The following is a 57,671-nucleotide window of genomic DNA, read 5'->3' on the forward strand; positions in this document are numbered from 1 at the left end:
TTCAAGTGGTTTTCACGAACCCAACGAACCCAAAAGTGGGACGACCACCGATCACTCAAGCAAGTCACTACCTTATTTATATTGAAAAGCCTCTTAGAGCTTCACAGCTCTAAGAGGTTTTTTCATGCGCGCTGCCAAGCTACCTGAAGTCTGAACCAAGACCAAGCATCTCTAATTCGCTGGTCGATCAAGCCCTTGGTTTTCGTGACCTAAGCTGGGCTCGCTTTTCGTCGGCAATTCGTTTTCTGAACAACCGGCATAATCAGTACAACAATACCCTGCCCCATTGGCGGAAGTTGACCCTTCTGCTGCTTTGATTCGGGTGGAGATAGATCTTGAATCTTTCACTCCCCCATTGATGATTCGCTTTTCCTGAGGTTCTCGGATGGGAAACGTATTTGTTCTGGTAAGGGCTGGTCGACTGACCGTCGCTTCGTTTCTTATGGTTCCCCCAGCGGTTACGCCAGGTCGATCGGCCCAAATTCAAGATCAGCCAACGGAAGTGGCGGCTCGATACCATTACCGCAATCGTCGCGGCAAGATTTATCGCCGATAGATCGGTTTTCTAGAGAGCGATTTCAAATCGCAAACCAATGGCCAGGCAATCTCGGGCATCGGCTCCGCCTGGGTTGGCAACAAATTGGAAGTCAGGCTGCACGACAATCGACTCAGTCAACTGTCAGAGACAATAGAGCTCGGCGAGCGATTCGTACGAATGCCCTGAAATTTCATGAATGGTGGGCCCCCATTGGGTACAGGCCCACCCCAGCCCGATGTAATCTTCGTCTCGTCTCTCGAAGAATCCCGTGTAGTTCAGACCGCAGCCGTAATATCGGTTGATTTCGTTGTACTGCTCTGGGGCCCAGCCTAGCTGGAAGAACAATCCCAGTCCTTGATCGGTTTCTGGGGCGTTCCCTTCTCGAAACACCAACTGATCGAACGCCATGTAGAAACCATGATTTCCCTGACGAGTTTCCCCGCTGCCATCGACGTGCTCGACTTCCCCTGAATGTCGCCACGCACCGGGCGATACTCCCCGGTCAATTGGCCTTCCGCGCCGAAACGTGGTTCTCAGGCCGCTTCGAAAATCGCGAAGTGGTCATATTTGCCCAATTCGTTGAGGCCCCACGTTCCGCCACGTGGATTTCCGTCGTAGATGCCCCCTTTCAGCAGAATGAATCGGACCAACGAGCAAACCCTGCAAGGCCCATCCCAGGCCTCGGAAAGGTTGGCTTCGGCACGTTGGGAATGAGGCCGAACGAAGATCCAACCAAATCGCCTGCCAGGTCGAGGGGACAGAAGTTGGCGTTGGCATCCTGCGTGCCAATCTTGAACCAGACGTCTCCCTCGCCAAATTCCTGCATCCACCAGTATTCACTGATTTGCGTGAAAGGATCGGAGTCGAGGTTACTCAGCGTTTGGTAGTCGCCTAAGTAGTCGGTCGTGATACTGCGGCCGTGGTTGGTCTCGCCGTAGATGAAGAACGTACCTCCTTCAATCCCGACCGCTTCGAGCGTTGCTCAGTTGACGCACGAACTGCAAGGTTTGCTGGGACAGTTCAAGGTCTAACCCTGCGGCATCACTTTCACCTGGCGATCGTTGGGAACCTTCTCGCCAGGCGTGCATCGGCCATTCTCGACTTGCTGCTGAAGCAGGTCGAGAAGCTGTTTCACTTTCTCAGGGTGTTCCGCGACCAGGTTCTCTTGCTCAGCAGGATCTGCAGCGAGGTTATAAAGCTGCAGATCTGGCAAACCTTGTTTCCGGGCAACGTTCTCTTTCGGAGCACTCCAGCCACCACTGCCGGATGCGAGGAGCAGCTTCCAGTCTCCCTGGCGAATGGCGAAATGCCCAGAGATTGAATGGCTCACCAGCGTATCGCGCCCGGTCGAATCTTTTCCTTCAAATAGTGGCACCAGACTATAGCCATCTTCACCACCGGTCGGTTGGAGTTCTTGTTGCGTAATCGCTTCCAGCGTCGGATAGATATCGGTGAGGCACACCAGCGATTGGGTCTTCGAGCCTGGTTCGACGTGTCCCGGCCATCGCACGAGCAAAGGGACGCGGTGACCACCTTCGTATAGATCGGCCTTGTGCCCACGGAACCCAGCACTCGGGTCGTGCCCCTTTTCTTTCAGCACCGGGAAGTTGGCCTGAGGCGAACATCCGTTGTCGCTGGTGAAGAAGACGATCGTGTTGCCTTCGATCCCCTGCTCCTTCAACGTATCGAGAAGCTGTCCCATATGATGATCGACTTGCATCACGAAGTCGCCATACGGATTCAAACTGCTCGCGTTGCGAAATGGTGGCAGGGGAACGATCGGCGTGTGTGGTGCAGGCAATGGCAAATAAAGAAAGAACGGCTTGTCGCGATTGACATCCGAAGTTCGCTCTTGCACGTAGGCAATCGATTTGTCGAACAGATGCGGCAAGACCTGTTCGATCTCGAAGTCAGGTGCGATCGGTCCTTTGCGATACCAGCCGTAAGCATCCTCTTCCCGTGTGACACCTTCTTCGCGGACCGGGATGGCCGTTGGTTTGCCCGTTTCCACCCAAACATAGGGAGGCATGTCGAGCGAGCCGCAGTGCCCGTAATAGTAATCGAAGCCATTAATATCAGGCCCATTCTTCACCGGTTTGCTGAAATCAATTCCGTCGTTCGTTTTGTGCCAGTCCCAACCGAGGTGCCATTTACCAATCATGGCAGTGTGATAACCGGCCTTCTGCATGAGATGCCCCAGCGTCGGGCGATCGGCTGGAATCAGATGCGGACTGGTTCCACCGAGCACGCCATTGGCCAGCTTCGATCGCCAGTTGTACCGGCCTGTCAGCAGACCATATCGAGTTGGTGTACAGACCGAACTGGGTGTGTGTGCGTCGAGAAAGGTCAACCCCTCGCTTGCCAGTCGATCGAGTCGCGGCGTCTTGATCTGGCACTGAGGATTGGTCGCCGAGAGGTCGCCCAGGCCCATATCGTCGGCCATCACCACAATCACGTTCGGCATGCGCTGGGCATTGGTCTCTGCGGCGAAACCCGTTGAGCACAAAAGAATCAGCAGCAACGCACTGGCGAAAAATCGAATCGGCATGAGAAGTCTCGTTGAGCAATCAGGCAGGAATCGGGGAAGGAAATCTATCCTAACCCACCAGGATTCGCTCTGCACCCATCCATGATTCTTGACTTGATGATGATCTCATTTTTTCCGATTTCTTGGTGACATGCTTATGCGCCGTCTACGCGAAAAAATACATGCGAATTCATCGAATGCAGGACAATTAGCTTCGTATTTTGATTGTCATTTATATAGATTCGCGCGATAATCAAACCTTCCGATACGGAGCCACACTTATCGCACAAGGAGCACAGACATGCGGCAATTCTGGGGTGCATGGGGACTTTTCTTGACGGCTTTGATCGCGTTTCCGGTATGGGCTCAAGAGCCAGAGGAACCGATCGACATCGACCAGCAAGCGACGCACGAGCAGACCCGGCTTATCGAGATTCCGAAGGACACACCGGTGAATGCCTTCTGCCTCGATGCCAAGGGACAGATTCTCGCAGCTTGCGGAATCGGCCCTGGCCAGGTCATGGTTCTGGATGCCAATGGTGAAAAACTTTCTTCGTGGGAAGTTTCCATCAAACCCGAAGCAATCAACTCGGCTGCCGACGGAACCATTCTGGTTGCCGGTCACGGCAAGATGCTGCGTTTCTCGCCAGAGGGTAAGCTGCTCAAAGAAGCAGACGCTCCTCATGCAGCGGCTCTCGCCGAGCATGAAGACGAACTTCGCAAACAAGCCGAAGAACAGGTCAATCGCCCGCCCGTATCGCTGGAATCGATTATCTCGGCCTACAAAGGCATGATCACCCAGCTCGAAGAAAAGCAGAAGACGGAAGAACTGAACGAACAGGAAATCCGCTTGCTGCAAATCTTGCCAGAGAACATCAAGAACTTCGAAGAGCAACAAAAGGCCCAGGAAGAAGCTAAGGCCAAAGCGGGCGAAGGCAAAGACAAGCCTGACAACTCGGCCGAAATCGAAAAGGTCTTGCAGTCGCTTAAGGTGAGTAAACTGCGGGTTGCTTCGATCAGCACCGATGGCAAGAACGTCTACCTGGCAACACCTTCCTCCGTGGGTTATACGTTCGACGTCTGGCAAACCAACGTCGACTTCGCCGAACCGAAGCTGGTGGTGAAAGAACTCCGTGGTTGCTGCGGACACATGGACGTTCAGGCTTGTGCCTCCGGAATCTACGTTGCTGAAAACGCTCGCCATCGCGTGGCCTGCTTCGAGCCTTCCGGCGAAATGCTGACGAGTTGGGGCAAGCGCGATCGTACCGGCGCGGATGGCTTTACCAGCTGCTGCAATCCGATGAACGTTTGCTTCGACAAAGCTGGCGACGTTTACACTGCCGAATCGAACACCGGTCGCATCAAGCGATTTGCCGCCGATGGCACGTTCAAGGAATACATCGGTGATGTCAAGCTCGTTCCTGGTTGCAAGAACGTCTCGATTGCGATTTCGCCTGACAACGATTCGGTCTACATGCTCGACATCACGCGTAACCACATCGTGTTGATGCAGCGCAAGGCTCCTTCGGCCGAGACCACCAAGGTAGAAGCGACCAAGGAAACCTAATCACCTTGGTGCGATTCTCCCTTCGATCTACAACTGACTTCTCTCAGGAGAAACTCAATGCATCTTTTTGCCCGCCAGGCATCGCTATTCGGGGCGATGCTGCTGGCCGTTATCTCTGCGACGACCCTCTATGCGGAAGAAAAGCCGCTGACGATGGTGGTCATGGATCCGCTGGCCGCTCCCCTTTCTTGCCCTTGCGTGGAAGGTTATGCCCAGCGGAAATATGAAGCACTCGAAGCTTTCCTCGAAAAGCAGATGGGCCAATCGGTGCATCTGCTCTTCACCGAGTCGCTGGAAACGCTGAAGCCGGAAGACCTGGCAGGTGGAACCATCGACATCGTGATCGGCAAAGATTCGGTCGTGCGATACGACACCAAGCAGAAAGGCCTTTCGGCAACTGCCCTGGCGCGCCTAACGGACAAGACCGGTTCGACCACGCAGTATGGGATGATCGTGGTTCCCAAGGACGACCCGGCCCAGAAGCCTGCCGACCTGAAGGGTTACCAGATCTACTTCGGTGCGATCGATGCCGCCGAGAAGCACGAAGCCGCGATCGAACTGCTGACCAAGGCAGGCATCACATTGCCGGAGACGTTAGAGATCTCCCAGGCCTGTAGTGATGGAGCCTGTAAGATCCTCGAGTTGGAGGGCCCGACCAAAGGTGCCGCCGTCATCTCGAGCTACGCCGCGCCTCTTTTAGAAGGCTGTGGCACGATCAAGAAGGGTGATCTGCGCGTGATTGGCAAGACGAAGACGGTTCCATTTGTGACCGCCTTCGCCACGGACAATCTCTCGCCCGAACAGCAGAAGAAGGTTCACGACAGCCTGATGATGGTCGCCACGGAACCGGAACTTTGTTCGCAGCTCGAAACGCTCGTCGGCTTCGTGCCGGTCGAGGAAGATGAGGCTGCAAAAAAAAAGTAGCTGAGGTCTCTTCCCCAGCTTGGAATGGTTGGCGCGGCCCAGGTCGCGACGGCCATTACCCGCGATTGCCCTCTTCGTTTCCGGCAGAACCGCAATCGCTTTGGACCACCGTGCTTCCCAGTGCTGGACTGGGAGGCATTGCCGCGAACGACCAGTTTGTGGTCGTCGGTCATCGTGACTTCGATGACTTTCAAGACATGTTCAGTTGCCTAGATGCCGCTACCGGCAAGACACTGTGGCAACTGCAGTACCTGGCGGTCGACAATCTCGACTACGGCCAGTCACCACGCAGCACGCCGAGCATCGTCGATGATCGCGTGATCCTGCTTGGTGCGATGGGTGATCTGCACTGCGTGGAACTTGCCAGCGGTAAGATTCAGTGGAAAATGAACCTGAAGTCCCGCTTCGGCGCCGATGCCGATTTGCCGTGGGGTTATTGCGGATCTCCTTTGATCGTCGATGACAAAGTCATTGTGCAAACCGGCGGAAAAGAAGCCGCGCTCGTTGCTTTGGATATCGCCAGCGGTGAGGTCGCCTGGAAGACTGCCGGAGCCGCGCCATCCTATGGCTCGCTAATCGTGGCAACCTTAGGCAACCGTCGACAGATCGTTGGACACGACGCCACCACGCTGGGCGGATGGGATGCGATAACCGGCGTTCGTCTGTGGTCGATCACACCAGAGATCGAAGGAGACTTCAACGTTCCTACGCCCGTCGTTGTCGATGACAAGCTGCTGGTCGCGACAGAAAACAATGGGACTCGGCTGTATCAATTTCAGGCCGATGGCATGATCGATCCAGAGCCGGTCATGACCAATCGCAAGCTGACGCCCGACATGAGTTCGCCCGTCGTGGTAGGTAAGCGTGTCTTCTGCGTGAATCGATTTTTATACTGCTTGGACTTATCGCAAGACCTGAAAGAACTCTCGCGACAACGTGACAAAACACTCGGTGACTATGCCGCAATGATCGCGGATAATCGTCACTTGCTGGTTGTCGGCAATGGAGAGCTCCTGCTGATCGATGCGACCGACGACGATTGCCCGATCATCGGCCGCTTCACTTTCTCGGCGGAAAAGATCGACGCCTTCTCGCATCCGGCGCTGGTCGGCGACCGGCTCTACCTGCGGAGTGGTGCGAGCCTGACTTGCTGGCAGCTTTCGAGCGAGTCGTAAACCGCGTCTGCAATGCGGTTCCCAAACATGCCAAGGCCTCTGAGCGAATCAGAGGCCTTTTCTATGGGGGGGAGCTACTTGGCCAGGTCGAAGTCGAACGTCGTTTTCTCAGGCGTGACGACGGCGACCAGTTGGCTGTCGGTCCCGGCATACTTTTCAAACATGGGATCAATCGACATACCATCTTGCGACATTCGGAAAATGCTGACGGTGTACTCCCCTGGCAGCAGCTCGTCGAGGACGAACTTACCGTTGCCATTGGTTACGGCTCGACCGACCGTCGGCAGATGCTCGGCCTGAAAGGTCACCTCGGCGTCACGGCAAGGCTTACCTTCCATTGAGATGCTGCCGCTGACTTCCACGACGTTCTCAGGCGCAATCGCCTGAGAACATCCAACCAGCGCGACGATCAGTGACAACATAATTAGAAATCTCATCGCATCTCCTTCGTCGGTGCTAAAACGTTAACGTAACGACTTCACCACTTTGCGGCGTTCCCATCGCAAACCACAAGTTGCCATCGATCGTGTCGGGAATAAATCGGACGCTCCCGTCCATCATTCCGCCATTAACGCCGCCGGGATGATAACTCCCCACGGTCGAGATGTTGCGGGCATAGGTACCGGAACCCCACGTTGGCTCAGGGCTGTTGGGCGTTCCGTTGCGGTGAATGGTGTAACCGATGTTCGACTGATACTGCCCGTCAAACCAGCTTCGGGCGAACTGGTTCTTGTCGACTCCGTTCTCCAGCACGTAGTCGAGGCCTGGGGCGAACTCGCCGACGACCATCGTGTTAGAAAGCCCATCGGTCACGGCCGCCATCTTCATCTTCGGTGCCACGACCGGCGCGTTGTCGAGCGGAATCGGCGTTCCGGCCGAGAACGCATACTTCAGTCCCCAGAAGATCGAGAACACGCCGCCGTTGGGCGGTCCATAGCGACCACACTGTCCGTAACCATGGCTCGACATGGCCACCGGATAGTTGTTCGGGCCACAAGTGTTGATGTACGGCCCCAGTGGCGAGCTCGGGCATTCATAGGTCGAAACACGCATCGCTTTGACGTGAGCATTCTGCGACGCCTTCATGCCATAACGAAAGTCGACCTCGTCGTAGATGTTCTTCTGTTCGATATATGGCAATAAGTATGTATGCAAGGTATGGGCATAGGGATTCCCTTCGTCGCCGCCGCATCCGTCGGCGCGGGTCGTGTGCGAGAAGTGCACGCCGCGCGGTATGTGTCCGCCATTGACGTCCATGTAGTTGTGCATTCCGAGCACCATCTGCTTGATGTTGTTCACGCATTGTCCACGTCGCGCGGCCTCGCGTGCCATCTGCACCGCAGGCAAAAGAAGTGCGATCAAGACGCCAATAATCGCAATGACAACAAGCAATTCCACCAGCGTGAAGGCTGTTCGCTTCGGCATAGTTCTCCCCTCTTCAAGTGTGTTCCAAACGGTAAAGACTCTGGGCAGAGTTCCGCCTTATTCAAACTTGAGGGCTCAGCCCGATGGCTGGCATGGTGGGGGCAAAGATCTTAAGTTGCCTGGGAAAGCATTCAATCTGGCGTGGTGGGACATATCGCCAGATCGGTTTTAATATCATCCGAATGTTAATGACATTGGTGATATCTATTCTTTAGATCTCGTGAACCGAAGATAAGCCATTCACGATCAATCGCCCAGGAAAAAACGGCAACGATCAGGGCCATTCTGAAAAGTTCTCCTGGCCGTCGTGATAGTGGCAAGGTCTCCACCAGAAGGAGGCACTCTAATCACGACACCTCGCCCATGCCAGAGGAACTATTTTCGAAGGCGATGTGTACTACCGCGCGAGGCTTACTTCTCAGCTTGCCTCGTCTACCCCGTCACCGACTTCGTCATTCAGATCGGGCAGCCCTTCACCGTCACGATTGCCGCAGAAATTGAACTCTGTCAGTTCAACTGGAAAGATCCACACGGGCTCGAAAATGAAACGAGGAAACGAAACCGGGAATTGTTCGTTCACCACGAAGTTCATTCCATCCAACTCGTCGACAAGCACCTGGCTCACGGACTTCGGCACGTGGAAGACTTCCCACTGGCTTTCCGCATTGAAACCAGTGATGTAGACGTAAGGGTCGTTTTGTGGGGGCGCCGGGACTTCGGAGGCCGATGTCGGTTGTTCCGCAACTGGTTTCGACTTGCCGATTTCTTTCGTCATCATCGAGAAGTCGACGAGACCCACTTTCAAATCGTGATTGAAGTCGAAAGCGAAGCCTTCGTCGCCGGTGATCGCAAGAGGACCTTTCGCCATTTGCTCTAGCAGCGCGTCAAGATCCGCGCGATCGATGCGGCCGTCGTCGTTGGTATCGAAGGCGACCGGATGAAACTCTCCGGCGATTGTGGGCGAAACCATCGCGGACTCTTCGTTCCCGCTGACCTGGGCTTCGTCGAGCCACATCATGTTGGTCTCTGGCGTGGGATAGTAGCCATCGGTTTGAATCGCAATCCCAACCGGATCGTCCGCGTTGGGCTTCTGGACAAAACGTGCCACCAGGACACGATCTCCGATGGTGTAGCCGGATAAATCGATTCCATGCAGCGTGCCAGTGGTGACGCGGACACCGTTTTCATCGGTGCCGGTCTCCAGCGAGGCGTCGCCAATCGCGGCGACCATCTCAGGGTCGTCCAGCCAATATGCTTTCGACTTCATCACCCAGTTCAAATCGACCGGGCCAGACTTCATATCGGCACCGACGGTCACCCACAGTTCGCCTGGGACTTCCTCCCATTCGTTGAAACGATTGCTGCTGCCGATTTGTCCTGGCTCCAGCGGCATGCCAGTGCTCGTCGATCCAAGTGGCAACGATGGATCACGCGTCAGTTGAATGTCGACGACTGTCCGCTCGAGCGTCCAACGATTGTTGACCAGGAAACCGAGCCTCAGAGGCACTATCGGAGGCAGTCCATTTGCTGACAGGATGGTCGCTTCCCATGGCTGTTCGACGGCAGGGGGTGGAAGCTGATCGATGAGATGCTGCGGGATCGTATCGATTGCCTGAAGCGGCTCGGCGGAGCCAGGTTCATAGGTCCATGCCTGAGACTGGCCACTCTTTTGCAGCTCGAAGTAAAGCTTCCCGTTCTCGGTCAGCATCCCTTCCGCTTCGGGGATCGTGTCGCCAGGTTGGTAGCCTTCAAAGCGATGCAGCAACGTGGCTTCGCCAGCCCCTTGGTTGGCGGCTGGATCAAACTTCCAGAGCTGCACTTCCTGCGAGTTCGTGGTCTGGAAATAAATCTGCCCGTCGAGCAGCGTTACTTGAATGATGCTGGTTGGATAGGCCGACCAATGAAAGCTGGTCACGGCTCGTTCCGCAGGCAGACCGTTGGCGTCGGCCTGATCGAACTCGAATAGCTGCGAGATTCCATTGGCATCGCGGCCGTTGTGATACGCCTTATCCCCCAGAAACACGACTGAGTTCGCGGTGTAGCGTGGCTCGGCGGTATTGCCCAATAGAACAAAGGGGCCGGGGTATACTGGCTCCATCGGCCAATCGGAAGGGACTACGGACGTCATCACCGTCCGAATTTCCAGTGTCTCGATCGGCAGACGTCGGCTGGTCCGGACGGAGGATCGCACAGTTTCTTTTCGCGAAAGCCACGATAAGAGAGCGGAATACACGGCGAAATATCTCGGGGAGGCGTCCCACGACGGATATGGGTACGCAGTTAGGGCATGTTTGAGACTCGACGGGATGCCGGTCTGAAATGGGGAACACCGCACCCCACCAGAGGCATTGGATGCTTAGTCTATATAGGGAATTCCCAAAAACAACCGTTACAGGCCGGAAATTCCCGATTCGCGCACTCAGCCCCGAATAGATTGCAAGTCAGCAAGTAGCATTTCGCGGGATGATGCCTCACCCACTTGCCTGGCAAGTTGTTCCGCCGAATCAAGATGGCGATTCGCCGCGGTCATTTCGCCGCAAATCGCCGCGGCCCGGGCCAGGGCTTCGTAGGCGTATGCCTGGTAAAAGGGAGGCGTACCCCGGGCGTACTTCAGGCAAAGCTGCCCGCACTGCTTGGCCATCGGTCCGTCGCTTAATAGGGCGAAGACTCGCGAAAGCTGCCAATAGCCGACCGAGCGTGATTGATCGGTCAAGTCTTCGCGGTGACGCCAATGCCACATCGACGCGGCCGCATGGCATAGCATGTCGATGTCTTCTTCCAGATCGCGGTCGGTCTTGTCGATCAGCTCCCAAGCGGTGTTGAAGGCTTCGGCCGAAAACTGACGATGGGCCAACTTGCGATCGAAGGGAGATGGTTCGGCAGACATGGCACACTGTCATAAGGATTGAATGACAAACGAGCGACAAAGGCTGCCAGCATTTCTAGGGGGCAAGCGTCCAACGATCAAGAGATTTCTCTCGCCAAGAAAAGATGTATGCCCACGCAGGACGTGGGCATAGCACCTGAGATGGTTGACTTCTTGCGGTTGGCTTAGCGATAAGCCAGAGCCGACTTCGGTTGACGCTGCGAACGCAACTGAATGTGCAGTTGTTCCATAGCGTACCGATTGTTCTGAATCTGGAAGCGAACCTGTGGTGGCAAGGCCTGCAGCCCGTCCTTTTTCACGATCGCTTGAATTTCCATCAACTGATCGCGGAAGACAGGAATCTCGCGATCGGCCGTGCGAAGGATGCCCAAGTGCAGCACCAGGTAAGCCGGATCTTCCAGCACCAACTGGAATGGATCGGTCTTCGATGCCCCTTGCTTTTCACGGAAGCCTTGAGCTAAGGCAGTCCTCTGAGCGGTCAGCACTTCTGGGCTGTGGACTTCTTCACCGATCATCAACAGGCCGTTCTTCTTCAAGTTGCGACCAATTTCGAGGCTCCCCAGAACCATCGAGATCGGCACCGAGAAGAGCAGACCAACCAAAACCGGCGACAGCCAAAACAGGAATGCCGGAGCGGTCATGAACAATGCAGTGGTGACGACCAAACCGATAAGGGTATGCCCCCAGTGCATCATGATCGCATCACCCAGGCTCACGCCGGTGTCGTCACGCTGCTGAGCATTCCACTTCACCTTCTTGCCGCGAAGCGTTGCCAACACAAACTGGCTGTGCAGCAGCATCATGATCGGAGCGATCAGGATCGCGATGGCCGTTTCGAGCAGGACGCTCATCCAGGCTTTCTCGCGAACTTCGGGTGTATCGTGAGGAGCTGGTCGCAGATAAAGAGCGATCAGACCGAATGCTTTCGGCAATAGCAGCATGCCCATTGTTGCGGCGAACAAGCCACCGGCCAGCCCACCCAGGATGGCATTGCCTTCGGAACCACCGCTGATAAAAGCGGCGACCAGTGATAGCGAAAGGAACACCAGCCACAGTGGCGACGAAAGATAGCTCATCACCCCCATGCTCAAGTGCAGGCGACTGGCTGGGTGAAAACCGTCGGCCAGAAGCAAGCCCATGTGCTGCATGTTGCCCTGGCACCAGCGTTGGTCTCGCTGAGCGTAGTCGAGCATCGTCGTCGGGCATTCTTCGTAGCTGCCCTGCAGATCGTGGGCGAGGCAAATCTTCCAGCCAGCACGACGCATCAAAGCGGCTTCGACAAAGTCGTGGCTGAGGATTTCGCCACCCAGTGGACCATTGCCTGGCAGCACTGGCAGGTCGCAGTGTTCCATGAATGGTTTGATGCGGATGATGGCGTTGTGTCCCCAGTAGTTGCCGTCGCATTCCGACCAAAGGGCGAACCCTTCCAGAAAGACGCGACCGTAGACCTGGGCAGCGAACTGCTGAGTCCGGGCAAAGAACGACTGACGATTGACTGGGGTCGGTGGCACTTGCAGGATACCGATCTTCGGATCGTTCTCCATGCGGCGAACCATTTCGACCAGCGTCGCACCGTCCATCACGCTGTCGGCGTCGAGGACGATCATGTAAGGATAGTGGTCACCCCAACGCTGACAGAAGTCGGCGATGTTGCCTGCTTTGCGGCTGACATTCTTTGGGCGGTGACGGTAGTAAACATTGCAACTATCGCCGAGGTCGATTGCCAGCTTGGCCCAGGCACGTTCTTCTTCCAACCAGATGTCTGGGTTGGTGGTGTCGGACAAAACAAACAGGTCGAACTTCTCGGCCGCTGCAATCGATTTCAGCGAAAGGGCAACCGCTTTCAGGTTGGCCATCACGCTGGAAGTGTCTTCGTTATAGATTGGCATCAGGATGGCGCTGCGTGGCAGACCGTCCAGGTAACCGTCGTCGCCAGGGCTGAGCGTCTTCTTCTGTTTCTTCGAGAACAGGATCGAAGCCAACCCCATCGAGGCGGTCCAGAAGCTGAACGCGATCCAAAAGAACAGCAGGACGAACAACGCCACCAGGGGATACTGGAAGAACCCGGTCGCGCTGACCGTTTCCCAATAGGCTGCCGCTGCGGCCCCTGTCGTCAGGACCGTCAGGAAGGCGAGCAAACTACGGGTCACGTTGAAGCAGTTCAACACCGAGCAGTCGGTCTGCTGCGTAGCGGGTGCCTGTTCGCGCTGATCTCGTTTGGCTTGTTGCCAGCCGAGCTTTTCCGCAAATTGCTTTCCCCAGCGAGGCAGAAGTGGCAGCTCCTGCTTCGTCATTTCTTTCGGCTTGGACTGCGGCACGACCGGCTTGCGCTTGGTCTTGGCATTGGCGACCAGTGGTTCTGGCAGGGTGTCGCCCAGCAGGCCTTCCGGATGTAGGTTCAGTAGTTCAGGCAAGTGAGCGCCGATGACGCCGGTCGGAATAGGCGAATCGCTGGCGTCGTTTTCGACTTCGATGGCATGCACCCACTTGGCGAGCTTCTTAACGGTCAAACGTACCGCCAGTTTGCGAAGCCGCTTGCCGTTGGCTTTCGGATCGGTCGCGATCTGCTCGAGGGCGTCGCTGACGATTCGCTTGCTTTCCGCGGCGATGAATTCTGGATCGGTCAAACCGAGATCGCGCAGGTATTCGGCAACCACCATTTTGGCAGACCGAACATCCGATTCCGGTAGCTCGACCAATGCAGGTACGTGGGGAAATACCGACCCCAGATCGGTATCGAAGGAATGTCCGAAGACAGCTCCGACATCGGTGGTTGAACTTAAATGGGACATAGATATCTCCACGATTCTGAGAAGAGCTCCTCCTCGTCAACGAGGTGAACCTCCATCTCCATAGCGTACGGTGTGTCCGGGACCAGGTTGCACGTCACTTCCACGGTGTTTAAAGCGGTTCGCCGGACGACGATGTTTTCCGCTTTGCCACGTTGCACATCGATATGCGATTGCAACTGGCGTTCCGTAGAGAATTTGGAAATGGCGTCGCCTTGGAAGACGACGGTGAGACGGAGAGAGGATTTGTCCGAGCGATCGACTCGGAAATCAGTCACTTTGGCAAGCGAATGCTGCTTGGGCGACTGGCTGAGAAAGGCAATTTCATATTCCAGATCGATCGGCTCGCCGACCTTCACTGGTTGTTTGGGCATCCAATAGGCGCCGATGTTATCGATCCCTTCATGCTCGGAAGGAAGTTCTAACAACTGGACGGCACCATCCTGCCAAGGCGTCTTCGGCGTGATCCACACGCTAGGTCGCAAATGATATTTCGCCTCGTCATCCTTGTATCGGCTGGGCAGACGTTCGGCCTGCATCAATCCAAAGCCGTGAAGCTCTTTCGCATCATAATTGCTAAGGGACGGAAAATCCAAGCGGTTTAACGAACGTCGAATCCAGTCGTTTTCACCCCGTTGGATCAGCAAACTATCGGCATCGTGGACGCGCGGACGTGGGTCGTTCTCAGGTCCCGGCTTACCGGGGCCCCACATGAACATACTGGTCAATGGAGCAATCCCGACCTTCTCTGGCACACGGCGGAAGTAAAGTCGAGCCTTCACGTCGATGGTCATTGTTTCGTTCGGGTGAATCACCAGGGCGTAGGCCCCGGCAACACTCGGGCTGTCCAGCAGCGCCCACACCTTCAAATCCTGCGAATCTGGCTTCGGAGTCTCGATCCAGAATTCACGAAATATTGGAAATTCTTCCGCCTTGGCGAGTCCAATGTCGACTGCCAAACCGCGGGCACTCGATCCGTAGAACTGTCCTGGCGAGATTGCACGGAAGTAACTCGCTCCGAGGAACGAGGCGACTTCGAGGTAGTTCTCCGAGTCAGGAAACTTGCCGATCACCTTCACCCCGGCATAGCCGAGGTCTTTTGGAGGATCGAGTCCGGCCACTTCGCCTCGGTATTGGAACATCGTTTTGTCGAAGTCCAATCGGTTGGCCTGGTCACCGGAAGTCGCTCCGTCGGGCAACAGCGAGACCTGGACTTCGTCGCGGAAGATATAACCGCGATGGAAGAACTCGAGCCAGAACGGCAAGGCTTCCTTTTTCCAGATCGAGCGTGCGTGCTCGAAGGCGATCAAACGATAGGTATCGTAGTTGAGCTCTTTGAGGTCCTCGGGAAGCTCGTGCGAAGATTCGTACTCGCGCTGCGAGTGTTGTTTCGCTTTCGCATCTATTGCGGCAAAGATGGGATCAGCAGCCATTGCTGAATCGGCAGACGAAGGCTTTTTCGAGTCGTCGAGTTCCGCCGCATATAGACACTGTGGCGAACCGCAAATCGCGGCGCCCAAAAGCATGGCTCCCAGCAGCCAGCGCCGATAGGTTCGACGCGACCGTAGAGACGGACAGTAGTGGTTGTTGAAACAAAGATCGACAGCCATGAAGCAAGCCTGTGGTGTTGGATTTGCTAGCGCCTCTGGCGCAACACTACGCCGTAAATGCACGAGTCGTGCCAAATAATGATTTGGATTTGGCTAACACATTCGAGAGAATCAATGCGAGACATTTAGGCCTTGCAACGAGGTGAAGCCATCCCATAGAGCAGCGGTAAGGGGACGCGCCGAGATTGCGAAGTTCTCGCTTAGATTGGACAAAAAAAGCTCACACGGCTGGCGTGGCAGGTAACGATTCGGAGTGATGCGAAATTGACCGATCGAGTGTGCAGAAATTGCACAATCCTTCCCGCATTCTACAAATCTGCCAGCTTTTACCCCCCATCGCACTTGCCTTTTCGCCAGGACAGGGTCGTGCTTCGCTTGGGTGGGCAACATTCTCCCCGACTGAAGGTCGATCTCTAGATTCCGATGGAATAACTGGAAATTTATCCAAGCGGACTCCCAACGCCTCGTTTTGTTGGCAGTCGGACTGCCAACCAGAACGAACTTCTGCCGCTCGTTTGGTAAGCCAGAGCACGGACTTCTGAAAATGCCCCGCAACAATGCCTGGCGTGTTTCCGGCGCGATGATTGCTTTACTCGGTAACATCGCTGCAACAAGATCTCACCCCGTCCTGGATACACCCATGATTCTGCCTCGTTCCGATTCGGGCCGTCACCACTCGACGGCCCTAAGCCGAAACTCTGCCCGCGATACATTTTTGGAAGATGCATTGTCCGGGCTGAGGAACCAGCCCAAGCAACTTCCCTGCAAGTACTTCTACGACCAACGAGGCTCGCGTTTGTTCGATGCGATCTGCGAGACTGACGACTACTATGTAACTCGGACTGAAACGTCGATCATGCAGCATCACGCAGACGAGATGGGAGAATGTCTCGGCCGCGATGTGATGCTCGTTGAATTCGGCAGCGGCAGCAGTCTGAAGACGCGATTTTTGCTGGACCATTTACTTGATCCGGCGGCCTATGTCCCGGTCGACATTTCGCGCGAACATCTGCACAGTTCAGCCGATCGGATTCGCTCGGAGTATCCCGATCTGGAAGTGTTACCGGTGTGTGCCGACTTTACCCGGCCCTTTTCGTTGCCATCTGCCGATCGGCCAGCGAGTCACCAGGCGGTCTACTTCCCAGGATCGACCATCGGCAACTTCCAGCCTGCCGACGCCCAGAAACTGCTGAGCAACATGGCGCAGCTTTGCGGTCAGCAAGGGGGACTGCTGATTGGCATCGATTTGAAGAAGGATCCGGAAGTTCTCGAGAAGGCGTATAACGACTCGGACGGGGTCACGGCGGAATTCAATTTGAACCTCCTTCGCCGCATGCGAAATGAGTTGGATGCCGAGATTGACGTTACGGCCTTCGACCATCACGCGTTCTACAACCCAACCAAGTCACGCGTCGAGATGCACCTGCGAAGTCGCATCGATCAAGCGATTCGTCTCGGTGACGTATCGGTACGTTTGAAGGCTGGCGAATTGATCCATACCGAGAACTCGCATAAGTACAGCATCGAAGGCTTCGCTCAGATGGCGAGTGAGGTCGGCTGGACACTGCGGCGTTCATGGACCGATGTGAATCGCTACTTCGCCGTCTTGCACCTGGTCGTTCTGTAAGCGGTTCCCTTCCCTGCAGCTCTTTTCGGAAAAGGCTCATGTCCACGACTCCCCTCGATCGACAACCGACCGCCGCGTTCTTGTTGCCTCAGTACGAAGCGGTCCGTGGCTTCACACATATCTTGTGCGAGCCGCTGGAAATTGAAGACTACGTCGTCCAGTCGATGCCCGATGCCAGTCCCATTCGATGGCATCTGGCACACACGACCTGGTTCTTCGAGACCTTCATCCTGAAGCGATTCGCCCGGAACTTTGATTCGGTCAATCCGATGTACGAGTACCTTTTCAACTCGTACTACAACGGAATCGGTGAACAGTTTCCTCGTCCCCAGCGTGGTTTGCTGACACGGCCGACCGTCGCCGAGATTATCGACTATCGCCGCCAGGTGGACGATCGCATTGAAAAGCTTCTGCTCGAGGCTCAAGGAAGTGAGGCCGCTCAGATCGTATCGCTGGTCGAGCTTGGTTTGCATCACGAGCAACAACATCAAGAGTTGATGCTGACCGACCTGAAACATGCGTTCGCTCAGAATCCGTTCTACCCGGTCTATCAGCCTCGCGATCGTTGTCGAGAACAACAGTCAACCGAGCGTCCCCAATCGTGGCATGGGTTCGATGGCGGGATTGTCGAGGTCGGCCACGCCACCGATCGTTTCGCCTACGACAACGAACTTCCACGTCACGAAGCGTTGATCCAATCGTTCGAGATCGCAGGCCGACTGGTTACCAACGGCGAGTATCTCGAGTTCCTAGAGGACAACGGCTACCAGCGTCCGGAATTATGGTTATCGATGGGTTGGAATCAGGTTCAGAGCGATCAGTGGGATTCGCCGCTGTATTGGGTGCACCGAAATGATGCCTGGCACGAGTTCACGCTGCATGGACTTGTGCCACTTGATAGACAAGTGCCGGTGACGCACATCAGCTACTTCGAGGCCGATGCGTTCGCTCGTTGGCGCGGGGAACGATTGCCGACAGAGTTCGAGTGGGAGACGGCAAGCCAGAACGTTTCGGGAGAAGGGAACTTCGTCGAGTCGCTGAAGTTCCATCCGATCGCCGCAGACAGCGATGTCGGACTGCGTCAGATGATGGGAGATGCCTGGGAATGGACCGCCAGTCCCTACGTTGCGTATCCTGGTTATCGACCTGCCGAAGGTGCCATTGGCGAGTATAACGGCAAGTTCATGTGCAACCAGTACGTGCTGCGAGGTGGATCGTGTGCCACGTCGCAAAGTCACATTCGCAACACCTATCGCAACTTCTTTCCGCCGGAAGCCCGGTGGCAGTTCACCGGGATTCGACTAGCGAAATAGGTACGAGTCGCGCTCGATTAGTATTCGATCAAGCTGAACGATTCAAACGGAGCAATCCGTTCGGCCCCTTCCAGGGCCTTCAGTTCGATCAGGAAACAGCAACCAGCGACGGTCGCTCCGATCTTTTCGACCAGATTGCAACAAGCCTTCATCGTGCCGCCGGTTGCGAGCAGGTCGTCAACCATCAGGACGTTCTGGCCAGGCCGCACGCCATCGATATGGATCTCGAGCGTATCGCTGCCGTATTCCAGCTCGTAGTGGAACGAGTGCGTATCGAACGGCAGCTTGCCAGGCTTACGAACCGGCACGAAACCGCAGTTCAATTTCAGAGCCAGCGGAGCCGCAAAGATGAAACCGCGAGCTTCCGCCGCGACGATCGCATCGATCTGCTTTCCTTCGTAGTGGGCAGCCATTTGTTCGATGGCTTCGTTGAAGGCATGCGGGTTCGCGAGAAGAGGCGTGATGTCGCGGAACAGAATTCCTGGCTTAGGGAAATCCGGGATATCGCGAATGTACGCCTTGAGATCAATTTCCGACATGCTGCTCACTCCAGCCATTAAAAAGCACCTGAAACATGGATAGCTCCAGGTGCTGAATATACGTGGTTTTCAAGGCTGCGGAAAGAATGGGGCCGCTACGCTAACGGTGGGGAGGCATCCCGCGGCAAGAAACAAAAAAGGTCTTCTGACGCCACATCAGAAGACCTTGTGATTCAGCGAATCTGCCAGAAGCTTATTTGCGGGCACGGCGACGAATCGGGCCTTCCAGCATTCGTTCGCGTGGATCTTGCAATCCTTCGGCCAAACGATTGAGAGCTTCCGTTTCGATCTGACGGACACGTTCGCGCGTCAGGCCCAGCTTCTCGCCGATTTCTTTCAGCGTGTGTGGTTCTTCGCCATGCAGACCAAATCGCATCTTCAAGACGGTCGACTCGCGGCCATCCATCGTCTTCAGCATTTCGCGAACGTGCTTCAGGTCGTCGTGTTCGACCAGTTCCTCTTCAGGATTCTTGAGGCGTTCATCGGTCACCATCTCGCCGAGCGACCAGCCGTTGTCGGCCTGATCGGTTTGCGGGGTGCTGTTATAGATGCGGATCGCCTTCTTGATGATCGGCAGCTTCTTCTTCTGCAGACCCAGGACACGGGCAATCTCTTCCGGCGTTGGCGTACGGCCAAGCTCTTCAGTCAGACGATTGGTGGCCCGTCGCCACTTCGAAAGAAGTTCGACCATGTAAGCCGGGATGCGGATAGTCTTGGCACAGTTGATCAGGGCTCGTTTGATCGACTGCTTGATCCAGTAGCTGGCATAGGTGCTGAACCGAGTTCCCATTGCCGGGTCAAAACCTTCGACCGCACGCAAGAGTCCCAGGTTGCCTTCTTCAATGAGATCCTGCAGGCCCAGACCTTTGCCGGTGTAACCGCGAGCGATGTTCACGACCAAACGCAAGTTGGCGCGAACCATTCGGTCTCGAGCGGCTACGTCCCCTTCGCCAATCGCGGTTGCGAGCTCACGTTCTTCCTTGGCAGAAAGAAGCGCCGTCTCGTTGATTTCGCGCAAATAAGTTTCGAGCGGACTCTGCACGGATTCGAAATCGTCGAATTCCGTTTCACTCCGTTTAGTCTTAGTGGCCATATCGCTTCTATGCTTTCGAACTCGTGGCGGGGGAAATATTTTCACGCTGTCACACCACTGCTATCGTCCATGTGCTATCACTTTCTTTGCCACATGGCGAAACCGGCACCAATACACAGAATGTTCCGGTTGTGCTGAATGCAATCGAAGTACCCGCACGTCGGGGATATTTAGAGAATCTCTCGGCAGCTGTGACGGCTGTAGGGATTATGCAGCCCGGCTTCCCTCTTTCACCGATCGAAGGCCTCCGCTCGCTTTGCAGGAATGCCGCTCGCTGTTGCCCATGTTGCCATCCACTACTTGGTTGCTGGTTCCAAGACGAATCTGGTAATCGGATCAAGCATGGCCATGCTGGAAATTGATGTCTCGCCCCGCTAAAACCGACCGTCAGCAGCAAGAGATCTGGCACCAAACGAGGGCGGGTGATGGCAATTGTGGACTGGAAAGCGTGGGAACAACATTGCTACGAGGGCGTCTTGGCTGCCCTCGAGAAGCGGATCGGCAGTACAAAGGGAACCTTCTACGCGGTCGTGTTTCACGAATTCTATGGCGAGTGTGGCGGCATGATCGCCCTGCCCTGGCTTGCGGCCAATACGGTCGAATTGCTGGGGGAAGAAACCGACAGCCGCTGGAGTTCTGCCGATTGGAAATGGACAAATATCAAATATGCTTCGCCGGAATTGCGCAAGGCTCATCGTGCTCTCCAGAAGGAAGCCGCCAAGCTCGACGACGATGACTGGGAAAAGGAGTACCAGCGCTATGTCGACTCCTTCATTCGCGTCGCCAAGTCAGTTAGCAAAGCGTTTAAGAAGCATCCGCAGGTTACCCAGGACTTTGGCGTTTTCGTTTTTACCGAAGAAAACGAAGTCGAGACTTTGCGGAAATGCGTCTCACCGGCACGGTTTCGCAAGCTCTTTCCTAACATGCAGGAAATGCTCGACAACGAAGAGCAACTTTCCGGTAGCCCTGTCGACCAGAAATTGGCCCTCTACCGGAAAGACCTGTGGGAGCATCGCCAACAGATCATTCAACTCGGCCACGATGCCTTGCCGCTGCTGCTGGATGTTTTGCTGAACGACAAAGATCAGGATTGGGCCGCTGCCGACCTGATTGGCGAGATGGGGCTGGACGATCCCCAGGCGATTGCCCTGCTTCGCCGACGGGCCTCCACGGGGAAAGAGACCTGCTTCCACGACACGACCGCCTTGGCCATGCTCGGAGACCATGACTTTTTGTTTCGCCTGACCCGCAAGGTGAAAACCAGAAAGATTGCCGTGGAAGGCATCCTTTCGCTCTACAACTACGACCTGGCTTTTGATCGAAAGATCCCGCTCGACTATCGACTGGCGGAACAGGTCTTATCCGACATTTGGTGCCAAAAGCAAATGGAGAAAGAGAGGGCCGGCGGCCGCTCGATTCAGGTCAGCGATATCGACGAAGTGCTGCGCGGTCTTGAGTCTCCCCAGGCATGGATACGCCAGCATGCGGTCTGCTGCCTGGGAGACAAGCGGCTACGCAAAAAGCAAAGCGGAAGGATCTTACCGGCATTGGCTGAGAGGCTGAACGATCGACGAGCCAACGTCCGCCGCCTCGCGATTATCATGCTTCACTACTGGGGAAAGCTGGCGAAGCCTTTCTTGCCCGAGATTCGCAAGCGTACGAAAGATCGGAGCGAAGAAGTTGCCGACACGGCCCGCCACTATGCCAAAGAGATCCGCCGCTACTAGAATGCCACGCGTCACTTATACCAGCAAAAAAAAGGCCCTGATCGTTTGATCAGGGCCTTCATCATTTCGTGATGCGTACGAGCGAGGACTAGTTTTCTTCGCCTTCGCTTGGCATGTTGAACAGCGGGCCGCTGCTGCCCAGACCACCCTTGAGTTCGGATGGCTGGCTGCTGCCGCCACGGCTTTCTTCCGAAGCTTCTGGAGCTTCGTCTTCCGCCCACTGAACACGCTTACGCGACAGGCCGATCTTGCGATCGTCGGTGTCGACTCGCAGAATCTTGACTTCGATTTCTTCGCCAACCTTGACGACGTTTTCTGGGTTTTCGACCTTGTCGTCCGACAGTTCGCTGATGTGGAGCAGACCTTCGAGGCCGTCTTCCAGACCGACAAACACGCCGAAGTTGGTGATCTTGGTGACCTTACCCTTAACCAACTGGTTCGGCTGGTACTTTTCGGGAATGGTGGTCGCCCATGGATCCGATTCGAGCTGCTTCAGGCCCAGAGCGATACGACGACGTTCTTCGTCGATGCTGAGCACCTTGCACTGGACTTCCTGGCCCTTTTCGAGCATTTCGCTTGGATGGCCGATCTTGCGGGTCCACGACATGTCCGAAACGTGCAGCAGGCCGTCGATACCCTCTTCCAGCTCGACAAACGCACCGTAGTTGGTGAGGTTGCGAACACGGCCCTTGACGACCGATTCGACTGGATAGCGGTCCTTGATGTTTTCCCAAGGATTCGACTGGGTCTGCTTCATACCCAAGGAGATCTCTTGCTTCTCCTTGTTGATGCCCAGGATGACCACTTCGATTTCGTCGTTGATGTTGACGATTTCGCTTGGGTGGCTGATACGCTTGGTCCACGACATTTCCGAGATGTGAACCAGACCTTCGATACCTTCTTCCAGCTTGACGAAGGCACCGTAGGACATGACGTTGACGACCGAACCCTTGACCTTCGAGCCGACTGGGTACTTGGTTTCGACACCATCCCATGGGCTTGGGGTCAGCTGCTTTAGACCCAAGGCGATCTTTTCGCGTTCGTGGTCGATGTTCAGGATCTGAACTTCGATTTCGTCGTCGATGTTCACCATTTCGGTTGGGTGACCGATACGGCCCCAGCTCATGTCGGTGATGTGCAACAGACCGTCGATGCCGCCCAGGTCGACGAACGCACCGAAGTCGGCGATGTTCTTGACCACGCCCTTGCGGGTTTGACCGACTTCCAGTTCCTTGAGCAACGATTCACGATCGCTCTTACGCTTACGTTCGATGAGCGAACGACGGCTGACAACGATGTTGCGACGTTCGGCATCGATCTTGAGCACTTCGCACTCGACCGTCTTGCCGATGTAGTCGGCGATGTCGTGTGGACGGCGAATATCGACCTGGCTGGCAGGCAGGAACACGTTGACGCCGATGTCGACGAGCAAACCACCCTTGATCTTGCGGGTGACTTCCCCCTTGACGACCTGACCTTCGGCGATGGATTCCATCGTCCGTTCCCAGTCGTCGATCTTACGAGCCTTACGCTTCGAAAGGGCGACCATACCGTGCGGATCGTCGGTGCGACCGAATTCGTCTTCGACGTCTTCAACCAGCACGCGAACCGTGGCGCCAACTTCCGGCGGATCTTCGTCCTCATCCCATTCGTCGCGGGGAACGCTGCCTTCGCTCTTGCCGCCGATGTCGATCAGCACGAATTCGTCGTCCATACGAAGAATTCGGCCCTCGACAATCTTGTTAATTTCGATCGATTCTTCCAACTCGATCGTGTCGAGCCAGGTGTCCTCAGTGCCGGACGCCAAGCTGTCGATTTCTGCTAAGAGTGTGTCGTCACTTTCGAGATTGCGAATGAGATTACGGTTGACCATGCTTTAAAGTTTGAACCAAGAGGGGGCTCGAAGTCGCCGGGTAATTTTCGTGTCGGCCGCAAACAGAGATAAATTACGGCGGCCAGTCCGCAGACCAGGGCGATGGTTTCGAGTGCAAAAATGCCAGGACCAGCGAATCGGCGCAGGAGACTACACTATCCCCTTCATAACGCTAGATTCATTGAGAACCCGTAAAACTATCAAATCGCCAAAACACCATCAACCACAGAACGTGGGGTGAGACCTCCTGTTTCGGCAATTTTGCGGAAAGAAGGTTCCGTTTAGGCAAGCTGCGCCTTCTGTTCATCCAAGGGTATGCGGTTCATCGAGAAGCTTCGCGATGCTTGCACTTCGGCAAACATCGTGTGCATTTCGGTCTGAAGTCGCTCCAGCAACTCGTCATCCGATAACGACGCGATTTCTGCCGGTGTGATCGGCGTCCCGATCTTCACGTGCACCACACCTGCCGTGGGGAGCAGTTGCCACTTCGGCCAGGCCTGAAACGAGCCATCGAACACAATCGGCACGATTGGTACCCGTCCGTGCCGGGCTACCGCAATGAAACCGGGCCGCAACTTACCGATTTGGCCATCTTGGCTGCGGGTACCTTCCGGGAAGATCAGGACGAAATCGTCTTCCCGAAGGCGTTTAAGCGTTTCTTTCAGACCATCCAAACCGGTCCCATCGCGATTGACCGGAATCGCATTGAGTTTTTTGATAAATGTCTTCAGCGGAAACCGGAAGAGCGACTGCTTGGCCAGAAAGCTCAGTTGTCGCTCGCAACATAGCCCGACCAAGACCGGGTCGAAAAATCCCTGATGATTCGCACATACCAGGGCGCCACCATCGCTGGGCCAGTTCTCGCGACCGAAGACACGCACGCGATAGAGCGAAATCGCCACTAATCGCGCGGTCACTCGCAACCATCGATAAAACAGCCGCTGCAGCCAACTTCGGGTTCGTACCTTCTTCTTCTCACGCATTCTGGCACCCCCTCACGATTTCGATCAGGGCGTGCAGTACTTCGTCCTCGGTCATCTTGTCGGTCAAAAGTTCCTGGGCATCTTCCGCTTTCTTGAGCGGTCCCACGTCGCGTTGGCTGTCCTCTTCATCGCGGCGAGTTTGCTGCTGCAAGATTTCCTCGAACGAAACCGTTTCGCCGCGTGCCGCCAGATCGGTAACACGGCGACGGGCTCGTTCTTCAGGCGTCGCGGTCAGAAAGATCTTGCACTCGGCATTCGGAAAGACCACCGTTCCTTGATCTCGTCCTTCGGTGACGACGTCTTTTCCAACTGCGAATTCTCGCTGAAGCCGGACTAGTTCTTCGCGGACACCAACATTGTTTGCCGCGTAACGGGTATGCTGCGTCACCTGCTGCGAGCGAATTTCATGCGAGACATCCTCGCCGTTCAGAAACACTTTCGCGCCGGAAAGGTCAATCGTTGCCTCACGGGCATACGCCACCAACTGCTCGGCATCACCCCAGTTAATACCTGCCTGAAGCCCCTTGAGGGCAATGGCTCGGTACATCGCGCCGGTATCGAGAAAGGCGAACCCCAGTTGGTCTGCCAGGCGGCGAGAGATACTGCTTTTTCCAGCCCCGGCCGGGCCATCGATGGTGACAATCATGCAATGACGTGTCGCTGATTTGCAGGGATCGAAGAGAACGAAAGAGCACGCAAACGGGGCTGCTCTGATGTTATAGCAAGAAGGCCGAAAAGCTTCGACGACCCAGACGCAGGTCTGCGCAGCCCTCCCAGACACCCTAACCAAACCCTTTTCCACAGTAATCTTTCGCGATTGGGCGAATTCTGGAACAATCGCAAGTCGGTAAAGCCCTTCCTGCTTAGAAACGGTCCATGGTCAGCTCGTCCCCCTCGAAAACCTGCCGCAATGTCGTCGTCCTGGGAGCCACAGGCAGTATCGGATGCAGCACGCTCGATGTTATTCGTGCTAGCAATGGTGAGTTCTTCCCATTCGCACTCTCAGCACATGGCCGGCTCGATGACCTGCTGAAGGCGGCCATCGAACATCAGCCACGGTTTATCGTAGCCAGCGACGATGCCGCCGCCGAGGCGTTTGATTGGTCCACTTTGCCTGAAGGAACGACCCTGCTGACGGGAACTGCCGGACTGCAGAAAGTCGCCTCCCACCCTGAGACAGACATCGTTGTTTCCGCGATCGTCGGTCGGGCTGGTCTCGAAGGAACTTTCGCCGCAATCGAGGCGGGCAAACGGGTTGCCTTGGCGAATAAAGAAACATTAGTGGTAGCCGGGCACCTGGCGACCAAACTGGCCGCCGAGTCTGGGGCAGAGATCTTGCCCGTCGACAGCGAACACAGCGCGATCTTTCAGGCTTTGAAAGCAGGCCGCGAAGTCGACGTGAAGCGGGTGGTGCTGACCGCTTCGGGCGGACCATTCCGGAATTTCACGCAGAAACAACTCGACGAAGTGACCGCCGCCGAGGCCTTGAAACATCCGACCTGGAAGATGGGCCCCAAGATCACAGTCGACTCCGCCACGATGATGAACAAGACGCTGGAATTGATCGAAGCCAAATGGCTGTTTGATCTTTCCGTCGATCAGTTAGACGTAGTGGTTCACCCGCAGTCGATCGTTCACTCGCTGGTCGAGTTCGTCGATGGGTCATTCGTCGCCCAGATGAGCCCCCCCGATATGCGGATGCCAATTCAGCTGGCGATGACCTATCCCGAGAGGACGGAGTGTCCTGCGCGGCAGCTCGATCTGAACCAGGCCATTTCCCTCTCTTTTGAGCCACCAGACTACGAGCGATTTCCCGCCCTTAAACTGGGCAAAGAGGTAGCGCAACGTGGAGGGACCTGCGGAGCTGTGCTAAATGCGGCCAATGAAGTGGCCGTAGCGCAGTTTTTGGAGGGTAAAATTCGTTTTGTTGACATTTACCGGGTATGTCGCCACGTACTGGACGAACACCCGTTTGAATCAAACCCTGAATTAACGCGGTTGCTCGAGCTAGATGCTTGGGCCCGAGAGGAGTCTAACAAGTGGATCACTTGCTGTTTGCGGCAAGCCAAGGATCAGGCCTGTTCCAATACCTAGGTGGCGCCGGATCGTTCCTGCTGGGCATTATTGGCCTCGGGATCGTCATCTTCGTCCACGAATTGGGACATTTTCTGGTAGCGAAGGCCTGTGGTGTACGTTGCGACAAGTTCTATGTCGGCTTCGACGTACCAATCACCATTGGCCCCTGGACGATCTCGGCCCTGTGGAAAAAGCAGTGGGGCGAGACCGAATACGGGATCGGAACGATTCCGCTGGGTGGCTACGTGAAGATGCTGGGTCAGGACGACAATCCTGGCAACTCGGAAGAAGAGCAAGCCAGCACGATGATCGAAACGACCGACTCCGAAGGCAACACGCAGAAGGTCGTCAATCCACGCAGCTATACCGCCAAGAGCGTTCCGCAACGTATGGCCATCATTTCGGCCGGCGTGATCTTCAACCTGATCTTTGGTGTGATCTTCGCGGCGATCGCCTTCAACATGGGCGTTTCGTACACACCTGCCGAGATTGGTTGGGTTCAACCAGGTTCGCCTGCCTGGAAGGCTGGCATCGTCCCTGGCGATTCCATCGTTGGGTTTAGCGCCGATGGAACCATTCGTCCGCATGTGCGTTTCGACAAAGACATGATGGTTCGCATCATCTCGAACGGAACGGGTAGCCCGATGCCGTTCGTCGTCGAAGCGCCCGATGGCGAGAAACGCGTTATCGATATCACGCCAGAAGAGGTCTCGAAAGAATCGGACCGTCCGACCATCGGTGTGGCGCCAATGCGTAACACCGAGATGCTGGTCGCTCCGACGCAGCTCGAAATGGCCTATGGCAAAGAAATCGCAGACAGCCTGCATTCGGGCGACATGCTGATTCAAATCAACGACGAGAAAATCGACAGCTTCCTCACCTATCAGAAGTACGTCGCCAACCATCCTTACGAAGATCTCAACCTGAAGCTGACTCGTAAGGGTGAAGGGGAAGACGCCAAGGAAGAAGACGTTGCCGTTAAACTGCCAACGGTTCCTTATCGGGACTCTGGTTTGGTCATGGAAATGAGTCCGATCCTGGCCATTCGCGAAGGCTCGCCGGCTGAAAAGTCAGGCCTGCTCGTTGGCGACAAGCTGGTTTCGATCAATGGCGAACCCGTGGGCAACGGCTTTACCCTGCCAAGCCGAGAGACTAAGTGGGCTGGTCAAACGGTCGAAGTGGTCGTCCTTCGCGAAGGCAAGGAAGTGACCAAATCGATGCAGACAGCCGTTCCTCAAGGCTTCTCGACGGACTATTACCCAGGCTACCAGATTGGCTGCGAAACGCTGGGCGTTTCGTTCAACCTGGGAACTGTGATTGCTGAAGTCTCGCCAGGTAGCGAAGCTGAAAAAGCAGGTCTCGTGGCAGGCGATGAAGTTCTCATCGTCGACTTCGAGGGTAACAGCGACGCGGCCGACGAATACAATGCCAGCCTGAAGATCGGCTCGAAGAAGGTCCCGCTGACGAAGGACGAAATCGCCTGGCAGGCAATTCAGTCGACCATCCAGCGTGCCCATCCTGACACTTCGGTTGTGTTGTCGGTGAAGAAGAAGTCGACCGGCAACGCAGTCAACCTGGCGATCAATACGGTCGCTTCGGAAACCGAGATGCTCCAGAATCGTTACCTGCACTTCCAAGGCGTCGAGAAGATTCAGTACGCCTCAAGCGTCAGCGATTCGCTCTTCCTGGGCGTACGTGAAGTGAGCGAAGGGATGCAGCAGGTCGTGATGGTGCTCCGCAAGATCTTCTCAGGCGAGATGCGTCTGACTGGCCTCGGAGGCCCAGCGACGATCCTGGCCGTGGCAACCGTCGAATCGTCGCACGGTATTCCACGTTTGTTGACCTTCCTGACGCTGATCAGTGCCAACCTGGCCGTGGTGAACTTCCTGCCGATTCCGGTCCTGGACGGTGGTCACATGATGTTCCTGCTGTATGAAGGCATCCGAGGTCGCGCCATGAACGAGAAGTGGATGATGCGTCTGACCTACATTGGTCTGGCCATGGTCCTGACGTTGATGCTCACGGTGATCTTCCTCGACATCAACCGCTTTAGTGCCTGGCTGCCTTGGGGCTAGTCCACTGAGCAATTCTGAAAATCCGACACCGCGTCCGAAGATGATTCTTCTGGACGCGGTGGGCACGATCATCTTTCCCTCGCCATCGGTCGCCTCCGCTTATCAGGCGGCCGGACGCCTTGCTGGCATTAATCTGGACGAGACGACGATTCGCCACCGATTCCGTGAGGCGATCAACCGCTACAGCGTTCAATCCTTTCAAACCGAGCGTGGCCAAACACAGCCGCTGCGCACGGACGAAGTCACCGAACGGCTTCGTTGGCAAGCGATCGTCCAGCATGTCCTTTCGCCACCGGCTGATCGTTTCGAAGAAGTGTTCGATCGCCTTTGGAATCACTTCGGTCAGCCTGAACATTGGCAGCCATTCGACGACGTCTTCCCTGCCCTGGCGATTCTTCAGTCGGCCGGCTTTCAGCTGGGGGTCGCCTCGAATTTCGATAGTCGGCTTCGTCCGATCGTCGAACGCTATTTGGGCTCGTTCAATTTGAAGCTATTCATCTCTTCCGAAGTCGGCTGGGTGAAGCCAGCAGCCGCGTTCTATCACGCAGCCCAAAAACAAATTGGCATCCCGGTGGATCAATTACTTTTGATCGGTGACGACCTGGAAAATGACGTGGTAGCACCAAAGCGGGAAGGCTGGCAAGCTGCGTATCTTTCTCGTAAATCGGAGCCCTCCTCCACCCAACCTGCAGGGGAATTCGCTTCCCTCCTGGAGTTTGCCAAGGCAATCTCCCAGGCCTGATCAAGTCGAGGCCGGACAAGCAATTGATGTTGGTCGTGTGGGGGGAGACGCGTTACATTAGTGCGATCCGTATCTACACGACCCGCTTTGGAAAGGATTCCACCATGGGCACGACGCTGGCGCAATTGGCCGAGCTCGTCGACGGCAAAGTCTTCGGCGATCCCAATCTGAAAATCACAGGCGCCAATATCATTCGCGATGCCGTGTCGGGTGAACTCACGCTGATGGACAAGCCTGACCAAGTCGGCTTGTTGATGGAAAATTGCCAGGCCTCGGCCGTGCTCGTTCGTGAGATCTCGGACAAACTGAACATCGACGGAATTCTGGTGGCCAACGTGCATGAAGCGTTCGGCAAAGTCATCCGCTTCTTCCAGCCATGGGAACAGACGCAGGCCAGCGGTATTCATCGCAGCGCGATCGTGTCCCTAGCCGCCGTCGTCGATCCCACCGCCACCATTGGTGCCGGCAGCGTGATCAGCGATGGTGTGGTGATCGGTAAGAACTCAGTCATCCATAGCGGCGTCCACATTCAAGCTGGTTGCCACATCGGCGAAGACGTCACCATCTTCCCAGGCGCGGTCCTTTATGACCGGACCGAAGTGGGCGATCGCTGCATCATTCATTCGGCCGCCGTGCTGGGGGCTTACGGCTTCGGCTACGATTCGTCGACCGGTCGGCACATTCTTTCCGCTCAGCTTGGCAACGTGATTCTGGAATCGGACGTCGAGATCGGTGCCGGTACCACCATCGACCGCGGGACGTATGGATCGACCAAGATCGGCGAAGGGACCAAGATCGACAACCAGGTGATGATCGGCCACAACTGCCGCATCGGAAAGCACAACCTCCTTTGCTCGCAGGTCGGGATCGCCGGCAGTACCTCGACTGGCGACTATGTCGTCATGGCGGGTCAGGTCGGTGTTCGCGATCACGTCCACATCGGTACCGGAGCACAGCTTGGTGCCAAGGCAGGTGTTGGTTCCGACATTCCTGAAGGCCAGCAAACGATAGGCATTCCGGCTGGGCCGTTCAAAGAAGTTATCGCCGAACACATGGCCATCAAACGCCTGCCGGACATGCGAAAGACCTTGAGGGCGCTGACCAAGCGTATCGAACAACTGGAAAAGGAAGCCGCCGCCAACGCCGCTCCTGCCATCCGTAAAGCTTCGTAACCGACTCGATCGATGACCATGACAAACCAAAGTCCTGTAGGCTTGCTGGCGGGCTGGGGTAACCTGCCGATTGTCGTTGCGGAAGCGATCCGACGCAGCGGGCGTCAGGTAATTTGCGCTGCGGTTAAAGACCACGCTGACCCGGTTCTCGAAGAAATCTGCGATGCGACGACCTGGGTTGGCCTCGGCCAGCTTGGCAAAGTGAAGCGTCACTTTCTGAAACATCAGGTCGCCGACGCCACGATGGCCGGCAAGATCCACAAGGTGCACTTGTTTGATCGAGCCGCCGTCTGGAAGCACCTTCCCGACTGGTTCTGCCTGAAGACCTTCGCCCCACAAATCATCTGGGGCTCAGGCGATCGCAAAGACGACACCCTCCTGATGGCGATCGTCAACGGATTTGCTCGCCAAGGAATTACCTTCCTCCCTGCCACCGATTTCGCTCCGGAGTTGCTCGTGAATTTTGGCATGATCGCAGGCTCGCGTCCCAGCAGCAAAATGTTTCGCGACATCGAATTCGGCTGGGAGATGGCCAAGGAACTTGGTCGCCTCGATATCGGTCAAAGCGTGGCTGTGAAGAACCAGGCGGTGCTGGCCCTGGAAGCGATCGAAGGGACCGACGCGTGCATTCGTCGCGCAGGCGAATTGTGCAAAGCAGGAGGGTTCACCGTGGTGAAGGTTTCCAAGCCGCAGCAAGATATGCGGTTCGATGTCCCCACGATCGGTGTCCGCACACTCGAAACGATGGTGGCTGCCGGGGCATCGACCTTGGTCTTGGAAGCGGAAAAAACCATTCTCCTCGACGAGCCAGCCGTGTTAGAATTTGCGAAAGCCCATCGTTTAACGATCCTTGCTGTCAGCGAAGATCGCCTCGCCCAGTTTGCTAACTCTTCGGAAGCGGCCTAGCAGTGACATGCGGGGCCGTTCGTCTGGCCTCATGTCGCGTCACATCTTCCTCACGCTTTCACTACTGCTCGCCTTTCCCCTGACGACATTCGCTCAGAAGGGTGTCGTCGACGTTAACGGTCAACCAACCTATCAGGGACGCGAGATCGCGCAAACGATGCACTACGCCGGGGCACCGTGGCTGATCCGCGAGAGCCGCCAACGCGAAGAAGACTGCGAGAAGATGCTCAAGAACCTCGGCCTCAAGCCGGGCATGACCGTCTGCGACATGGGCTGCGGCAACGGGTTCTATAGCCTGAAGATGGCGGAGATGGTCGGCAAGGAAGGCAAAGTTCTGGCCGTTGATATTCAGCCGGAGATGCTCCGCCTGCTCAAGGCTCGAGCCGAAGAGGAAGGGATCGACAACATCGAACTCGTTCTGGGCGACATCGACAATCCCAAGCTCCCTGAAGGCAAAGTCGACCTGATCTTATGCGTCGATGTCTATCACGAGTTTTCGCATCCGGTCGAAATGCTCGGGCACATGAGAAAGTCGCTCAAACCAGATGGCGTAATCGCCTTACTCGAATTTCGTTTGGAAGACCCGAACGTTCCGATCAAGTTGCTCCATAAGATGAGCAAGAAGCAAATGAACCTCGAATACGAATCAAACGGCTTCGAGGTCGTCCGTCAATTCGATGGTCTGCCGTGGCAACACATGGTGTTCTATGGAAAAGCGGACAAAGCCGCGAAGCCGGACTAACTACGGCGTTTCTCCATCGAGGTGATCTTCCACCTTGCGTGCCGCCGCCAGGTGCTGGTCGGCCGCAGCTTTAGTTTGCCGGACAAGCTGCTGAAGCTCGGGTGAGGACGAATCGTGCGTCATCCCGAGTTCGGCAATGATCCAACCATGGAGCTGGATGACCTGCTGCAGATAGGCCTGGTCGAACTCCTCTTTGTCGACCGATTCCAGCTGCTGAACCACCGCCGTGATATGCTTCTTCACGGCGTCGCACTGGTAGCGAACCGCGTCGACTTCGTTTTCAATCGTCGTGGCAGATGGACGGTCAGCTTGAGGAACGGTTCGCCACGGAGCGGTTGGCGGCTTCCGTTTGCCATCGCCCTGGAGAACCCACTTGTTGTCGCGAATCGTTTCGGCGTCGGCGCGCTCTTGCCATGTGCCTGGTTCGCCACGCGAGTAGTGGATATCGGTATCAATCGTTTTAATCGCTTGCCAATGCTGTGGGTCGATCAACGGCTCAAGCTTCTTTTCTAACTCGCGATGCTCGGCCACGGACGACTGGGCAAATTTCTGGACCGCTTCTGAGTGGGCCTGTTTTTCAGCAAGCCGACCAAGCACGATCGCTTCTTTATTCATCAGCACCATCTTGATCGCCGGATGGCTTCCGAGAACGTCGATGCCAGAGCCTTCTTGGGAGGTCTCTGGCTCTGCAAACGCAACGGAGTGAAGAACTAGCCCGAAGACCAGACCGAGGCTTGCTGTTCGCGAAATCGTCATCGTCCAGTATCTCCTTGAGCCAGACCCACCGTGTCGGAACCAATCTCCAGTCGGAAATGGTTGCAACTCGTGTTCCGAATCCAGATCTCGCAAATCGAGACCTGGTGTATCTGCAAGAAGTGTCGCTCAGGCGAGCGGTGCAGGCCGAGATCAGCCAGTGATGACGCTAGAAAACTGGCTTACGTTGGGCAGCTTAATCCGAATTTGAGCCGTATTCGGGTCTTCTTCCAACCAGATACGGCCGTTGAGTTGTTCGACCAGCAAGCGAACCACTTCGATGCTCATGTTCCCGCCGCTTTCGCCATTGAGCTGAGCTTGAGGCGACAACTGGCCTGAGATGGCCTTCAGGGTTTCGACCTTTGACTCGAATCGGACGTCGATTCTGGCTTCTTCGGCATCGGTCGAGGTTTCGAGTGTCACCGACTTCGCACCATCCAGAGCCGCTAGTTCGAGCAGTTCCCGGCAAATTGCTTTGACGGCCTCGCGATCTGACTTCAGCAGCAGCGTCGAATGGCTGATCAACTCGATCGGAGCTTGCGGCTGAAGATGCTGTTGATCTTGGATTGCTTCTCGAGCGACCTCGGTTAACGAGATTGGTTCCGGGGACCAAGAGATCGACGTCACTCGTGCATAAGCAACCAGTCCGTCCATCAAGTGTTCGAGCCGATCCAAAAGTGGCTCATGCGTGTCGGATTCGATGGCGCTTAGCTGACGGATCGCGGCGGAGGTGTCTCGGCACTTCGTTGCGGCAGCAGTCACGATCTTTTGCAATGCGATCCGGCAACGCAGTGTCTGACGGTCGGCTTGCATATGTCGCATCGCGTTCGCCAGACTTCGGCAGAGCGATGCCCGCGTCAGATCGTCTTTAATCAGGTAGTCCTGACAGCCTTGCTTGATGGCATCGACGGCCAGTTGTTCGTGCCCCATGGCGGTCATCATGACCACGGGAAGATCCAGCAGGATCGCTTCAGGCAACAGTTGCAGACCAGTTCCATCCGGCAAACGAAAATCGAGCAGTACACACTCGTATCGATTGCTACTGAGTGCCTGCCGTGCGGCATCCAGACTGGATGCCTCGTCAATGACAAAATCTTCTCCCACTAGTCGTTTGACGAGCATCCGAAACACGGAGTCGTCTTCAACCAACAAGACTTTAGGTGGGGTGAACGAGTCACTCATCGATGAATCACTTTCACCGGCTCAAAGGAAATTCGATGATCCGCGAATACGAATCCAGCATCTCGATCAGGTCACGAAACTCGCTGCCAGCTTTCGATTTCGTGATGTAGCCAGCAGCAAAGTTGGAGTAAGCAGCCAGGCGATCCTGGGAATCATTGGAAGTCGTCAACACAAAAACGATACTTTTTCGCAGTGACTCATCCTTCCGAATCGCTTGTAAGAATTCGATACCATTCATCCTCGGCATTTTCAAGTCGAGCAAAATGATATAAGGATTTTCAAAAAATGGTCCGCTTTCATCGCACAACATCTGAATGGCTTGAATGCCATTACTTGCCCGATATAGGGGACTGTCAACACCCGACTTCTTAAAACCGCGGCGTACAGCTTCCGCATCGATGTCGTCATCCTCGACCAGCAGGATTCGGAGATTATGGGGGATCATTCTTGCCCTCCTTGAGGTGCAGTTTTCGGCCAGACGAACGTAAACGTCGCCCCTTCTTCAGGTTCAGATTCTACCCAGATCTTCCCACCGATGTTCTCGACCGCCTTTTTCACGATCGACAACCCCATGCCACTTCCCTCGACGTCATCGCGAGGTGCGAGCGTCTCGAACATTTTAAATATGCGTTCATGGAATTCGGTAGCGATGCCAGGTCCGTCATCACGTATCGAAAATTGGTAAAAATAACCCTCGTCGCTACTAGATATAACTACCATGCCATCCTTGCGGTCATGATGCTTTATGGCATTCTGGATGAGATTGCGAAACACTAAATCTAGTGGTGCCATAGGCGTTTCAATAACTGGCATTTCTGTGACCACTTCCACTCGCAGTCCCTCTGGCCGCGGCAGGCTGTCGATGATGTTGTCGAGAAGCTCGGCCACATCGACCTGAACGATCGACTGACGAATCCTACCGACGCGTGAATATTGCAGCAAATCGTCCAGCAACCGCTCTAACCGCCCGATCCGCTGTTGCATCAAGTCGAGATGCCGGAGCGACTCTTCAGGGAGATTGCCTTCGTTGTCGTCACGAATCCAGGATGCCAGATTCTTTACCCCTTGTAGTGGCGATCGCAAATCGTGCGAAGCAACATAGGCGAATTCGTCAAGATCCTGGTTTGTCTTTTCCAGCCGGCGAGCATGCTGCATTAACTGGTTTTCCGCGTGCTTGCGCTCGGTAATGTCAACAATCGAGGCGATCACATGGAGTCCACCGGCAATCTGAGTGGGGCTTAACCCGACTTCGACCGGGAAGCAGCGTCCGTTCTTATCAATCCCTTCCAGGTAACGCCCTTCGCCCATTTTGCGATTGGTCGGAACGTTGAAGTAGGCGTTGCGCTGCGTGACGTGGCGATCTCGCAAGCCATGCGGAATCAAGACCTCGACCGGTTTGCCCACCAGTTCTTTATCGGTGTAGCCAAACATCTCGCAAATGCGAATGTTGACCAGTTTCATCACCCCTTCTCGATCAACCACGATGATGCCATTTGGCACCGCCGAGAAAACCGAGCGAAACAACGTCTCGGCCTCGGTCCGCTCGATCACTTGCTCTTCCAGCGATTTGTTCTGACTAAAGAGGCTCGGCAAGTCGAGGATACTTGGAATAAGCGGCACCAACGCAATAACGGTTGCCCACGAGGCAACCGCCGTGATCAGCTTGACGAGTCCTGAGAATCGATACACCGGCTCCCAAAAGATGATCGCCTCGACCAGGTGACCAACCCCGCAGGAAACAATGAACAATGCAAACAGAATGACCAGCGATGGAAATGGCAGGTCACGTCTGCGAATCAGGAAGTAAGCCAGGCAAATCGGAATTGCCAGATAGGCACCGAAGATTGCGAGGTCGGAGACGATATGGAGCCAGCCGACCCCTGGTTCATCTTGCCAAACACTTCCGCAATCCCATCGAGCTGGGAATCCATTGGTGTCGAAAAGCTGGAAGAAAAACGAGCCGATTTGACTTAGAATAGAACCAACAAGATGCAACACGCCGCTACATCCTCCTTGGGTATGAGCATTGCTTCAGATCCAGAGTGTAGGATTCGACTGGCATCTCCGCTGCGTCCCCTGCTGCCAACAGGACGACGAAGACTGGGTAGCAAAGGGAAGTGTTCCGATTGCCTGCCTTATGTTGCCTGATTTCCTGATGTGCAGCAACGTGGTTCTATCAAGGAATTGACACTAAATCGAATTCCAGCTTGGACTTTAACTATCGTATCGCTACGAACAGCAGGCCCCAACAATGATTCGGACATTCTGCGTGTTTCTCCTATCCTTCCACCTCATCTCGTTGGCCTCGGCTGGCGAGTTCAATCCGGTGCTCGATGTTGGTCAGGCCGTCACTCCCTGGAAAGACCTGGAAGGGACCGACGAAGCAGCGCACACGTGGGACGAGTTTAAGACGAAGAAGGTCTTAGTTGTGGCTTTTACCTGCAATACGTGCCCGTATGTCGTGGATTACCAAGACCGTTTGAAGAAGCTCGCCTCGAAATGGAACCAAGACGACCGCGTTGCGGTAGTGGCGGTGAATTCCAACTTGATTGATGAGGATTCACTCGAAGCGATGACCGAGCACGCCCAAAAGGCAGCGTTCAACTTCCTTTACCTAAAAGACGCAAACCAAGAGCTGGGCAAAGCCTGGGGTGCCACGCGCACGCCGGAGTTCTTTGTCTTGAACGAAGATCGCAAAGTGGTCTACATGGGCGCGATGGACAACGATACCAACGCCGAGAAAGCTACGCTCAACTACGTCGATCTCGCCGTCGAAGCGGCCCTGGCAGGCAAGCAACCTGAGGTTCAAGAGACCGTCGCGATTGGTTGCAATATTCGCTACAAACGCTCGCGACGTTCACGCTAGGTATCGCTAGTCCGGCGTAACAAACTGAAACAACTTAATCCGATTGCCATCCGGATCGGTGATTGTCCACTGCAGGAAGCCTTCGTCGCTTGATTCGATCGCGGCAGGCGTCTCAGTCAGCAGTGGCGCGATATGGTCTTGAGCCGATCCCAGGTCTTCGACCTCGATGGCCAGGCTGATCGTGGAATGATTTCGATGGTCCACTTCATCACGGGCCAGGATCGCTAGTCGCCAGCCACTTCCGACCAGCAGCGCGTATCCATCTTCGTCACTGCGGACGGAAGACTTCATCCCCAGCGCTGCTGAATACCACTCCACCAGCTTTTGCCACTGCGTGGTGCGAATCTCGATCGCAAACAGTTCCATGCGTGTACCTATCGCTTCGATGCCTATTCGCCGCATTCATTGCCGCGGCTCTAACAAGGTACCATCTGACAGGTTCTAGGTGGACGGACGTAAGAACGCCTTCTCGTAAGAAACGTTGCCATCAACATCGCACAACTGAAACACGATCCGCGGCTGATCGTCCTTTCGATCGACTTCGACGTTCAGAAACCCACCTTGGACTTTGTGGAACTGGTGATACTTGGGATTGCGGCCGGGCGTTCCGCCTGCGTGCGAATTGCTGGCCGCACCGACGCTGAATTCTTGCACGCCCGTTTCTGGATGGATCGAATGATATTGCCAGTGGCGATCGCCACAAACCACGAAGAAGTTGTCCGGCACGTTCTCTTGGATCCAGCTTCGTAGTTCGTCCCCTTCATGCTGGAAGCCTGCGTTGGCGTGATTATCGTTCTTTCCTTTTCGATCAGGCCCAACCAGTGGTGTGGGGCTGATCAGCACTTTCCAGGTCGCGTCGCTTTCGCTGACGGTCTTCTTGAACCACGCCTTCTGCTCTTCGCCCCAGATCGTTTTGTTGGGACCGTCTGGCATTTTGTTCGGTGAACGGAAATCACGTCCATCGGTCAGCCAGATTTGCAGATATTGGCCCCAGCGAAACGTTCGATACGAATCGCTTCCCAGGGGTGCCTGTTGGCGAAAGATCTTCTGCCCGTCCTCGAAGGTCAGATCGCCATAGCTTCGGCCTGGCCACGAGTCGTCGCTGAGCGTATCGTGATCGTCCTTCAGCCAATAGGCAGAAACCTTGCCGAGTGTTTCTCGCAGTCGCGACAGGCTGAACATCCGCTGCCAATGCAATCGAGCCAGATCGGCCGTCATCGCGCTCGGGGCATCGTTGTCGTAGTAAACGAGATCTCCCGTCAGCGAAAGAAAGGCCGGATCCTTTTTTTGCATTGCGGGATAGATGGGATGTCCTTCTCGATGATCACGATCGGGATAGCCCTGGCAGGTCATCACACAAAAACGCACCGGCGTCTTAGCATCGGGCAACGGTGCCGTGCGGAACCTTCCATCAATAGAGTTGAGTGCTCGACCGTTATCTTTCGTCGTGCTCTCGAACCAGTATTTTGTGTCCGGCTTCAGATCGGTCAGTGCGAACTGATGGATAAAGTCGTTTTCTTCATCGACCGGCATCCAGGCAGTTTCTTGAGCATGCTTGAATTCACCTTCCGGTGCATATCTCAATCGAATCTCACCTGCGCGGCCTGGGCATGCGCCTTCAATATCTGCGACCGGAGTCTTGAGAGCCTCTTCCGATTTACCTCGCTTGGTGAAGACGATACCGTCCCGGTTCCGAGAGATATTAGCTGTCTTCCGTGTCCAGACAATCGCCGAAGTCGGCGTGACTTCCCCGGTCCGCACGCCCGTGGCTTGATAGGGTGGAATTACAAGGCTTGCGTCTGCCTTGGGTCCAACCGCCAAGGTCATGGCGGCGGCGGATGACTTGAGAAAGGCACGTCGCGAGAAAGGAATTCGCCAGGTCATTGGGAACCACCGGTCTTGTACGAGGTTGGCATGGGGGGCAGGCAGAAACGGGACCAGATCGAGATGAAAACAGCGACACCAGGAACCTTGATTTCCTGGTCGCATCCTTCCCTCGACATCCCTTAAAATAGGGTGTCGCCGATTGATCGGCAACTATTTGCCGCGTCTCGTCCGCTCAGGTTGCTTTCCAGCAGTACGCAAGGAATCGTCTCGATGGAAGCTGAAGCACAATCGCTCTGGCAAAAACTCTCGGAGTTCAAGTTCGACGAAGAAGGTACCACGCTGACCTTTGCTGCCCGACTCGCTCGCGAGAATGGCTGGCGTTTAGGATATGCCCAACGCGTCGTCGACGAGTACCGCCGCTTTCTACTGCTCTCGATGGTCGCCGGTCACGCAATCTCGCCCAGCGAAGCGGTCGACCAGGCCTGGCACCTGCATCTGACCTACACCAAAAGCTATTGGCAGAAACTTTGCGGTGAAGTTCTGCCACGGCCACTCCATCATTGCCCAACGCTGGGTGGCGAAGTCGAAACCGAGAAGTTCGAGGACTGGTACACCAAGACCCTCGAGAGCTATCGGACGTTCTTTCAGGAAGAACCGCCAGCCGATATCTGGCCACCGCCTGGCAAGCAAATGGAATCGGTCGTCGATAGCCGCTGGGTCAACGCAACCGAGTACTTCATCATTCCTCGCAACCCACTGAAGTGGTTCACCATGGCAATACTGCTGGTGGCTCCGATGCTGATGACGGGTGGCTGCGCGGCGGATGCCCCGGCAGGGCTCGCTCCGTTGGATTTCAATGCTTCATCGTTCCTAACGTTTCTGGCCCTTGTCGGTGGTTTCGGTTTTGTCGTGGCGATCTTCATTCGTTTTTTCTATCCGATGCATGATCCACTGGTTCCGATCGATGTCGAATCGAGCTCGCGGAAGGTCTACCTCAGCCAAGGCCCCCAAGGGCTGGTACTAGCGGTCATCGCCAAGCTGATGGAACAAGGTGTCCTGAAGATGACCGAAATCCCAGCCGGTTGGCTGAAAGGCAAGACATACCAACTTACCGTCGCAGGTCCTCTGCCAGACGATGCAACTTCGCTCGATCGATTAATCTATGGATTGGCCCCCTCCAGTAAACCAGGTGAACTTGGCAAGTTGGTTGCGAAGGCAATTCCCTTAGCCAGAGAAGAAGGAGCATTACTGCAAGAGATGGGGCTATTGGAACCAAATCCGTGCGAACCGTTCGTTCGCCGCTGGGTTCCTTCCCTGACCATGCTGGCAATCACTGGCCTTTGCTTCGCCAAGCTTGTTGTCGGATTCGACCGAGGAAAGCCGGTCGGGATTCTGCTGGTCGTCGGGCTTGCTTCGGTCGTTATGGCATTTCTATTATTCCGAAGATCATTTCGCACGCCGAAAGGGGAAGAAGTGCTCAAGTCACTCCGAACCGAACACGCGAAACTGAGCCCAGTCGCGCGCAGCTCGGATCCATTATCGGCCGACGAAGTGTTTCTGGCGGCCGGGATCTTCGGACTCTCGTACCTGTCTTATGGTGAGTACAATCATCTTCACGAAGAGGTCAAGCGATCGCAGATGAATCACGGCGGGTGCGGTGCTGCTTGTGGATCGAATGGCTGCGGAGGTAGTGGCTGTGGAAGCAGCGGTTGCGGGTCAAGCTGTGGTGGCGGAGGATGTGGCGGTTGTGGAGGATGCGGGGGCAGCTAATCAAGGATTTAAGACGATGATGCAGACCGAAATCAATTACACCTGCAATGCATGTGGCGAAGAGATCGTGATACCGCTGGATGTCTCGCAAGGTCACGATCAGCAGTTTGTGGAAGACTGCCCTGTCTGTTGCCGACCTCATGTGATTCATGTGCAAGTCGACGACGACGGCGAAGCGACTGCCTGGGCGGAACCCGAGCAGGACTACGACTAGATGCATCATTCGATCAGCACGGTCCTGACCGTCCTGGCACTTCTGATCGCGTTGCTGTTTGGCTCGGTCATCTACGTCCCAGGCCCTGAATCAGAACGTGAAGTCCTGGTGACGATCATGGTGGTCTTTGCCATCGTCGCGAACCTGCCGAAGGTCATTGCGATGGCCTGGCCAGTGTCGAAAGAAGAGCCGTCCGAGACTGCCATGAAACGAACAAAGGACGATAAGGATAACCCCTATCGTCCTCCGGAAAGTTATTAACGAGGCGTCTTGGTATTAGACGTCCATCTCGACTTGCTGCGGCTTCCAGATGTCGAACAGCACGCTCAACAGCACTGGCACCAGAAACATGGTGAAGACGGTCGACACGACCAGGCCACCCACCACCACCGCCCCCAGTCCGCGGTAAAGTTCGCTACCCGAACCGGGCATCAGCACCAGCGGCAACATACCACCGACCGAAGTCAGCGTGCTCATCAAAATCGGACGCACTCGGCTTTCGACACTCTTGGAAATCGCTTCTCGAGGCGAAAGATCGCTGACGTCTTCCCCTTCTTCGCTGCGACCTTGCAGGAAGTTGATGGTCTGATACACGATCAAGATCGCGTTATTCACCACCACCCCCGCCAGGATCACGAAGCCAAGGATTGTCAGCACGTCCATGTTCTGAATCGGCATGTAACGATCGACCACGCTCCACTCGTGCACCAAGGCCAGCCCGGCGAAACCACCCAGCAGCGCCAACGGCACGCTCACCATGATCACCAGCGGATAGGTCCAGCTTTGGAACAGCACGACCATCAGCAAGTAAACAATTGCCAACGCCAGGAACAACGAGCTCCCCAGCGTGCCCACCCAGGTTCCGTCACCCATCAGGGCTTCACGAATCTGAGAAAGCTGGCCTGCCGAGCCTGCCAACTGCATCTCGACATCGGGCGTAATGGCTCCCGCTTCACGAAGTTCACTAACCAAGGCCTCGACACTGGTGATCGCTTCCTGCAGAGGCAACCCTGGTGGAGGTGTGAACTGCAGCGTCACGGCACGTTGGCGGTCGACGTGTTTGATCTGATCGGCCGCTTCCACATGTTCGCGATCGGCCAGACTCAACAAGTCGACAACCGCCCCGCCTGGCGTGGCCAACGGCGAATTGAACATCGCGTTGGTCGGATCGCTTTGCAGAGCTTCGTTGTTGATGATCTTCAAGTCTTTCAACTCGCCACCGATGTCGAAAGCACGTGGCAACAAAATGCCGTCGCCATTCGCCGCGACCGCATAGCCAACATCGCGACGCGTCATTTGCACGTCCTGCAGACGTTCGTCATTCGGCGTGATGCGAATCTCTTGGGTCGGCAGTGCGAAGTTCGTTGGTTCCGGCGTGACCGAGTATGGTCCGTACCCTTCGACCAGCTTCCCGAGCAAAGCGCCCGCCGAGCTACTAACACGGTCGAGATCATCCCCAATCAGATCAATCTTAATGGCCGACCCGGTAGTACCACCGGTGCGGAACAGTGGCATCTGGAAAGCAAAGTTAATCACACCGGGGGCGTTGTCGCCACCGGCAGCTTGCGTGAAGAGTGGCAGAGTATCGACCACCTTCTGCTTATCCTTCGAGATACCAACCTGAAAGACGCGTCCGTCCCATGCCACCAAAAAGTAGTGCTCCAGCGGCGGAGGCAAGACCGTTTCTTCTGTGCCTGGCATTGGGACCGGCTGACGTTCGTCTTCACCGTTCCACTCGTGACCACGCAGGACCGCTTCCGCGCCGAACTTGTCGCCGGCGGCTTCCCACGCTGGCTTGATGACATTTTCCATCCGGTTGCCGATCTCCGACAACTGATCAACGTTGTAACCAGGCGGTGGAAGCAACATACCGAGCACGATATTACGGTTGCCGGTAGGCAGATAATCGAGCGGCGGAACCAGGAACCAAATCCCAACGATTGTCGCCACGCCAAAACCACCAATCACCAGCAATCGCGTGAACCAGCTTCCAATCAGCATGTAGACCGTATTGCCCACCATCGCTGGCACATCGGTCAGCTTCATGAACATTGCCCAGACGCGTCCGCCGAAAGACTTCGGCTTGGCGTTGGGGTTCTTCATGATCGCCGATTCCGAAGCATGCTCTTGAATCGCCTTCGCTTTCAGCCACTGCCCCGCTGCGGAAGGAATCACCGTCGTCGAGACGACGTAACTCACACCCACCGCCGCCATGATCGCCAGAGCAATATCGCGGAAGAGCTGACCAGCTTGTTCTTCAATCAACAGGATCGGGAAGAACACCACCAACGTCGTCAGCGTCGATGCCAACACCGCGCCTGAAACTTCTTGTGTGCCATCAACCGCGGCTCGTGTGGCGGACTTGCCCATTTCAATATGGCGGAAGATGTTTTCGATCACCACGATCGCATTATCCACCACCATCCCGACCGCGAATGCCATCCCAGCGAGCGAGATGATGTTCATCGAACGGCCCATCGCCACCATGATCACTACGGCAACAATGGTCGAGATAGGAATGGCGATCGCGATAATCCCGATCGTACGGAGCGATCGCAAAAACAACAGCAGCGTCGCGATGGCCAACAGACCACCCATGATGATATTGCTTTCAACCAGGGCGATGGCGTCGACCACGTAGGTGGTGGCATCGTAGGTCTGGACCAGTTCCAGCGTGCCGTTGATCCCCAGCCGCTTCGCTTCCTGCTCGAGCACGCCGCCTGGTTGATTCAGCTCGGCGACTTCTGCGTTGATGCCATCCATCGTTTCCAGCAGGTTGCCGCCACTCTCCAACATGAAGTTGAAGAACGGCATCGTCTGGCCACGGGCACGAACCCATTCGGTCAACTCTTTGTGACCTTCTTCGACGGTGGCAACGTCGCGCAGATAGATCGGACCGGTCGCCTCGCGACGAATCACCAGGTTCTCGACCCACTCGGCATCGCGAAAACGACCAACGCTACGGACACGAATGTCTCGCTTGCCTTCCGGCAGCTTACCGCCAGAGAAGTTGCCGTTGTTGTACTGCAGTGCGTTGACCAGTTCCTGGTAGGTGATCCCACGCTGGGCCAGTGCGAACGGATCGACGCGAATCTGAACCTCGCGTTCACGTGCCCCGCGGATACCGACCTGCGACACGCCTGGGATACGCTCGAAGCGCGGTCGTAGTCGGCGTTCCATGAAGTCGTACAGAACCGTTGCATCGAAGTTCGGGTCGGTCGATGCCAGGCCAATCCACGAGATATAGTCGACCGATTCTGGGTCGAAATCCTCGACTTGCGGTTGATCGACTTCCGGTGGATAGCCCGACACTTCCGAAAGCTTCTGATCGACTTCCGCCATCGCGTCATCGATGTTTGTTCCGGTCATGAATTCAAGACGAATCTGTCCGGAGCCTGGCTGACTGATGCTGGTCATCGAGACCAAACCAGAAAGATCGCCCAGTCGGCGTTCTTGTTGCTCGATCACGTCCGACTCAATCTCTTGAGCCGAAGCGTTCTCCCAATAGGTCATCACCGAGACGACGACCGAGTTCACCTCAGGCGTCATGCGGATTGGCATCCGCGTGAAGGCCAGCACACCGGCCATCAGGCTAAGGATCACCCCGACTGCGACCGTAATCGGCTGTCTGACCGCAAGTTGGATGAAGTTCATTACGTATTCCTAAGGTGGTTGTCTTATCGCAATTCGTGCGAAGGTGCTGCCAGAATCAGTCCTGGTCAGGCAAGCAAATAACTAGCGAGGCTGACCGGCGACATTCGCTGCCGTCTGGGTCTGATCTTCCGCCACATCGGTCACGGCGATCGGCATGCCAGGGAACAAGCGTTCGTTCCCTTCGACCACCACCATGTCACCTTCGGCCAATTGTGCCGACTCGATTACCGCCAGCGATCCCGTCTGGAATTTCACCGAGACTGGCGTACGAACGGCCGTCGGCCCTGCTTCGCCGGGGACGGCTTTAAAAACGTAAGCCAGACCAGCCGAACGAATCAGCGCGTCCTTGGGCACCGTCAACGCAGGCTCGGCGGGACCTGTCGGCAACCAGGCTTCGACCGACATCCCCGGCGTCAGCATGGCATCGTCGGAGTCGATCGTCAGCACGTACTGGAAAGTACGCGTGCGAGGATGAACTTCATGAACGCGTTTGGCCGAAGCCGAAACGAACTTGCGATCCGAACCTACAATCGTGACTGGCACATTTTGCGAATACTGCGAGACAATGCCTGCATAGCGTTCTGGAACTTCCAACCAGGCTTCGACGATCCCGGTCGAGACCAGCGTGACAAATGGCTCACCGGCACGGATCCATTCGCCCGGCTCGGTGTGACGCATGATGACCTGACCGTCGTAAGGAGCACGCACGATCGTGTCGTCGAGACGAACTTGCACCAGCTCCAATTGGCGACGGATTTCATCGAGACGTCGACGATCGGTATCGAGCTTGGCCTGAGCGATGGCCAGTTCCGTTTCGCTCCGTTCGTGCTGCTGTTTCGAGATGGCATTGTTGCGAATCAAGCTCGCCGAGCGATCCATGTCGAGATTGGCTTGCCGCAGTTCCGCTTCCCGCTGAGCGATCAACGCTTCTGCGGTTCCAAAAGCGGCTTCCATTTCCCCTTTTTGGGCTTCGAGTCGACGCGAGTCGATTCGAGCAATGACGTCACCCTTCTGGACGGTGGCACCTTCACGTACGGTGACTTCCAGAACACGACCATCTTCCAAAGCGGCGACGCTACCACGAGCGACCGCCTTTAAACTGCCCGTGAACCGATGATGCGGTTCAACCGATTGCTTGACCACCGGCATGGCACGTACCGCGGTGGGTGGCCCTTGTGCCAGGACGGGAGCCGTCATCAGCACGAGTCCGGCCAGTGCGATCCCGAATTGTTTCGCCATCTTATCTAATTCCATATTTTGACGTTTTCTAGTAGACCAGTCGTCTTGTTATCGATGCCAGCCAACGGCGCGAGGTTTCACGCAGCCTGCTTCAGTAATACCTGGAATACAAAATGTAAGAAGAGGTTCACCGGTCGAATGTGATTATCTACCTGAACTCGCATCATGGCCCCCTCGAATGAGTAGGCAATGAATTCGGCCAGGCTTGCTGGATCGTGCTCTTCCGAGATCTCGCCCGCCTCTTGGGCTTCTCGCAAGCAATCGGCCATGATATCTCGCCACTGATGCCAGCCGACTTGCACGGCATTGCGTAGTGGTTCGCTAAGAGAAGACAACTCTAAAGCTAGCTTACAAATCAAGCATTCCTGCCGCAATTCCCGGGAATGGAAATCGTCGCGGGCCGAATAGAAGAATTTTTCTAATCGCTTCAGCGGTGTTAACTTAGGGTCTGTTAAGGCTTGCCGAAGTTTCTGAGCGTTCTCGACCACCGACGCCTCGATCACTGCGACGCCCAGCTCTTCTTTGGACTTAAAGAAGTGATAGAACGAGCCTTTGGGCACCCCGGCGTCGGTCAGAATTTCGTTCAAACCAACCCCGTTGTAGCTCTTCGCAATCATCGCTTTGCGACCAGCTTCGATAATGTCGAGTTTTGTCTCGTGACCCACGTCCTGGATACCTGCCGTTCATAAGGGGGTGTTTCTGCGATATTAGACCAGTCGTCTAGTAGAGTCAAGATGTTGATTCCCGCACGCCCCCCAGGCATCTGACCTGCCAACAACTTTTGAATACTTAAGAATAAACATCCCAAGAATTTGAGACGACTAAGTTCGCCGGTCCAAGGTATCGACATAAATCGAGTCGGGGGCTAGATTGTGGGGACTGCCTGGCTAAACGATCCTCCCGCACAAAATCTCTCGCCGATGGAAGAACATGATCTCGTCGAACGAATGTTGCGGGCCATTCGTCGAGTCATTCTGAAGACCTCCCAATATTCGCGATCTCTCTCGCGAAACTCGGGATTGACGCTTCCGCAGCTACTTTGCTTGCGGGCGATACGCGATCTGTCGAAAGAAAAAGACGAAGTTACCGCCGCCCAGGTCTCGGCCCGAGTCGGTCTCGCCGCACCAACCGTCTCTCGAATTCTCGAGCGGATGGAACGTGCCCAGCTAATCGAACGGATTCGCAACAGTCCTGATCGCCGGCGCGTGCTGATTCATCTGACGGAAACAGGAACCCAGCGTCTAGCCGGCATTCCAACGCCATTGCAAGAACAGTTCGTTAATCGCGTGACGTCGCTTGATGAAGAAGAGCAACGCCGCCTGGTGGCCTCGCTAGAGCAGGTCGTCGAATTGATGGAAGCCGCCGACCTGGATGCCGAACCTGTGATCTCTGCAGAATACGAACCACGAGAAGACCGTCGCCTTTCGTGACGACGGCCTGTAGGGTTCTTCGTTTGGCGGCAACGCCTGACTAGCTGGTGGCTTGGGCAGGCGCTGGATAAACGCCGTTCTCGTCATGCACTTCATTACCAACGACCGCCGGATTGAAGACGCATACCATTCGCGTGTCGACATGGGCATGCAGCAGATGCTTGTCGTTTAGATTCAAGGCATAGACGGTGCCTGGCTTGATCTCGAACTTTTCGCCACTGGGGACGAGTTCGACAGTGGCATGCCCTTCGATACAGTAAACCGCTTCCAGATGATTCTGGTAATGGATCGGTGTCGTAGTGCCTTCTCGCAGAATCGTATCGTGCAGGGAAAAGCCCATGCCATCGCCTGCCAACAGCAAGCGACGGCTGTTCCAGTTGCCACCTTCAACGTCGGCGTCGGTGCCTTTGATATCAGTCAAACTTCGAACGAGCATTGGATCTCTCCTATCTAAATCGCAGGACGTATTCGCCCTGGACACATCTAAAGAAAAAGGGCCTCTACATTTGCAGAGGCCCCATTTGAAGCCATTTCATGTGCCGCCGTACCGGCGACAGGTTCCGCGAGGAAACCTACGACTTAGCAGTCACGGCCGGTTTGGACGCCGACTGCGGTTTCAGATTTTCGTGGACCGATTCGGTAAGAATCGCCAGACCTTCCTTGAGTGCATCGTATTCGATGGTCAATGGCGGCAGAACCTTCAACACTTCGTCGTCAGGACCCGCGGTTTCGACAATCAAACCACGACCGAAGGCCGATTTCGAGATCTTCCCGGCGACCGAATGATCCGGGAATTCAATCCCCTGAATCATGCCGCGACCTCGGACACTTCCGTCGTAACGGTCGGCCAGATCGAGGAAGGTCTCTTTGATCATCCGTGCTTTTTCGTGCACTTCCTTCGAGAGACGATCATCTCGCCAATAGGCTTCGATCGCCGCTGCGGCGGTCACGAAGGCCGGGTTGTGACCACGGAATGTACCGTTGTGCTCGCCAGGATGGAAAGCGTCGAACTCCGGCTTCATCAGCACCATCGCCAGTGGCAAACCGTATCCGGAAAGCGACTTCGACAAACAGACGATGTCTGGCTTGATGTCGGCAAATTCAAAGCTGAAGAACGGGCCTGTTCGACCGCAACCGACCTGGATATCGTCCAGAATCAACATTGCGCCCGAGCTCTTGGCCAGTTCGGCGATTCGACGAAGCCAGGTCTTGGAAGCGACATTCACGCCACCTTCCGCCTGGACAGTTTCCAAAATGAAGGCCGCTGGCTTGTCGATACCGCTGCTATTGTCTGCCAGGTAGTTTTCGATCATCGAGATCGTATCGGTCTCGGCGTCGAAGTAATCGCAGAATGGCATGTGGGTCGTATCGTGCAGCGAAACACCGGCACCGGCACGCTTGCCGGAGTTTCCGGTAATTGCCAACGAACCAAGCGTCATGCCGTGAAAACCGTTGGTAAACGAAATCACGTTGCGACGGCCCGTGACCTTACGAGCCAACTTGAGTGCGCTCTCGACGGCGTTGGTTCCCGTTGGTCCAGGGAACATCACCTTGTAGTCCATCCCGCGTGGGGCGAACAGTACATCCTGCATCGACTGCAGCAAGCGCTTCTTAGCGACAGTGGTCATGTCCAGGGCGTGCGTAATGCCGTCCCCTTCAATGTATTCAATCAACGCCCGCTTCAGCGTTTCGTTATTGTGCCCATAGTTCAACGAGCCTGCACCGGCAAAAAAGTCGATGTACGACTTGCCGTTTTCATCGATGATCAGGTGATCCTTGGCTGTCTTGAACGTTGTAGGGAACGAACGACAGTAACTACGAACGTTTGATTCCATTCGGTCAATAATATTCATGATCTCTTTCAATTGGGGCCAATGGGGCCGACCCGACAAAGTTCTTCCGGGTCATGGGAGAAGTTTCCAAAGTGTTCCGCGAGGAAGTACGGCGTATAGCCGATTTTCGTCTCGAGGGAACGCGCCAGGGCATCAAAGAGCCGGCGAGAAGGCTGGTTGCCAGGCGTGATTGTCGCCTCGACCCACTCGAGCCTCTGTCCGGGAAACTGAGCAATCAATGCTTCAAGCATCCGCTTGGCTAAGCCCTGGCGTCTCGCTTCCGGTGCGACGACGACTTGCCAAACGAACAAAGAAGTCGGCCTGTCAGGCGGGGTGTAACCGGTGACAAAGCCAACCACAGATCCATTGTGTTCCGCCACCACACAGGTGTCGGCGAAGTCTTGGCACAACAGCAAATAGAGATAACACGAGTTGTCATCAATTTCCTCGCTGTTGGCGACCAGTTGACGAAGTTGTGCGCCATCTTCGACGCGTGGTTTCCGGATCATCATCCGGCCAAGTGACCTCCGATAAAGTGTACACGGAATGCCCACACCACCCTGGTGAGGGAAGCTCCGGTTAAATCTTACGCTTAAAAATTACTGCAGCAATGGTTGCTGCCGCAACTAATTAGCTTTAGACTTTAGCACATCGACTTCAGGAGATCAACGTCCCAACAACTGTTTTGACCACCAATCAACTGAAGACACAACATGTCTACCTGAAATAAGTTACGATTATCACGCATCAATGTTTGATGAAAATAAGTCGGAAATTACGCTAACTGGCGTATCAGCACTGCTAATAATAGCAGCAGCTTGCGGCGTCATTTCCTGGCAAGCCACCCAATCGAGAGCGAATGAAGAGCCGACGCTCGACCGGATCGAGCGGACGCAAGCAATCCGAATTGGATTTGCCAACGAAGCCCCTTATGGTTACCTGGACACTTCGACTGGCCGGGTTACCGGCGAGGCTCCCGAAGTTGCGAAAGCAATCCTGGAGAAGATCGGTGTGACCGATGTTCAGCCGATCGTCGCGGACTTTGGCTCGCTCATTCCTGGCCTGAAAGCAAAGCGGTTCGATATGATCGCTGCCGGGATGTATATCACGCCGGAGCGAGGGCTCGAGATCTCGTTTTCCAATCCAACCTATGGGATCGGAGAGTCATTCATCGTCAAAGCTGGTAACCCGCTTGATCTGCACAGCTATGAAGACATCCTCGATCACCCTGACGCCAAGATCGGCGTAATGGGAGGAAGCGTCGAGCAAGGATACGCCAAGAAGCTTGGGATCGACCCTCGACAGATTGCGGTCTATTCCGACTACGCCAGCGCCCTTCTGGGACTCAAAGGAGACCAGATCGATGCCGTCGCCGCGACCGATTTGACGGTCAACGATCTGCTGGCCAAGCAAGACAGTGATGCGATCGAAAAGGCTCAGCCCTTCAGCGACCCGGTTATCGATGGCCAAGAAATTCGTGGCTATGGGGCGTTTGGGTTTCGTCAGGAAGATGTCGCCATCCGCGAGCGCTTTAACGAAGAGCTGGCAAAGTTTATCGGGTCGCCAGAGCACCTGCAGCTGGTCGAACCATTTGGTTTTGACGAATCGACTCTGCCTGGAAACAAGACTGCCAAGGAACTGATACAAACACCGTGAGTGAACTTCTCTCGAATATCGAAAACCTTCCGCCCCCTTTTGATTTGCTTCCGTTCTTACTGCAAGGGTTGCATATCACCGTGATCCTCGCCGCCGGCGGCAGCCTGGTGGCCATTGTGCTGTCGGTGTTGTTTGGTGTTTGGAGCAAATCGAAAGATCCGATCCTGCGTTGGCTCAGCTCGATCTATATCACGCTGTTTCGCGGGGCGAGTGCCCTGATCTTGCTCTACTGGTTCTACTTCGCGTTACCGGAACTGACGAACATCCGCCTCGACGCGATCACCACCGGCATCCTGGTCTTGGGGGCGAATGTCGGGGCGTACGGTGCCGAAGTCGTTCGAGCGAGCCTCGATTCGGTTCCCAAAGGGCAGTACCAGGCCGCGGCAGCTTTAAACCTGAATCGCTGGCAGACCATGCGTTACGTGATCTTCCCGCAAGCCGTTCTCAGCATGATCCCGCCGTTCGGCAACTTAATGATCGAACTGCTGAAAGGGACCGCCCTGGTTTCGACGATCACCGTCGCCGACCTGACGCTGCAAGGCAAATTTCTGCGAGATGATACGCATCGTTCGTTTGAAATCTTTGGCCTCCTGCTCATTATCTATTTCCTGCTGTCGATCTGTATCACCGGTGCTTTCCGTCTATTGGAACGTCGCCTGTCGCATGGTCGCGACTACGGTGGAGGACAGTAACCAATGTGGAAATGGGAAGTTGTCTGGCAGGTCCTGCCACACATATTAAGTGGCCTGGTTGTCACGCTGGAAGCGGTTGCCGGAGGCATGGTCTTGGCTTTGATCCTCGGCTTACTGTGGGCCGTCCTGCGACGCTCGAAGCAGCGTTGGCTCAGTTGGTCGACGTGGGGCGTGGTCGAGTTCATTCGATCGACGCCGCTGCTTGTGCAGTTATTTTTCGTCTACTTCGTGATGATCGACATGGTTGGTCGCGGGCTGTCACCACTGATGACCGGAATTGTCGTCCTAGGCGTGCATTACAGCTGCTACACGGCAGAGGTCTATCGCGCAGGCCTCGATGGTGTCGCCAAGGGGCAGTGGAATGCCGCGAAGGCTTTGAATCTGACGCCCTGGCAAACCTATCGCTACGTGATTCTGCCCCAGGCCATCCCGCCGATTTTGCCGAATCTGGGGAACTACCTGATCGCCATGCTGAAGGAAGCCCCGCTCCTTTCCACGATCACCGTGCTGGAAGTATTGAACGAGGCGAAGATTTTCGGCAACGAACATTACCGCTACCTGGAACCTTTAACGATCGTAGGTGTGCTCTTCATTTTCCTCAGTCTGCTGGCCGGACTGTCGGTGGAATGGCTACGCAAGCGCACCGCGGCAATGACGTCATGAACGAAACACCTCCTCAGCTTCGAGTCCGCGACCTGCAGAAGTCTTACGGTAACAATGCCGTATTGCGCGGGCTAAACGTCGACATCCAAGCAGGCGAAAAGATCGCCATTATTGGTCCCAGCGGTTCAGGTAAAAGTACCTTGCTGCGCATCTTGATGACGCTCGAGGCACCGAATTCCGGCGACATTCAAATCGATGGCGAATCGATATGGACCATGCCCAATGGCGACGGCAATAAGCCAGCCGATGAAGCCCATATGCGGCGGATGCGATCGCGACTGGGAATGGTGTTCCAGCACTTCTTCCTCTTCCCGCATCTTTCGGTCCGGCAAAACTTAACTCTGGCACCACGGCTGGTGAATCACGTCACCTCAGAAATTGCCGACGAGACCGCCATGCAATTGCTGGAGATGGTCGGCATGGAAGCCAAAGCCGACGCCTTCCCGGCCCAGCTTTCCGGCGGGCAGAAACAGCGTGTGGCGATTGCCCGGGCTCTGGCCATGCAGCCAGACATTATGCTGTTCGACGAAGTCACCTCGGCACTCGATCCCGAACTGGTGCACGAGGTCTTGGCGGTGCTCCGCAAACTGGCGTCCGCAAGTGATATGACGATGCTGCTGGTCACCCACGAAATGAATTTCGCTCGTGAAATTGCCGACCGCGTGCTGTTCTTCGATGGTGGCGTCATCCTGGAAGATGGTCCGCCGGAAGAGATCTTCACCAACCCTACCCATCAACGAACCCAAGAGTTTCTCAAGACCGTACTGGAAGCCTAAGTCCGAAATGCTCAGCCAGCCCCTGATCGACTCAACCATTCTATTGTTGGTCCTCCTGAACCCTTTCCTGCTTTGCATCTACCTGCTCGACCTAATTCAAGGACTCGACCTGAAATCGTTCGCGCGAACGATGACGCGTGCAGGCTTGATGAGCGCTGCCGTCTATTTCGGTTTCGCCGTCGCAGGGGATCGACTATTTACCTATGCCTTCAAGGTTCGCTACGAATCGTTTTTGATTTTTGGCGGCGTTGTCTTCCTGCTGGTCTCGATTCGACTGGTGATGATCGGCAGCTCCGCCCTCAAAGGCCTTCGCGGTGATGCCCCGCAAGGCGCCGAAGGAACCGCCCTTCCCTTTATGCTCGGACCTGGCACCATCAGTGCCGCGATCGTGACTGGCTCGAGGGTTAGTATTCCGGAAGCGGCCGGAGCGATTGGCTTTTCGGTCCTGGTCTGCGTGGTGTCGATCATCTTCTTGAAGTGGCTGCACGACCTGATTCGCAAACGATACGAACCGATCATGGAACGTTACCTCGACACGATCGGCCGAATCATGGCCTTGCTCACCGGTACGATCGCGGTCGACATGATCCTGAGCGGACTCGGTAAATGGATGGAAAGTGTCCAAGGTTAGGCATTTTCCGCCCTCTCCTAGGTGACCGAAGACAGTGCATCTCGATCTGGGTAGAATCGGGACATGCAACGTACATCCCCCCAACTCTGGCACCATGGCGCCGCACAACTGGCCCACCTGATCGCGACTCGCGAAGTCTCGACCAGCGAGGTAATCGACGCGCACATCCAACGCATCGAGGCGGTCAATCCGCATATCAATGCGATCGTGGAAACTCGCTTCGACGAGGCCCGCGAGGTGGCAAAGAAGTTCGACAACGAAAGCTCGCCACCGGTCGATCAACCACTGCGTGGCGTGCCGCTGAGCATCAAGGAATGCTTTCACGTTGACGGTGCCAAGGCGACGTTGGGCATGACGACACCTCCCGAATTGCCAGCAGTCGACGGGACTTCGGTCGCGCGACTGCGAAAGGCAGGTGGCATCGTCCTGGGCATCACCAACGTACCGCAGTTGATGATCATTCACGAGACACGCAACCCGGTCTACGGCACGACCAACAACCCTTGGGATCTGGCTCGTGGTGTCGGCGGAAGCAGCGGCGGCGAAGCGGCGATCTTGGCGGCTGGCGGAACGGCCATCGGCCTGGGCAGCGATCTGGGAGGAAGCATTCGATTACCCTGTCACTTTTGTGGTGTCAGTGGCTTGAAGCCAACTTCGCGGCGACTGATCCGAAGCGGAACTCGCGCCAACTTGCGGGGATTAACCTGGCTCGAATATCAGCCCGGCCCGATGGCCCGTAACGTGGCCGATCTGCGATTGGCGATGGAAGTCCTTTTACGTGGAGAATCGCCACGCGGTTGGGACTACGCCGAAGATCCACCGGTCCGATTGACTTCGGGTTCGAGAGAACTGTCGCAGTTGCGGGTCGGTCTGATAGAAGACGACGGGTTCTTTCCCGTTTGCCCCGCTGTTCGCCGGGCCTTACGCGAAGGTGCCGACGGCCTGCGTGCTCAGGGCGCGACGATTGTCCCTCTCGGACCACCACCGACGCTCGACATGTTGAAGTCCTATTTCGGAATCGCCAGCGCTGACGGAGGCCGCGACTTCCGCCGCATGCTGAAAGGTAGCAAGCTCGATAGCGAGGTCGCCCGCCTGGTCCGCTTGGCGGCGTTGCCTCGTTGGCTTCGACCTTTGATCGCCGCCCTTGCCTTGAAGCCATTCGGCAAGCATAAGATGGCCCTGCTGTTTCAGGCCTCGGGTCCACGCTCGGCGGATTCGCTCTGGCAAGTGACCTGGCAGGCATCGCAACAGGTTCATCAGGTCTTTCAGCAATGGGATGAAGCCGAAGTCGATGTGGTTCTCTGCCCGACGCATGCCACGCCTGCTCCGCCGGAAGGTTGTGCCGTCGATCTCTTGCCTGCGGCAAGTTACAGCCTGATTACCAATCTGCTGGGCGTCCCGTGTGGCAATGTCGCGGCGACCACCGTGCGGCAAGACGAGGAATCAGATCGAACCGGAAACGATGCCAGCGAGAAGCTCGCCGCCCAGGTCGAACGAGGAAGTCACGGCCTGCCAGTCGGAGTTCAGGTTGCCGGTCGGTTCTGGCAGGAAGATGTCGTGCTCGATGTGATGGAGGCTCTCGAGTCCCACTATCGCACGCTGCCCGGCTATCCCGACATTCAACAACTTCCGACCCCGATTCCCAAGTGGTGATCGACGATGTGGGACTGGTTCAAGCGTTGGTCTTCTCCGCAATCGCTCGGCGAGCGAGGGGAACGTTTTGCTTGCCGGTATCTGCGAAAGAAGGGCTACACCATCATTGCCCGGCAGGATCGGACCCGCCTGGGTGAAATCGACATCGTCGCCGTACAGGACCGCACGATTGTCTTCGTCGAAGTGAAAACCCGCTCGGCCGAAGAGAAAGGCTCGCCCGATGAAGCAGTCGACCGCGAGAAACAACAACGCCTGACCCGGGCCGCTTTGGCCTACATGGAACGCCATGACCTTCTGGGCAACTGTGCCGGTCGATTCGATGTCATCGCGATCGTCTGGCCTGCTTCTTCTCGCCATCCGGAAGTACGGCACTTTGAAAATGCCTTCCCGGCGACCGGCAAGTTTCAAATGCACTCTTAGCCGTATCTTCTTTACTGTCAGTGACTTCGGTTGTATCACGGGCAATTTCCGAAAACTTTTTTCGGCTTCTCTCAGCGGGTGACCCAACGTGTCATCGGCCTGATCGATAGTACGTGTGTCGCGGTTAGGAAATGTCTTCCACCGGCTGCACACGACACAAAATCATCGCCCTTGCTGAGATATGGAGAAGTCTGTCATGGCTGTGGATACTGGCCTGCAATTGTGTGATTGGATGGAAGAATCGGTGGAATCGAAGGCGGCCTTTGCCGAGCTGTCGGTACTGGAAGACCTGTTCGAGGGAGTCGCCGCGCAGCCTCGCTCTTACCAACTGCGAATCGTCACCAAGGCAATCAAAGCCTTGCTCAACGCCGCCGCCGATCCGTTCGACGAGTTCGCCGGTTCGAGTGCTTCGGTCTTGATCGAAAGCCCAACCGGCAGCGGCAAAACAGTCATGGGCCTGGCGATCGCCCAGTGGATGCAAAAGCACTTTGGCCTATCGATCGGTTGGGTCTCGATGCGACGCAACTTGCTGAAGCAAGCCCAGGAAGAAAACCTGGCTCGCGGCTTCGACGTGAAGCTGGAACTGATCTCGATGTTCGACAAAGATCCCCCCAAAGTCGACATGCTGATCGTGGACGAAGCCCAGCACGACGCCGCCATGAGCATGGCAAACCTGCACTGCTCGATTCGTCCGCAGTACATCGTCGGCCTGACCGCGACACCGTTCCGCGGCGACCGGGTGAAGTTGTGCTTCGATCATGTGATCCGCGACGCTGGCATCCATCAGCTGATTCAAGATGGCTACCTCAGCCAATATCACCACTACACCATTCCAGAATATACCCCGGGAGCCGTCGCTGAAACTTATGCGGCGGACATCCAGCGGTGGGGGAAGTCGATTGTCTTCTTCCACCGCCACGACCAATGCGTCGAATGCCAGGCCCAACTGACCCTGCGTGGCATTCGCAGCGAAATCGTGACCGCCAAAAGCAATCGCGATCGACAACTGGCCGACTTCCTGTCAGGCAAGATCGAGGTTTTGATCAACATGAACATCTTGACTGAGGGCTTTGATTGCCCCGACCTGAAAACGGTGTTCTGTCGTCCGTCGAGCAAGGCTTGCACCATCCAGATGTGCGGGCGAGTCTTTCGCAAACATGCCCAACTGGCGTTCAAACAGGTCGTGCAGTGTCAGCAGACTCCGCATCCGATCATGAAGACAGCCGCGGCAACCGAGCAATACGTGTGGACCGGCGATCAGTGGAACAGTCTCAAGATGAATCGCGAGATTGAAGCGATCAGCCAGCGATCGCGTCGACTGATCGCCGGTACCCAAGTCAAACTTCCGAAGTTGGTCGCCGCCCTCAAGGAGACCCGACCGATGTGGGAACAGCATCGCAGCCGCTTTTAAGCGTCGGCTGCGATCTGGTTCGACTGTGCCTAATCGAGAACCCAACTTTCCTGGAAGGATCCCTGACCATGCGATGGAATTTTGAATATGGCCATGCCCGAGTAAGCGATTTTCGGGTGGAAGCTCAACGAGACGAAAAGTCAGGCCGCGTCGAAGTGACCGGCCTGGAACTGAACGGCGAGAAGGTTCGTCCTACGCGACGTTTCTGGAAGTCGATGTTCATGCGGTTTGGCTTTTCGGAAAGCGTGTTCCGCTACTTCGATCATGGCGAAGTCTTCCAGCGAATTTCGGAGAAAGCTCCGAACGACTCGGTCCGCTTTTGCCTGGAACGTGGCGGGGCGAAAGGACCTCGCCTCCTTTCGGTCAGCAATCCGAAACGCCCGGTAATCACCCACGAAGAAGTTCGAGCACTGCTCGATCACTACGGCGGAAAAGATATCAAATACACCGAAGGAGTCATCACCAGCACGCATCGACCACGCAGCGGCGACTGCGACTTCGAGATCGGCGGCGACAAATTCAAGCATCGCTTCGTCATGGAAACTCCCATCGATGGGTTCAGCCAACCGAAGATTTACCTGTCGTTCCTTAGGATGCTGTGCAGTAACGGGGCGATTGGCTACAGCCGAGCCTTCCGCAGCGATATCAGCTTGGGCAAAGATATCGGCCACTGCATTTCCAGGGCGTTGGAA

The 57,671-nt window shown here is 55.7% G+C and carries 52 protein-coding genes and 1 pseudogene (1 of these 53 running past the window's edge); 27 read left to right on the forward strand and 26 right to left on the reverse strand.

The genetic code is table 11. The features are described 5' to 3' along the window. The first annotated feature begins 385 nt into the window (after nt 1-385). Nucleotides 386-556 carry a hypothetical protein gene (locus tag ABD890_RS00005; RefSeq protein ID WP_345084030.1) on the forward strand — a complete coding sequence of 57 codons (171 nt, stop codon included), beginning with the start codon at nt 386-388 and terminating at the stop codon, nt 554-556. Between the two features lie 9 nt (nt 557-565). Here ABD890_RS00005 and ABD890_RS00010 read toward each other — a convergent pair. The 3 genes and pseudogenes from ABD890_RS00010 to ABD890_RS00015 all read right to left on the reverse strand — a co-directional run bounded on the left by ABD890_RS00010 (nt 566) and on the right by ABD890_RS00015 (nt 3,086). After that, nucleotides 566-1,075 (reverse strand): annotated as a pseudogene (locus tag ABD890_RS00010) (carbohydrate porin). A gap of 91 nt (nt 1,076-1,166) precedes the next feature. Beyond that, on the reverse strand, nt 1,167-1,499 hold the full coding sequence (locus tag ABD890_RS25475) for a carbohydrate porin (RefSeq protein WP_425548468.1): 333 nt from the start codon (nt 1,497-1,499) through the stop codon (nt 1,167-1,169). A gap of 66 nt (nt 1,500-1,565) precedes the next feature. After that, nucleotides 1,566-3,086, reverse strand: coding sequence for a sulfatase family protein (locus ABD890_RS00015; RefSeq protein ID WP_345084034.1), 1,521 nt, complete (start codon nt 3,084-3,086; stop codon nt 1,566-1,568). Between the two features lie 280 nt (nt 3,087-3,366). On the opposite strand from ABD890_RS00015, the gene ABD890_RS00020 reads away from it, so the two are divergent. The 3 genes from ABD890_RS00020 (at nt 3,367) to ABD890_RS00030 (ending at nt 6,731) form a co-directional block, all read left to right on the forward strand. Continuing rightward, on the forward strand, nt 3,367-4,632 hold the full coding sequence (locus ABD890_RS00020; RefSeq protein WP_345084037.1) for a hypothetical protein: 1,266 nt from the start codon (nt 3,367-3,369) through the stop codon (nt 4,630-4,632). Nucleotides 4,633-4,689: 57 nt separating this feature from the next. Then, nucleotides 4,690-5,556 (forward strand): PhnD/SsuA/transferrin family substrate-binding protein, encoded by an 867-nt coding sequence (locus ABD890_RS00025; RefSeq protein WP_345084040.1) that lies wholly within the window; start codon nt 4,690-4,692, stop codon nt 5,554-5,556. Between the two features lie 110 nt (nt 5,557-5,666). Further along, nucleotides 5,667-6,731, forward strand: a complete 1,065-nt coding sequence (locus ABD890_RS00030) for an outer membrane protein assembly factor BamB family protein (RefSeq protein WP_345084043.1) — start codon at nt 5,667-5,669, stop codon at nt 6,729-6,731. 74 nt (nt 6,732-6,805) lie between these two features. Here the strand turns inward: ABD890_RS00030 and ABD890_RS00035 are convergent, their stop codons facing one another. The 6 genes from ABD890_RS00035 to ABD890_RS00060 form a co-directional block, all read right to left on the reverse strand. After that, a complete protein-coding gene (locus ABD890_RS00035) occupies nt 6,806-7,168 on the reverse strand; it encodes a carboxypeptidase-like regulatory domain-containing protein (protein WP_345084046.1) in 363 nt (120 codons plus the stop codon). Between the two features lie 19 nt (nt 7,169-7,187). Continuing rightward, nucleotides 7,188-8,156, reverse strand: a complete 969-nt coding sequence (locus ABD890_RS00040; RefSeq protein ID WP_345084049.1) for a DUF1559 family PulG-like putative transporter — start codon at nt 8,154-8,156, stop codon at nt 7,188-7,190. 418 nt (nt 8,157-8,574) lie between these two features. Continuing rightward, on the reverse strand, nt 8,575-10,347 hold the full coding sequence (locus tag ABD890_RS00045) for a hypothetical protein (protein ID WP_345084052.1): 1,773 nt from the start codon (nt 10,345-10,347) through the stop codon (nt 8,575-8,577). A gap of 228 nt (nt 10,348-10,575) precedes the next feature. Beyond that, complete coding sequence (locus ABD890_RS00050) at nt 10,576-11,043, reverse strand: hypothetical protein (RefSeq protein WP_345084055.1); 468 nt, start codon at nt 11,041-11,043, stop codon at nt 10,576-10,578. A gap of 164 nt (nt 11,044-11,207) precedes the next feature. Then, nucleotides 11,208-13,835, reverse strand: coding sequence for a glucans biosynthesis glucosyltransferase MdoH (gene mdoH / locus ABD890_RS00055; RefSeq protein ID WP_345084058.1), 2,628 nt, complete (start codon nt 13,833-13,835; stop codon nt 11,208-11,210). Further along, entirely contained in the window at nt 13,823-15,442 is a 1,620-nt protein-coding gene (locus tag ABD890_RS00060; RefSeq protein ID WP_345084061.1) for a glucan biosynthesis protein, read from the reverse strand. The genes mdoH and ABD890_RS00060 overlap by 13 nt, the downstream gene beginning before the upstream one ends. Nucleotides 15,443-16,082: 640 nt before the next feature. Between ABD890_RS00060 and egtD the strand changes: the two genes are divergently transcribed. Continuing rightward, nucleotides 16,083-17,069, forward strand: coding sequence for an L-histidine N(alpha)-methyltransferase (egtD, locus tag ABD890_RS00065; RefSeq protein ID WP_345084064.1), 987 nt, complete (start codon nt 16,083-16,085; stop codon nt 17,067-17,069). Nucleotides 17,070-17,107: 38 nt separating this feature from the next. Continuing rightward, nucleotides 17,108-18,382 carry an ergothioneine biosynthesis protein EgtB gene (gene egtB / locus ABD890_RS00070; RefSeq protein ID WP_345084067.1) on the forward strand — a complete coding sequence of 425 codons (1,275 nt, stop codon included), beginning with the start codon at nt 17,108-17,110 and terminating at the stop codon, nt 18,380-18,382. A 17-nt stretch (nt 18,383-18,399) separates the two neighbouring features. On the opposite strand, the gene ABD890_RS00075 is transcribed toward egtB, so the two are convergent. Both ABD890_RS00075 and ABD890_RS00080 read right to left on the reverse strand, forming a co-directional pair. Next, nucleotides 18,400-18,921 carry an adenine phosphoribosyltransferase gene (locus tag ABD890_RS00075; protein ID WP_345084070.1) on the reverse strand — a complete coding sequence of 174 codons (522 nt, stop codon included), beginning with the start codon at nt 18,919-18,921 and terminating at the stop codon, nt 18,400-18,402. A gap of 193 nt (nt 18,922-19,114) precedes the next feature. Next, entirely contained in the window at nt 19,115-20,014 is a 900-nt protein-coding gene (locus ABD890_RS00080; protein ID WP_345084073.1) for a sigma-70 family RNA polymerase sigma factor, read from the reverse strand. Nucleotides 20,015-20,439: 425 nt separating this feature from the next. Between ABD890_RS00080 and ABD890_RS00085 the strand changes: the two genes are divergently transcribed. Further along, entirely contained in the window at nt 20,440-21,741 is a 1,302-nt protein-coding gene (locus tag ABD890_RS00085; protein WP_345084076.1) for a DUF4303 domain-containing protein, read from the forward strand. A gap of 88 nt (nt 21,742-21,829) precedes the next feature. On the opposite strand, the gene ABD890_RS00090 is transcribed toward ABD890_RS00085, so the two are convergent. The 3 genes from ABD890_RS00090 to cmk form a co-directional block, all read right to left on the reverse strand. Then, entirely contained in the window at nt 21,830-23,614 is a 1,785-nt protein-coding gene (locus ABD890_RS00090; RefSeq protein ID WP_345084078.1) for a 30S ribosomal protein S1, read from the reverse strand. 281 nt (nt 23,615-23,895) lie between these two features. Then, nucleotides 23,896-24,597 (reverse strand): lysophospholipid acyltransferase family protein, encoded by a 702-nt coding sequence (locus tag ABD890_RS00095; RefSeq protein WP_345084080.1) that lies wholly within the window; start codon nt 24,595-24,597, stop codon nt 23,896-23,898. Further along, on the reverse strand, nt 24,590-25,243 hold the full coding sequence (gene cmk, locus ABD890_RS00100; RefSeq protein ID WP_345084082.1) for a (d)CMP kinase: 654 nt from the start codon (nt 25,241-25,243) through the stop codon (nt 24,590-24,592). The genes ABD890_RS00095 and cmk overlap by 8 nt, the downstream gene beginning before the upstream one ends. 230 nt (nt 25,244-25,473) lie before the next feature. Here cmk and dxr point away from each other — a divergent pair, with 230 nt between their 5' ends. The 6 genes from dxr to ABD890_RS00130 all read left to right on the forward strand — a co-directional run bounded on the left by dxr (nt 25,474) and on the right by ABD890_RS00130 (nt 32,310). Continuing rightward, on the forward strand, nt 25,474-26,691 hold the full coding sequence (gene dxr, locus ABD890_RS00105; RefSeq protein ID WP_345084085.1) for a 1-deoxy-D-xylulose-5-phosphate reductoisomerase: 1,218 nt from the start codon (nt 25,474-25,476) through the stop codon (nt 26,689-26,691). After that, entirely contained in the window at nt 26,637-28,748 is a 2,112-nt protein-coding gene (locus ABD890_RS00110; RefSeq protein ID WP_345084088.1) for a site-2 protease family protein, read from the forward strand. Before dxr ends, ABD890_RS00110 begins: the two co-directional genes overlap by 55 nt. Before the next feature lie 40 nt (nt 28,749-28,788). Further along, nucleotides 28,789-29,490 (forward strand): HAD-IA family hydrolase, encoded by a 702-nt coding sequence (locus tag ABD890_RS00115; protein ID WP_345084091.1) that lies wholly within the window; start codon nt 28,789-28,791, stop codon nt 29,488-29,490. 104 nt (nt 29,491-29,594) lie between these two features. Next, entirely contained in the window at nt 29,595-30,662 is a 1,068-nt protein-coding gene (gene lpxD / locus ABD890_RS00120; protein WP_345084094.1) for a UDP-3-O-(3-hydroxymyristoyl)glucosamine N-acyltransferase, read from the forward strand. A gap of 12 nt (nt 30,663-30,674) precedes the next feature. Next, nucleotides 30,675-31,568: an LpxI family protein gene (locus ABD890_RS00125; RefSeq protein ID WP_345084097.1), complete on the forward strand. Its 894-nt coding sequence runs from the start codon at nt 30,675-30,677 to the stop codon at nt 31,566-31,568. A gap of 31 nt (nt 31,569-31,599) precedes the next feature. After that, nucleotides 31,600-32,310, forward strand: a complete 711-nt coding sequence (locus tag ABD890_RS00130; protein WP_345084100.1) for a class I SAM-dependent methyltransferase — start codon at nt 31,600-31,602, stop codon at nt 32,308-32,310. Here the strand turns inward: ABD890_RS00130 and ABD890_RS00135 are convergent, their stop codons facing one another. The 4 genes from ABD890_RS00135 to ABD890_RS00150 all read right to left on the reverse strand — a co-directional run bounded on the left by ABD890_RS00135 (nt 32,311) and on the right by ABD890_RS00150 (nt 36,243). Further along, nucleotides 32,311-33,066 (reverse strand): DUF4142 domain-containing protein, encoded by a 756-nt coding sequence (locus ABD890_RS00135; protein ID WP_345084103.1) that lies wholly within the window; start codon nt 33,064-33,066, stop codon nt 32,311-32,313. A 150-nt stretch (nt 33,067-33,216) separates the two neighbouring features. Further along, on the reverse strand, nt 33,217-34,245 hold the full coding sequence (locus ABD890_RS00140; RefSeq protein WP_345084106.1) for a response regulator: 1,029 nt from the start codon (nt 34,243-34,245) through the stop codon (nt 33,217-33,219). Nucleotides 34,246-34,258: 13 nt separating this feature from the next. Then, nucleotides 34,259-34,690 carry a response regulator gene (locus ABD890_RS00145; protein ID WP_345084109.1) on the reverse strand — a complete coding sequence of 144 codons (432 nt, stop codon included), beginning with the start codon at nt 34,688-34,690 and terminating at the stop codon, nt 34,259-34,261. After that, on the reverse strand, nt 34,687-36,243 hold the full coding sequence (locus ABD890_RS00150; protein ID WP_345084112.1) for a sensor histidine kinase: 1,557 nt from the start codon (nt 36,241-36,243) through the stop codon (nt 34,687-34,689). The genes ABD890_RS00145 and ABD890_RS00150 overlap by 4 nt, the downstream gene beginning before the upstream one ends. Before the next feature lie 271 nt (nt 36,244-36,514). Here ABD890_RS00150 and ABD890_RS00155 point away from each other — a divergent pair, with 271 nt between their 5' ends. After that, nucleotides 36,515-37,111, forward strand: a complete 597-nt coding sequence (locus ABD890_RS00155; protein ID WP_345084115.1) for a thioredoxin family protein — start codon at nt 36,515-36,517, stop codon at nt 37,109-37,111. Between the two features lie 6 nt (nt 37,112-37,117). On the opposite strand, the gene ABD890_RS00160 is transcribed toward ABD890_RS00155, so the two are convergent. Together ABD890_RS00160 and ABD890_RS00165 are read right to left on the reverse strand one after the other, a co-directional pair. Next, a complete protein-coding gene (locus tag ABD890_RS00160) occupies nt 37,118-37,477 on the reverse strand; it encodes a VOC family protein (RefSeq protein ID WP_345084118.1) in 360 nt (119 codons plus the stop codon). Nucleotides 37,478-37,552: 75 nt separating this feature from the next. After that, nucleotides 37,553-38,995 (reverse strand): alkaline phosphatase D family protein, encoded by a 1,443-nt coding sequence (locus ABD890_RS00165; protein WP_345084121.1) that lies wholly within the window; start codon nt 38,993-38,995, stop codon nt 37,553-37,555. Between the two features lie 213 nt (nt 38,996-39,208). Here ABD890_RS00165 and ABD890_RS00170 point away from each other — a divergent pair, with 213 nt between their 5' ends. From ABD890_RS00170 to ABD890_RS00180, 3 genes are read left to right on the forward strand one after another with little or no spacing between them, the layout of a single operon-like run. Continuing rightward, nucleotides 39,209-40,708, forward strand: a complete 1,500-nt coding sequence (locus ABD890_RS00170) for a TIGR04222 domain-containing membrane protein (RefSeq protein ID WP_345084124.1) — start codon at nt 39,209-39,211, stop codon at nt 40,706-40,708. Between the two features lie 16 nt (nt 40,709-40,724). Continuing rightward, the gene (locus ABD890_RS00175) at nt 40,725-40,922 is read left to right on the forward strand and encodes a CPXCG motif-containing cysteine-rich protein (protein ID WP_345084127.1); all 198 of its coding nucleotides are present in this window, start codon (nt 40,725-40,727) and stop codon (nt 40,920-40,922) included. Beyond that, a complete protein-coding gene (locus tag ABD890_RS00180; protein ID WP_345084130.1) occupies nt 40,923-41,183 on the forward strand; it encodes a hypothetical protein in 261 nt (86 codons plus the stop codon). A gap of 15 nt (nt 41,184-41,198) precedes the next feature. Here the strand turns inward: ABD890_RS00180 and ABD890_RS00185 are convergent, their stop codons facing one another. The 3 genes from ABD890_RS00185 to ABD890_RS00195 form a co-directional block, all read right to left on the reverse strand. Continuing rightward, on the reverse strand, nt 41,199-44,576 hold the full coding sequence (locus tag ABD890_RS00185; protein ID WP_345084133.1) for an efflux RND transporter permease subunit: 3,378 nt from the start codon (nt 44,574-44,576) through the stop codon (nt 41,199-41,201). Between the two features lie 81 nt (nt 44,577-44,657). Then, nucleotides 44,658-45,815 carry an efflux RND transporter periplasmic adaptor subunit gene (locus tag ABD890_RS00190; protein ID WP_345084136.1) on the reverse strand — a complete coding sequence of 386 codons (1,158 nt, stop codon included), beginning with the start codon at nt 45,813-45,815 and terminating at the stop codon, nt 44,658-44,660. A 77-nt stretch (nt 45,816-45,892) separates the two neighbouring features. Continuing rightward, the gene (locus ABD890_RS00195; RefSeq protein WP_345084138.1) at nt 45,893-46,480 is read right to left on the reverse strand and encodes a TetR/AcrR family transcriptional regulator; all 588 of its coding nucleotides are present in this window, start codon (nt 46,478-46,480) and stop codon (nt 45,893-45,895) included. Between the two features lie 255 nt (nt 46,481-46,735). On the opposite strand from ABD890_RS00195, the gene ABD890_RS00200 reads away from it, so the two are divergent. Beyond that, nucleotides 46,736-47,245 carry a MarR family winged helix-turn-helix transcriptional regulator gene (locus ABD890_RS00200; RefSeq protein WP_345084141.1) on the forward strand — a complete coding sequence of 170 codons (510 nt, stop codon included), beginning with the start codon at nt 46,736-46,738 and terminating at the stop codon, nt 47,243-47,245. A 40-nt stretch (nt 47,246-47,285) separates the two neighbouring features. Here the strand turns inward: ABD890_RS00200 and ABD890_RS00205 are convergent, their stop codons facing one another. The 3 genes from ABD890_RS00205 to ectA form a co-directional block, all read right to left on the reverse strand. Continuing rightward, on the reverse strand, nt 47,286-47,681 hold the full coding sequence (locus ABD890_RS00205; RefSeq protein ID WP_345084144.1) for an ectoine synthase: 396 nt from the start codon (nt 47,679-47,681) through the stop codon (nt 47,286-47,288). A 136-nt stretch (nt 47,682-47,817) separates the two neighbouring features. Continuing rightward, nucleotides 47,818-49,098, reverse strand: a complete 1,281-nt coding sequence (gene ectB, locus ABD890_RS00210; RefSeq protein ID WP_345084147.1) for a diaminobutyrate--2-oxoglutarate transaminase — start codon at nt 49,096-49,098, stop codon at nt 47,818-47,820. An 8-nt stretch (nt 49,099-49,106) separates the two neighbouring features. Continuing rightward, nucleotides 49,107-49,589 (reverse strand): diaminobutyrate acetyltransferase, encoded by a 483-nt coding sequence (gene ectA, locus ABD890_RS00215; protein ID WP_345084150.1) that lies wholly within the window; start codon nt 49,587-49,589, stop codon nt 49,107-49,109. A gap of 238 nt (nt 49,590-49,827) precedes the next feature. On the opposite strand from ectA, the gene ehuB reads away from it, so the two are divergent. From ehuB to ABD890_RS00260, 9 genes are all read left to right on the forward strand, one after another. Next, entirely contained in the window at nt 49,828-50,733 is a 906-nt protein-coding gene (ehuB, locus tag ABD890_RS00220) for an ectoine/hydroxyectoine ABC transporter substrate-binding protein EhuB (protein ID WP_345084153.1), read from the forward strand. Next, on the forward strand, nt 50,730-51,425 hold the full coding sequence (ehuC, locus tag ABD890_RS00225; protein WP_345084156.1) for an ectoine/hydroxyectoine ABC transporter permease subunit EhuC: 696 nt from the start codon (nt 50,730-50,732) through the stop codon (nt 51,423-51,425). The genes ehuB and ehuC overlap by 4 nt, the downstream gene beginning before the upstream one ends. 3 nt (nt 51,426-51,428) lie before the next feature. After that, nucleotides 51,429-52,088 carry an ectoine/hydroxyectoine ABC transporter permease subunit EhuD gene (ehuD, locus tag ABD890_RS00230; protein WP_345084159.1) on the forward strand — a complete coding sequence of 220 codons (660 nt, stop codon included), beginning with the start codon at nt 51,429-51,431 and terminating at the stop codon, nt 52,086-52,088. After that, complete coding sequence (gene ehuA / locus ABD890_RS00235; protein WP_345084162.1) at nt 52,085-52,864, forward strand: ectoine/hydroxyectoine ABC transporter ATP-binding protein EhuA; 780 nt, start codon at nt 52,085-52,087, stop codon at nt 52,862-52,864. The genes ehuD and ehuA overlap by 4 nt, the downstream gene beginning before the upstream one ends. 7 nt (nt 52,865-52,871) lie before the next feature. Then, complete coding sequence (locus ABD890_RS00240; RefSeq protein ID WP_345084165.1) at nt 52,872-53,495, forward strand: MarC family protein; 624 nt, start codon at nt 52,872-52,874, stop codon at nt 53,493-53,495. A 63-nt stretch (nt 53,496-53,558) separates the two neighbouring features. Beyond that, nucleotides 53,559-55,148, forward strand: coding sequence for an amidase (locus tag ABD890_RS00245; RefSeq protein WP_345084168.1), 1,590 nt, complete (start codon nt 53,559-53,561; stop codon nt 55,146-55,148). A gap of 6 nt (nt 55,149-55,154) precedes the next feature. Then, entirely contained in the window at nt 55,155-55,568 is a 414-nt protein-coding gene (locus ABD890_RS00250) for a YraN family protein (RefSeq protein WP_345084171.1), read from the forward strand. A gap of 196 nt (nt 55,569-55,764) precedes the next feature. Further along, nucleotides 55,765-56,979 (forward strand): DEAD/DEAH box helicase, encoded by a 1,215-nt coding sequence (locus ABD890_RS00255; protein ID WP_345084174.1) that lies wholly within the window; start codon nt 55,765-55,767, stop codon nt 56,977-56,979. Between the two features lie 68 nt (nt 56,980-57,047). After that, nucleotides 57,048-57,671 carry the 5' portion of a DUF932 domain-containing protein gene (locus ABD890_RS00260; RefSeq protein WP_345084177.1) on the forward strand. The gene runs 450 nt beyond the window's last position, so 624 of the gene's 1,074 nt are visible here — the first part of the coding sequence; its start codon is at nt 57,048-57,050; its stop codon lies beyond the right edge, outside the window.

Source organism: Bremerella cremea, from assembly GCF_039541315.1.
GTDB classification, from domain to species: domain Bacteria; phylum Planctomycetota; class Planctomycetia; order Pirellulales; family Pirellulaceae; genus Bremerella; species Bremerella cremea.

Bases quoted from the DNA above. Each gene is read 5' to 3' on its own strand.
- ABD890_RS00050 (WP_345084055.1), bottom strand. From the start codon at position 11,043: ATGTCTGCCGAACCATCTCCCTTCGATCGCAAGTTGGCCCATCGTCAG.
- dxr (WP_345084085.1), top strand. From the start codon at position 25,474: ATGGTCAGCTCGTCCCCCTCGAAAACCTGCCGCAATGTCGTCGTCCTG.
- ABD890_RS00245 (WP_345084168.1), top strand. From the start codon at position 53,559: ATGCAACGTACATCCCCCCAACTCTGGCACCATGGCGCCGCACAACTG.
- ABD890_RS00025 (WP_345084040.1), top strand. From the start codon at position 4,690: ATGCATCTTTTTGCCCGCCAGGCATCGCTATTCGGGGCGATGCTGCTG.
- ABD890_RS00080 (WP_345084073.1), bottom strand. From the start codon at position 20,014: ATGGCCACTAAGACTAAACGGAGTGAAACGGAATTCGACGATTTCGAA.
- ABD890_RS00205 (WP_345084144.1), bottom strand. From the start codon at position 47,681: ATGCTCGTTCGAAGTTTGACTGATATCAAAGGCACCGACGCCGACGTT.
- ABD890_RS00035 (WP_345084046.1), bottom strand. From the start codon at position 7,168: ATGAGATTTCTAATTATGTTGTCACTGATCGTCGCGCTGGTTGGATGT.
- ABD890_RS00165 (WP_345084121.1), bottom strand. From the start codon at position 38,995: ATGACCTGGCGAATTCCTTTCTCGCGACGTGCCTTTCTCAAGTCATCC.
- lpxD (WP_345084094.1), top strand. From the start codon at position 29,595: ATGGGCACGACGCTGGCGCAATTGGCCGAGCTCGTCGACGGCAAAGTC.
- ABD890_RS00090 (WP_345084078.1), bottom strand. From the start codon at position 23,614: ATGGTCAACCGTAATCTCATTCGCAATCTCGAAAGTGACGACACACTC.
- ABD890_RS00180 (WP_345084130.1), top strand. From the start codon at position 40,923: ATGCATCATTCGATCAGCACGGTCCTGACCGTCCTGGCACTTCTGATC.
- ABD890_RS00085 (WP_345084076.1), top strand. From the start codon at position 20,440: ATGGCAATTGTGGACTGGAAAGCGTGGGAACAACATTGCTACGAGGGC.
- ABD890_RS00135 (WP_345084103.1), bottom strand. From the start codon at position 33,066: ATGACGATTTCGCGAACAGCAAGCCTCGGTCTGGTCTTCGGGCTAGTT.
- ABD890_RS00200 (WP_345084141.1), top strand. From the start codon at position 46,736: ATGGAAGAACATGATCTCGTCGAACGAATGTTGCGGGCCATTCGTCGA.
- ABD890_RS00255 (WP_345084174.1), top strand. From the start codon at position 55,765: ATGGCTGTGGATACTGGCCTGCAATTGTGTGATTGGATGGAAGAATCG.
- ABD890_RS00185 (WP_345084133.1), bottom strand. From the start codon at position 44,576: ATGAACTTCATCCAACTTGCGGTCAGACAGCCGATTACGGTCGCAGTC.
- ABD890_RS00040 (WP_345084049.1), bottom strand. From the start codon at position 8,156: ATGCCGAAGCGAACAGCCTTCACGCTGGTGGAATTGCTTGTTGTCATT.
- ABD890_RS00005 (WP_345084030.1), top strand. From the start codon at position 386: ATGGGAAACGTATTTGTTCTGGTAAGGGCTGGTCGACTGACCGTCGCT.
- ABD890_RS00095 (WP_345084080.1), bottom strand. From the start codon at position 24,597: ATGCGTGAGAAGAAGAAGGTACGAACCCGAAGTTGGCTGCAGCGGCTG.
- ABD890_RS00240 (WP_345084165.1), top strand. From the start codon at position 52,872: ATGCTCAGCCAGCCCCTGATCGACTCAACCATTCTATTGTTGGTCCTC.
- ABD890_RS00075 (WP_345084070.1), bottom strand. From the start codon at position 18,921: ATGTCGGAAATTGATCTCAAGGCGTACATTCGCGATATCCCGGATTTC.
- ABD890_RS00160 (WP_345084118.1), bottom strand. From the start codon at position 37,477: ATGGAACTGTTTGCGATCGAGATTCGCACCACGCAGTGGCAAAAGCTG.
- mdoH (WP_345084058.1), bottom strand. From the start codon at position 13,835: ATGTCCCATTTAAGTTCAACCACCGATGTCGGAGCTGTCTTCGGACAT.
- ectA (WP_345084150.1), bottom strand. From the start codon at position 49,589: ATGATGATCCGGAAACCACGCGTCGAAGATGGCGCACAACTTCGTCAA.
- egtD (WP_345084064.1), top strand. From the start codon at position 16,083: ATGATTCTGCCTCGTTCCGATTCGGGCCGTCACCACTCGACGGCCCTA.
- ehuD (WP_345084159.1), top strand. From the start codon at position 51,429: ATGTGGAAATGGGAAGTTGTCTGGCAGGTCCTGCCACACATATTAAGT.
- ectB (WP_345084147.1), bottom strand. From the start codon at position 49,098: ATGAATATTATTGACCGAATGGAATCAAACGTTCGTAGTTACTGTCGT.
- ABD890_RS00115 (WP_345084091.1), top strand. From the start codon at position 28,789: ATGATTCTTCTGGACGCGGTGGGCACGATCATCTTTCCCTCGCCATCG.
- ABD890_RS00190 (WP_345084136.1), bottom strand. From the start codon at position 45,815: ATGGCGAAACAATTCGGGATCGCACTGGCCGGACTCGTGCTGATGACG.
- ABD890_RS00170 (WP_345084124.1), top strand. From the start codon at position 39,209: ATGGAAGCTGAAGCACAATCGCTCTGGCAAAAACTCTCGGAGTTCAAG.
- ABD890_RS00125 (WP_345084097.1), top strand. From the start codon at position 30,675: ATGACCATGACAAACCAAAGTCCTGTAGGCTTGCTGGCGGGCTGGGGT.
- egtB (WP_345084067.1), top strand. From the start codon at position 17,108: ATGTCCACGACTCCCCTCGATCGACAACCGACCGCCGCGTTCTTGTTG.
- ABD890_RS00250 (WP_345084171.1), top strand. From the start codon at position 55,155: ATGTGGGACTGGTTCAAGCGTTGGTCTTCTCCGCAATCGCTCGGCGAG.
- ABD890_RS00175 (WP_345084127.1), top strand. From the start codon at position 40,725: ATGATGCAGACCGAAATCAATTACACCTGCAATGCATGTGGCGAAGAG.
- ABD890_RS00140 (WP_345084106.1), bottom strand. From the start codon at position 34,245: ATGAGTGACTCGTTCACCCCACCTAAAGTCTTGTTGGTTGAAGACGAC.
- ABD890_RS00130 (WP_345084100.1), top strand. From the start codon at position 31,600: ATGTCGCGTCACATCTTCCTCACGCTTTCACTACTGCTCGCCTTTCCC.
- cmk (WP_345084082.1), bottom strand. From the start codon at position 25,243: ATGATTGTCACCATCGATGGCCCGGCCGGGGCTGGAAAAAGCAGTATC.
- ehuA (WP_345084162.1), top strand. From the start codon at position 52,085: ATGAACGAAACACCTCCTCAGCTTCGAGTCCGCGACCTGCAGAAGTCT.
- ABD890_RS00020 (WP_345084037.1), top strand. From the start codon at position 3,367: ATGCGGCAATTCTGGGGTGCATGGGGACTTTTCTTGACGGCTTTGATC.
- ehuB (WP_345084153.1), top strand. From the start codon at position 49,828: ATGTTTGATGAAAATAAGTCGGAAATTACGCTAACTGGCGTATCAGCA.
- ABD890_RS00060 (WP_345084061.1), bottom strand. From the start codon at position 15,442: ATGGCTGTCGATCTTTGTTTCAACAACCACTACTGTCCGTCTCTACGG.
- ABD890_RS00015 (WP_345084034.1), bottom strand. From the start codon at position 3,086: ATGCCGATTCGATTTTTCGCCAGTGCGTTGCTGCTGATTCTTTTGTGC.
- ABD890_RS00145 (WP_345084109.1), bottom strand. From the start codon at position 34,690: ATGATCCCCCATAATCTCCGAATCCTGCTGGTCGAGGATGACGACATC.